Source organism: Streptomyces sp. NRRL S-337, assembly GCF_000720175.1.
Lineage (GTDB): Bacteria > Actinomycetota > Actinomycetes > Streptomycetales > Streptomycetaceae > Streptomyces > Streptomyces siderophoricus.
Genome location: NZ_JOIX01000017.1, coordinates 111,510 through 168,709 on the forward strand (window position 1 = coordinate 111,510; position 57,200 = coordinate 168,709).

The 57,200-nt window shown below is 69.1% G+C and carries 52 protein-coding genes and 6 pseudogenes (1 of these 58 only partly in view); 28 read left to right on the plus strand and 30 right to left on the minus strand.

Features of this window, described 5'->3' with window-relative positions:
• From IG62_RS0115155 to IG62_RS47215, 5 genes are all read left to right on the plus strand, one after another.
• Nucleotides 1-336, plus strand: the 3' portion of a protein-coding gene (locus IG62_RS0115155; RefSeq protein WP_030802173.1) for a DJ-1/PfpI family protein. The gene continues 354 nt to the left of window position 1, outside the view; 336 of the gene's 690 nt are visible here — the last part of the coding sequence; the start codon falls outside the window, past its left edge; it ends in the stop codon at nt 334-336.
• 69 nt (nt 337-405) lie between these two features.
• Entirely contained in the window at nt 406-723 is a 318-nt protein-coding gene (locus IG62_RS0115160; protein WP_030802175.1) for a hypothetical protein, read from the plus strand.
• On the plus strand, nt 720-1,187 hold the full coding sequence (locus tag IG62_RS0115165) for a DUF2269 family protein (RefSeq protein WP_030802177.1): 468 nt from the start codon (nt 720-722) through the stop codon (nt 1,185-1,187). The genes IG62_RS0115160 and IG62_RS0115165 overlap by 4 nt, the downstream gene beginning before the upstream one ends.
• Nucleotides 1,188-1,189: 2 nt before the next feature.
• Nucleotides 1,190-1,486: a DUF3817 domain-containing protein gene (locus tag IG62_RS0115170; RefSeq protein WP_324604629.1), complete on the plus strand. Its 297-nt coding sequence runs from the start codon at nt 1,190-1,192 to the stop codon at nt 1,484-1,486.
• Nucleotides 1,487-1,730: 244 nt separating this feature from the next.
• Nucleotides 1,731-1,940 (plus strand): hypothetical protein, encoded by a 210-nt coding sequence (locus IG62_RS47215; RefSeq protein ID WP_030802181.1) that lies wholly within the window; start codon nt 1,731-1,733, stop codon nt 1,938-1,940.
• Nucleotides 1,941-2,546: 606 nt separating this feature from the next.
• On the opposite strand, the gene IG62_RS0115185 is transcribed toward IG62_RS47215, so the two are convergent.
• From IG62_RS0115185 to IG62_RS0115195, 3 genes are all read right to left on the minus strand, one after another.
• A complete protein-coding gene (locus IG62_RS0115185) occupies nt 2,547-2,972 on the minus strand; it encodes a DUF4267 domain-containing protein (protein WP_030802183.1) in 426 nt (141 codons plus the stop codon).
• A gap of 356 nt (nt 2,973-3,328) precedes the next feature.
• Nucleotides 3,329-3,679, minus strand: coding sequence for an antibiotic biosynthesis monooxygenase family protein (locus IG62_RS0115190; RefSeq protein WP_030802185.1), 351 nt, complete (start codon nt 3,677-3,679; stop codon nt 3,329-3,331).
• Nucleotides 3,680-3,876: 197 nt separating this feature from the next.
• Nucleotides 3,877-4,323, minus strand: a complete 447-nt coding sequence (locus IG62_RS0115195; protein WP_030802188.1) for a DUF1772 domain-containing protein — start codon at nt 4,321-4,323, stop codon at nt 3,877-3,879.
• An 89-nt stretch (nt 4,324-4,412) separates the two neighbouring features.
• Here IG62_RS0115195 and IG62_RS41890 point away from each other — a divergent pair.
• Nucleotides 4,413-4,839: pseudogene (locus IG62_RS41890) on the plus strand (TetR/AcrR family transcriptional regulator).
• A 782-nt stretch (nt 4,840-5,621) separates the two neighbouring features.
• Here IG62_RS41890 and IG62_RS0115205 read toward each other — a convergent pair.
• Entirely contained in the window at nt 5,622-6,287 is a 666-nt protein-coding gene (locus tag IG62_RS0115205; RefSeq protein ID WP_030802190.1) for an HAD family hydrolase, read from the minus strand.
• 238 nt (nt 6,288-6,525) lie between these two features.
• Between IG62_RS0115205 and IG62_RS0115210 the strand changes: the two genes are divergently transcribed.
• Entirely contained in the window at nt 6,526-7,116 is a 591-nt protein-coding gene (locus IG62_RS0115210) for a hypothetical protein (protein ID WP_234326522.1), read from the plus strand.
• 664 nt (nt 7,117-7,780) lie between these two features.
• Here IG62_RS0115210 and IG62_RS47220 read toward each other — a convergent pair.
• Nucleotides 7,781-8,218 (minus strand): hypothetical protein, encoded by a 438-nt coding sequence (locus tag IG62_RS47220; protein ID WP_030802193.1) that lies wholly within the window; start codon nt 8,216-8,218, stop codon nt 7,781-7,783.
• 755 nt (nt 8,219-8,973) lie between these two features.
• Here IG62_RS47220 and IG62_RS47225 point away from each other — a divergent pair.
• Nucleotides 8,974-9,360, plus strand: coding sequence for a VOC family protein (locus IG62_RS47225; RefSeq protein WP_158795045.1), 387 nt, complete (start codon nt 8,974-8,976; stop codon nt 9,358-9,360).
• A gap of 46 nt (nt 9,361-9,406) precedes the next feature.
• On the opposite strand, the gene IG62_RS0115230 is transcribed toward IG62_RS47225, so the two are convergent.
• The gene (locus tag IG62_RS0115230) at nt 9,407-9,739 is read right to left on the minus strand and encodes a hypothetical protein (protein ID WP_030802197.1); all 333 of its coding nucleotides are present in this window, start codon (nt 9,737-9,739) and stop codon (nt 9,407-9,409) included.
• An 80-nt stretch (nt 9,740-9,819) separates the two neighbouring features.
• Here IG62_RS0115230 and IG62_RS0115235 point away from each other — a divergent pair, with 80 nt between their 5' ends.
• Nucleotides 9,820-10,404 (plus strand): GNAT family N-acetyltransferase, encoded by a 585-nt coding sequence (locus tag IG62_RS0115235; protein WP_037838370.1) that lies wholly within the window; start codon nt 9,820-9,822, stop codon nt 10,402-10,404.
• 58 nt (nt 10,405-10,462) lie between these two features.
• Here the strand turns inward: IG62_RS0115235 and IG62_RS0115240 are convergent, their stop codons facing one another.
• Complete coding sequence (locus IG62_RS0115240) at nt 10,463-10,705, minus strand: MurR/RpiR family transcriptional regulator (protein WP_234326524.1); 243 nt, start codon at nt 10,703-10,705, stop codon at nt 10,463-10,465.
• Nucleotides 10,695-11,303 carry a hypothetical protein gene (locus IG62_RS48680; RefSeq protein WP_234326526.1) on the minus strand — a complete coding sequence of 203 codons (609 nt, stop codon included), beginning with the start codon at nt 11,301-11,303 and terminating at the stop codon, nt 10,695-10,697. Before IG62_RS48680 ends, IG62_RS0115240 begins: the two co-directional genes overlap by 11 nt.
• 918 nt (nt 11,304-12,221) lie before the next feature.
• Between IG62_RS48680 and IG62_RS48685 the strand changes: the two are divergent.
• Nucleotides 12,222-12,636 (plus strand): annotated as a pseudogene (locus IG62_RS48685) (DUF4142 domain-containing protein).
• A 161-nt stretch (nt 12,637-12,797) separates the two neighbouring features.
• On the opposite strand, the gene IG62_RS0115255 reads toward IG62_RS48685, so the two are convergent.
• Together IG62_RS0115255 and IG62_RS0115260 are read right to left on the minus strand one after the other, a co-directional pair.
• The gene (locus tag IG62_RS0115255) at nt 12,798-14,183 is read right to left on the minus strand and encodes an LCP family protein (RefSeq protein ID WP_234326528.1); all 1,386 of its coding nucleotides are present in this window, start codon (nt 14,181-14,183) and stop codon (nt 12,798-12,800) included.
• A 116-nt stretch (nt 14,184-14,299) separates the two neighbouring features.
• Nucleotides 14,300-16,420: a bifunctional polysaccharide deacetylase/glycosyltransferase family 2 protein gene (locus tag IG62_RS0115260; RefSeq protein ID WP_030802206.1), complete on the minus strand. Its 2,121-nt coding sequence runs from the start codon at nt 16,418-16,420 to the stop codon at nt 14,300-14,302.
• A 1,113-nt stretch (nt 16,421-17,533) separates the two neighbouring features.
• Between IG62_RS0115260 and IG62_RS0115275 the strand changes: the two are divergent.
• A pseudogene (locus IG62_RS0115275) lies at nt 17,534-17,941 on the plus strand (IS5 family transposase); the annotation flags it as partial.
• Nucleotides 17,942-18,193: 252 nt separating this feature from the next.
• Here the strand turns inward: IG62_RS0115275 and IG62_RS0115280 are convergent.
• A complete protein-coding gene (locus tag IG62_RS0115280) occupies nt 18,194-18,751 on the minus strand; it encodes a TetR/AcrR family transcriptional regulator (RefSeq protein WP_051798099.1) in 558 nt (185 codons plus the stop codon).
• Nucleotides 18,752-19,184: 433 nt separating this feature from the next.
• Nucleotides 19,185-20,372: a glycosyltransferase gene (locus IG62_RS0115285; protein WP_030802216.1), complete on the minus strand. Its 1,188-nt coding sequence runs from the start codon at nt 20,370-20,372 to the stop codon at nt 19,185-19,187.
• 187 nt (nt 20,373-20,559) lie between these two features.
• On the opposite strand from IG62_RS0115285, the gene IG62_RS47800 reads away from it, so the two are divergent.
• Complete coding sequence (locus IG62_RS47800) at nt 20,560-20,736, plus strand: hypothetical protein (RefSeq protein WP_199812477.1); 177 nt, start codon at nt 20,560-20,562, stop codon at nt 20,734-20,736.
• A 367-nt stretch (nt 20,737-21,103) separates the two neighbouring features.
• A pseudogene (locus IG62_RS50130) lies at nt 21,104-21,734 on the plus strand (IS701 family transposase); the annotation flags it as partial.
• A 117-nt stretch (nt 21,735-21,851) separates the two neighbouring features.
• Here IG62_RS50130 and IG62_RS0115300 read toward each other — a convergent pair.
• The 4 genes from IG62_RS0115300 to IG62_RS0115315 form a co-directional block, all read right to left on the minus strand.
• Entirely contained in the window at nt 21,852-22,316 is a 465-nt protein-coding gene (locus IG62_RS0115300) for a hypothetical protein (protein WP_234326530.1), read from the minus strand.
• A gap of 104 nt (nt 22,317-22,420) precedes the next feature.
• Nucleotides 22,421-22,942, minus strand: coding sequence for a YcxB family protein (locus IG62_RS0115305; protein WP_030802222.1), 522 nt, complete (start codon nt 22,940-22,942; stop codon nt 22,421-22,423).
• A 550-nt stretch (nt 22,943-23,492) separates the two neighbouring features.
• Complete coding sequence (locus IG62_RS0115310) at nt 23,493-23,699, minus strand: IMP dehydrogenase (protein ID WP_030802225.1); 207 nt, start codon at nt 23,697-23,699, stop codon at nt 23,493-23,495.
• A 49-nt stretch (nt 23,700-23,748) separates the two neighbouring features.
• Nucleotides 23,749-24,399: a cupin domain-containing protein gene (locus IG62_RS0115315; RefSeq protein WP_051798101.1), complete on the minus strand. Its 651-nt coding sequence runs from the start codon at nt 24,397-24,399 to the stop codon at nt 23,749-23,751.
• Nucleotides 24,400-24,746: 347 nt separating this feature from the next.
• On the opposite strand from IG62_RS0115315, the gene IG62_RS0115320 reads away from it, so the two are divergent.
• The 6 genes from IG62_RS0115320 (at nt 24,747) to IG62_RS0115345 (ending at nt 32,810) form a co-directional block, all read left to right on the plus strand.
• Nucleotides 24,747-25,856, plus strand: coding sequence for a hypothetical protein (locus tag IG62_RS0115320; protein ID WP_030802229.1), 1,110 nt, complete (start codon nt 24,747-24,749; stop codon nt 25,854-25,856).
• An 11-nt stretch (nt 25,857-25,867) separates the two neighbouring features.
• On the plus strand, nt 25,868-27,064 hold the full coding sequence (locus IG62_RS47805; RefSeq protein ID WP_030802232.1) for a hypothetical protein: 1,197 nt from the start codon (nt 25,868-25,870) through the stop codon (nt 27,062-27,064).
• Between the two features lie 634 nt (nt 27,065-27,698).
• Nucleotides 27,699-28,172 (plus strand): hypothetical protein, encoded by a 474-nt coding sequence (locus IG62_RS0115330; RefSeq protein ID WP_051798103.1) that lies wholly within the window; start codon nt 27,699-27,701, stop codon nt 28,170-28,172.
• Nucleotides 28,173-28,255: 83 nt separating this feature from the next.
• Nucleotides 28,256-29,881 (plus strand): multicopper oxidase family protein, encoded by a 1,626-nt coding sequence (locus IG62_RS0115335; protein ID WP_030802236.1) that lies wholly within the window; start codon nt 28,256-28,258, stop codon nt 29,879-29,881.
• A 231-nt stretch (nt 29,882-30,112) separates the two neighbouring features.
• The gene (locus IG62_RS0115340) at nt 30,113-30,421 is read left to right on the plus strand and encodes a heavy-metal-associated domain-containing protein (protein WP_030802239.1); all 309 of its coding nucleotides are present in this window, start codon (nt 30,113-30,115) and stop codon (nt 30,419-30,421) included.
• 91 nt (nt 30,422-30,512) lie between these two features.
• Nucleotides 30,513-32,810: a heavy metal translocating P-type ATPase gene (locus IG62_RS0115345; RefSeq protein WP_030802241.1), complete on the plus strand. Its 2,298-nt coding sequence runs from the start codon at nt 30,513-30,515 to the stop codon at nt 32,808-32,810.
• A 160-nt stretch (nt 32,811-32,970) separates the two neighbouring features.
• Here IG62_RS0115345 and IG62_RS0115350 read toward each other — a convergent pair whose 3' ends face one another.
• From IG62_RS0115350 to IG62_RS0115380, 6 genes are all read right to left on the minus strand, one after another.
• The gene (locus tag IG62_RS0115350; protein ID WP_030802243.1) at nt 32,971-33,243 is read right to left on the minus strand and encodes an SHOCT domain-containing protein; all 273 of its coding nucleotides are present in this window, start codon (nt 33,241-33,243) and stop codon (nt 32,971-32,973) included.
• A 747-nt stretch (nt 33,244-33,990) separates the two neighbouring features.
• Nucleotides 33,991-35,196: an MFS transporter gene (locus IG62_RS0115360; protein WP_030802245.1), complete on the minus strand. Its 1,206-nt coding sequence runs from the start codon at nt 35,194-35,196 to the stop codon at nt 33,991-33,993.
• A gap of 151 nt (nt 35,197-35,347) precedes the next feature.
• On the minus strand, nt 35,348-36,316 hold the full coding sequence (locus tag IG62_RS0115365) for a DMT family transporter (RefSeq protein WP_037838374.1): 969 nt from the start codon (nt 36,314-36,316) through the stop codon (nt 35,348-35,350).
• Between the two features lie 360 nt (nt 36,317-36,676).
• On the minus strand, nt 36,677-37,285 hold the full coding sequence (locus IG62_RS0115370; RefSeq protein WP_267887885.1) for a helix-turn-helix domain-containing protein: 609 nt from the start codon (nt 37,283-37,285) through the stop codon (nt 36,677-36,679).
• 98 nt (nt 37,286-37,383) lie between these two features.
• On the minus strand, nt 37,384-37,839 hold the full coding sequence (locus IG62_RS41910) for a hypothetical protein (RefSeq protein ID WP_051798107.1): 456 nt from the start codon (nt 37,837-37,839) through the stop codon (nt 37,384-37,386).
• Nucleotides 37,840-37,905: 66 nt separating this feature from the next.
• Nucleotides 37,906-38,685, minus strand: coding sequence for an inositol monophosphatase family protein (locus IG62_RS0115380; RefSeq protein WP_030802251.1), 780 nt, complete (start codon nt 38,683-38,685; stop codon nt 37,906-37,908).
• A 55-nt stretch (nt 38,686-38,740) separates the two neighbouring features.
• Between IG62_RS0115380 and IG62_RS0115385 the strand changes: the two genes are divergently transcribed.
• Nucleotides 38,741-39,640 (plus strand): LysR family transcriptional regulator, encoded by a 900-nt coding sequence (locus IG62_RS0115385; RefSeq protein WP_030802253.1) that lies wholly within the window; start codon nt 38,741-38,743, stop codon nt 39,638-39,640.
• 9 nt (nt 39,641-39,649) lie between these two features.
• On the opposite strand, the gene IG62_RS0115390 is transcribed toward IG62_RS0115385, so the two are convergent.
• From IG62_RS0115390 to IG62_RS0115405, 3 genes are all read right to left on the minus strand, one after another.
• Nucleotides 39,650-40,258, minus strand: coding sequence for an NAD(P)-dependent oxidoreductase (locus tag IG62_RS0115390; RefSeq protein WP_030802255.1), 609 nt, complete (start codon nt 40,256-40,258; stop codon nt 39,650-39,652).
• 1,010 nt (nt 40,259-41,268) lie between these two features.
• Nucleotides 41,269-41,571 carry a winged helix-turn-helix domain-containing protein gene (locus IG62_RS0115400; protein WP_030802257.1) on the minus strand — a complete coding sequence of 101 codons (303 nt, stop codon included), beginning with the start codon at nt 41,569-41,571 and terminating at the stop codon, nt 41,269-41,271.
• Nucleotides 41,571-42,023: a hypothetical protein gene (locus IG62_RS0115405; protein ID WP_030802259.1), complete on the minus strand. Its 453-nt coding sequence runs from the start codon at nt 42,021-42,023 to the stop codon at nt 41,571-41,573. Before IG62_RS0115405 ends, IG62_RS0115400 begins: the two co-directional genes overlap by 1 nt.
• A 306-nt stretch (nt 42,024-42,329) precedes the next feature.
• On the opposite strand from IG62_RS0115405, the gene IG62_RS0115410 reads away from it, so the two are divergent.
• Both IG62_RS0115410 and IG62_RS0115415 read left to right on the plus strand, forming a co-directional pair.
• On the plus strand, nt 42,330-42,662 hold the full coding sequence (locus IG62_RS0115410) for a hypothetical protein (protein ID WP_030802261.1): 333 nt from the start codon (nt 42,330-42,332) through the stop codon (nt 42,660-42,662).
• Between the two features lie 10 nt (nt 42,663-42,672).
• On the plus strand, nt 42,673-42,885 hold the full coding sequence (locus IG62_RS0115415) for a hypothetical protein (RefSeq protein ID WP_107052987.1): 213 nt from the start codon (nt 42,673-42,675) through the stop codon (nt 42,883-42,885).
• A 111-nt stretch (nt 42,886-42,996) separates the two neighbouring features.
• Here IG62_RS0115415 and IG62_RS0115420 read toward each other — a convergent pair whose 3' ends face one another.
• Nucleotides 42,997-43,794, minus strand: a complete 798-nt coding sequence (locus IG62_RS0115420) for a DUF1963 domain-containing protein (RefSeq protein ID WP_030802265.1) — start codon at nt 43,792-43,794, stop codon at nt 42,997-42,999.
• Nucleotides 43,795-43,876: 82 nt separating this feature from the next.
• Nucleotides 43,877-44,158: pseudogene (locus tag IG62_RS50135) on the minus strand (Tn3 family transposase); the annotation flags it as partial.
• A gap of 217 nt (nt 44,159-44,375) precedes the next feature.
• Between IG62_RS50135 and IG62_RS47810 the strand changes: the two are divergent.
• Both IG62_RS47810 and IG62_RS0115440 read left to right on the plus strand, forming a co-directional pair.
• A complete protein-coding gene (locus tag IG62_RS47810; protein WP_051798109.1) occupies nt 44,376-44,561 on the plus strand; it encodes a hypothetical protein in 186 nt (61 codons plus the stop codon).
• A 610-nt stretch (nt 44,562-45,171) separates the two neighbouring features.
• On the plus strand, nt 45,172-46,566 hold the full coding sequence (locus IG62_RS0115440; RefSeq protein ID WP_030802267.1) for a hypothetical protein: 1,395 nt from the start codon (nt 45,172-45,174) through the stop codon (nt 46,564-46,566).
• A 262-nt stretch (nt 46,567-46,828) separates the two neighbouring features.
• On the opposite strand, the pseudogene IG62_RS41920 reads toward IG62_RS0115440, so the two are convergent.
• Nucleotides 46,829-47,646 (minus strand): annotated as a pseudogene (locus IG62_RS41920) (IS701 family transposase).
• A gap of 429 nt (nt 47,647-48,075) precedes the next feature.
• On the opposite strand from IG62_RS41920, the gene IG62_RS0115450 reads away from it, so the two are divergent.
• The gene (locus tag IG62_RS0115450; RefSeq protein WP_051798112.1) at nt 48,076-49,674 is read left to right on the plus strand and encodes an MDR family MFS transporter; all 1,599 of its coding nucleotides are present in this window, start codon (nt 48,076-48,078) and stop codon (nt 49,672-49,674) included.
• A 72-nt stretch (nt 49,675-49,746) separates the two neighbouring features.
• Nucleotides 49,747-50,595: an SDR family oxidoreductase gene (locus IG62_RS0115455; RefSeq protein ID WP_030802271.1), complete on the plus strand. Its 849-nt coding sequence runs from the start codon at nt 49,747-49,749 to the stop codon at nt 50,593-50,595.
• Nucleotides 50,596-50,690: 95 nt separating this feature from the next.
• On the opposite strand, the gene IG62_RS0115460 is transcribed toward IG62_RS0115455, so the two are convergent.
• On the minus strand, nt 50,691-51,953 hold the full coding sequence (locus IG62_RS0115460; protein ID WP_030802273.1) for a NucA/NucB deoxyribonuclease domain-containing protein: 1,263 nt from the start codon (nt 51,951-51,953) through the stop codon (nt 50,691-50,693).
• Between the two features lie 234 nt (nt 51,954-52,187).
• Here IG62_RS0115460 and IG62_RS0115465 point away from each other — a divergent pair, with 234 nt between their 5' ends.
• On the plus strand, nt 52,188-53,417 hold the full coding sequence (locus tag IG62_RS0115465; RefSeq protein WP_030802275.1) for a hypothetical protein: 1,230 nt from the start codon (nt 52,188-52,190) through the stop codon (nt 53,415-53,417).
• A gap of 450 nt (nt 53,418-53,867) precedes the next feature.
• On the opposite strand, the gene IG62_RS0115470 is transcribed toward IG62_RS0115465, so the two are convergent.
• Entirely contained in the window at nt 53,868-55,226 is a 1,359-nt protein-coding gene (locus IG62_RS0115470; protein WP_234326533.1) for a PucR family transcriptional regulator, read from the minus strand.
• Nucleotides 55,227-55,414: 188 nt separating this feature from the next.
• Between IG62_RS0115470 and IG62_RS0115475 the strand changes: the two genes are divergently transcribed.
• A complete protein-coding gene (locus IG62_RS0115475; RefSeq protein WP_030802279.1) occupies nt 55,415-56,941 on the plus strand; it encodes a hypothetical protein in 1,527 nt (508 codons plus the stop codon).
• Nucleotides 56,942-57,200: the final 259 nt, after the last annotated feature.

The following is a 57,200-nucleotide window of genomic DNA, read 5'->3' on the forward strand; positions in this document are numbered from 1 at the left end:
CAGGCAATGGACGACCCCGACATCACGGTCGCCACCGTCTGCGGCGGCTCGCTCGTCCTGGCCATGGCCGGTCTGCTGGAGGGACGCCACGCCACCACCCACCACATGGGCCTCGACATGCTGGACGCCACCGGCGCCCACCCGGTCCGCGCCCGCGTCGTGGACGACGGCGACCTGATCACCGGCGCTGGCGTCACCTCCGGGCTCGATCTGGGCCTGTACCTGCTGGAGCGCGAGGTGGGCCCGCGCGTCGCGCACGCCGTCGAAGAGCTCTTCTCCCACGAGCGGCGCGGCACCGTCTGGCGCGCCCAGGGCCCGACGCCCGCCACCCTCTGAACACTCGGTCCGCGCCCTTCGCGGGCCAGTCGCTCACCCTCCCCTTGCACAGTCAGGAAGAACATCAGCATGCCCCTCGAAGGCACCTGGAACCTGTCCATCTCCACCCCCATCGGCAAGATGAAGGCCGTGGTCGAGCTCCGTGAGCAGGACGGCGTCCTGACCGGCGTCGCCCACGGAGCCGGCGAGGAAGTACCGCTGAACGACGTCGCCCTCGACGGCGACCGGCTCACCTGGAAGCAGGCCGTCACCAAGCCCATGCGGCTGAACCTGGCGTTCGACGTGACGGTCGACGGCGACGCGCTCCAGGGCACCTCCAAGGCCGGCCGCCTTCCGTCCTCGAAGGTCACCGGCGAGCGCCGGACCGCCCCGGAGTACCAGGCATGACCAAGCTCCTCCTGTCGCTGCACGTCCTGGCCGCCATCGTCGCCGTCGGCCCGGTCACCGTCGCCGCGAGCATGTTCCCCGCGACGCTGCGCCGCGCCCTCGGCGACGGCGACGCCCAGACGACCCTGCGGACGCTGCACCGCATCTGCCGGGTCTACGCGGGCCTTGGCATCGCGGTTCCCCTCTTCGGCTTCGCCACGGCCAGCAGTCTCGGTGTCCTCGGCGACGCCTGGCTGATCATCTCGATCCTGCTGACCGCGGCGGCCGCCGGCGTATTGGCCCTGCTGATCCTGCCGGCACAGGACCGTGCTCTGGCCGAGACGACGAGTTCCGGGACGCCTTCGCCAGCGCCAACCCCGTCGACACCGAGTCGTATCGCCATGCTCACCGGCATCTTCAACCTGCTCTGGGCCACCGTCACCGTGCTGATGATCATCCGTCCCGGCTCCACCACGGGAGTGTGACCGTGTACCTGCAATCTCCGCGCCATCTGCGCATCGCGGCTCACGCCGAGCTGGTCTCGCTGATCGTGATGCTGGCCAACGTATTCACCGTCCACGTCAAGCCCATCTCGTCCTTGATGGGCCCCACCCACGGGTTCGCCTACCTGTTCGTCGTGATCGCGACCTGGCGCCCCAAACAGGCCCCGGCCGCTGCCAAGGTCCTGGCCGTCGTTCCGGGCATCGGCGGGCTGCTCGCGCTGCGACAGCTCGACCGCGTCGATACGGCCCGCGCCCAGACGGAAGAGGTCATCGCGTCATGAACCCTGTGTCGCCGGTGATCGTCGGCATCAGCTACTGCCTGCTGATGTCTGGTGGGGGGATTCTGATGTCTGGTGGGGGGATTCGGCCGCCCATCTGAGCCTGGGCGGCTTCGGGCCGTGGGAGCTTCCGTTCGTCGCGCGTACGGCCTTCGTCGCCTACCGAAGCCTGGAGCCCTGGACCTCGCTGGTCGAGAAGTTGGCGGCGGCCCTGCGCAGTCACTGAGGACATGGAGAGGAAGAGAACGTGTCCACCGAAGTGTCATCCGTCGCCGAGAGCGCGGCCGGGTCCGAACAGGACGAGTTCCAGCCCCTGCCGGGCTGGTTCTTCCTGTTCGTCGGTTACCTTGCTGCCCAGTACGACCTGCCCCAGGTGTGGCCGCCGTCGGGCTTCCTCAGCCTCGCGCTACCTGCGAACGGCGCGGCGGCGCACGAACCGCAGGAGCGAGGCGCGTGAGGCGGATGACCGAAGGGCTCGGGGCCAAGCCAGTTGACGGGGCGTCCTCCCCGGAGCGATTCGGGTGCGGTGCATGGTGCGCCGTGACCGCGCCCCCGCCCGGAACTGACCAGGAGACGCCGCAGGGGTGCGGCAGGCAGCCCTACGCGAGCACCACCTTGAGGCGTACCAGGCGCTGCTGCGGGAGCTGACCATCACCGCCACTGTGACTGAGCACTTCGGATGGCCCCTGAGCGCTTGAGCTGGCCCGGCCACCTGGTCAAGAGATTGATCTGGTCAAGCTCGCCGCGGCCGGGTGGCGCTGGCTGGTGGTGACCGGCTGGCGGCGCCGCCTGGGGCGTACCGGCGCCGGGTCGGGAACCTCCCCGCCGAAGCCATCGTGCATCTCGACTCCGCCTACGACGGCAAGCCCAGTCGTCAGGCGTTCGGTGCGCAGGCCTTACCGGCGAGATCGCCCGCAAGGGCGTGCCCACGCCCGTCCAAGTCGGCAAACGCTGGGTGGTCGAACGCACCCGGTCCTGGATGAACGACTACGGAAAGATCCAACGGTGCCGGGCGAGGCCGCGCATCATGATCGACGGCATTCCGACACGCGCCAAGATGGCGTCAGGCGGGCTGCGGGGCGGGCACCGTCGGAGCGGACGCGACCTTGCGGGTCTCGCGCATTATCAGCAGGCCGTTGACCACCATCAGTGTCGCGGTCAGACCGTGGACGCCGAGCGCGGTGGCCACGGAGCCGTGGTGGGCCAGGACGGTGGCCATGTCGCCGTACGCGGCGAGGGCCTCCACCAGCAACACCCAACCCAGCGCCCGGCGCTGACCCGTCACCAGCAGGATGCCCAGGACCAGGGCCAAGACGACGTCGCGGATTCCCTTGATGATCAGGAAGCCGTCGCCGTCGCCGGACGGCCAGCTCGGCAGGCCGAAGCTCGGCGCCGTCGTCGCCGGGCTCAGGATGAACTCCCCGCCGAACCAGAGGATGAAGAGGATGAAGGCGGCGGCCAGCACGGTGTTGATCTTCTTCAGCGACACTGTTCTTCTCCTTGTGAGTCTTCGTGAGCTTGGTGGAGCTTGCTGCGCTTGGTGGAGCTTGCTGAGTCGTGTGGCCTGGTCAGCCACGCGGACGCGGCTGATCGGGGGGCGTAGTTTGTCGGGATCGCAGTCGGCCCGCGGGGCCAGATGAGGGCTGCGACCAGCAGTTCGCCTACCGCCGGCAGGGCGCCAGGATCGCCTTACTCGGGGCGTCTCTGACTGCGCCGGCCTGCCGGTTCGTCTTCGCCGTGGTGGGTGCTCGGTGGCCCTGGCGACCCGGCAGGGTCCATGGATGCGTAACTGCCTGGGTGAGGGCAGTGCTTCTCTGCTGCCCTCACCCGGCTGCAGCTGCCGTGTCACACGTCGATCTGCTCGAAGATGTGCGGGTACGACACGATGTCGTCGGGGAACTCGGCCGCCATGCGCTGGAACTCCGGGCTGCCGAACGCGGTGGCGAGCGCCTCGGTCGACTCCCAGACCGCGACGTTCATCAGAAGCTGACTGTCCGCCGTTCCCTTGTGCATCTGCAGGGAGACGAATCCCGGCTGAGCCTTCATGAACTCGGCCTGCCTGTGAAAGAGGGCCAGGAACGATTCCGTCCTCTCCTTCGGGACGATGAAGGTGTTGGCCAGGACGATGGGCCCGGTCTTCTCCTTCAACTGCGCGAACATCGGCGTGTGCGGGTCGAGACTTTGGAGCTTGGCCATTTTCGGTACTTCCTCTCGCTATCGGGCAGTGGGTGTCGCTGGGGCCCGCGTCCTGGGGATGCCAGCGGAGTTCGAGGGTGTTGATGTCCGGGTTGCGGATGTGGATGTGGATGGAGGTGGATGGAGGTGGCGGTGCCGCACTTCGGGCGCACGGCCGAGCGTTTGCGGCTGCCGGCCGGGCGGGGGTGGTGGTGGGGTCAGACGAGGGCGGCGACCAGCAGGGCGAAGGCGGCGATGATGACGGCGACGCGGACGTAGTGGTAGCGGCCCCAGCGGTTCAGCTGCTGCTTCCAGTCGGCGGGCCGATTTTCGGGAGTCCACGTCTTGCCCCGGTTGTTGATCGGAACGAGCAGCAGGACCGACATGATCACGCTGAGGATCAGCAGCACGCCGGCGGTGACGACGAGGCCGGTGCCGTGGTGGTGCCACCCGGCGACAGCCCAGATGCCGACGAGGACGAGCGAGCCGAGGTACCAGACCGGCATCACGGCGCCGAGCATCCGGCCACCGTGGGCGTGGCCGAGTTGGCCGCTGTCCTCCGGGAGGGCGTTGAGGATCGGGTTGATGACGAAGGCGACGGAGAACTCCACTCCCACCATCACGCCGACGACCACGGTGGTGACGACCTCAAGCGCGTTGAACATGATGACCCTCCGGGATCTAGCGTCGCTAGCTGACGGGGCAACGCTAGCCCTACTGCCGCTCTCCTGTCTAGCGATGCTAGGATCGAATCATGTCGGTACAGGAGCGCAAGCAGCGCGAACGGGCGGAGCGCGAGCGCCTCATCGTGGCAACGGCCCGCGAACTCGCCGAGCAGCAGGGCTGGGACGCGGTCACCACCCGCCGGCTCGCCGAGCGCATCGAATACAGCCAGCCCGTCCTCTACAGCCACTTCCGCGGCAAGCGCGAGATCATCGGCGCTCGACGGCGGTCTCGCGTACGCACAGGAGGAAACTCCGGAACCCCTCAAGGACGCTTTCGCCGCGCTGCTGGAGTGCCTCGGCGAGGTAGCCGGGGACGGCGTCGAACCGGGGCTGTTCACCGAAGTGTTCTGGGCGTCCCTGCACGGGGTGGCGACCCTGACCCGGTCGGGACGGCTGCCGCCGGAGTACACCGAGCAGAGGCTCGAAATGCTGGTGGACCGGCTCGCCATGGCCTGACACACCGTCCCAGCGGGCAGGCAGCCAGGGCCTTCGGGCCCCGCCACTGCCTGCCCGCCTGCGGCATCGCTTCCGCATTCGCGCCCACACGCGCTCGGGCACGACACGCTCCGCTCCCTCGCCTTCAGCAGGCACGGAGACTACTTGGCTGTCGGCGATGCATCCGGGAACGTCACCGTATGGGCCAGCCACGCACGACAGCGCCTCGCAGTTTTCGCCGGTACACCCCGCCATATCAGCGGTCCCCCGGCACGGAGGTCTTCGTGTCCCACCGTCATGCCCGACTGACCGTGCATGGCAGGCGGCCGTGGGTTGAACGGGTACGTTCCCGGTCGTCCCGTCGCGGAGCGGAGGTGAGCCGGTCTTCGAGGGGTCGGTTTTTGCCCCAGCAGAGCGCATTTCGCTCCGCCATTGCATCGTCGATTCAGGCGCGCGTGCTCACCACGCGAGCTGGGGACTTTCGTGTGGACCATCGGGCGGACCAGCGGAAGATGTGGGCGAGGTGAAGCCCGGCCACGTAGAGGGTGGCGGTTTTCCCGTAGCGGCCGTGCGGCAGCCGCAGACGGCCATCCCACCTCGTACCGGACATGACGCGACCGGTGCCCCGACCCCCGTCCAGAGCAGGAGGGCCGGCCGGCCAGCCACGTCCCGCAGCCCTTACGAAGGCCTCACGGCCGTTGACCACGGCGTCGCGCGCCTCCCGATCGCGCTTGAGGGATATCGGCGCAAGACACCCACGTCGCGAGGTCCATCACGGTGATGCCCGGTGCCGGCGAACGGGCTCAGGCCACGGTGTCGACGGAGGAGCCGGACGCGAAGGCCAGGATGTGCGGGACTGCTTCGCGCAGGCTCTCGAAGTGGCGGTGAACGCCCTTCACGGGGGCGGCGGCGTTCACGCCCCACACCGTCATACCGGCACGCAGTCCGGACTGCACTCCGGACGGGGCATCCTCAATGACCAGGCAGTCTGCCGGCTCGGCACCCAGTCGCGCAGCGGCCCGCAGATACGGAACGGGAGAGGGCTTGCCCTCCTCAACAGCGGCAGCATCGACAATCAGAGCCGGCACCGGCAGGCCCGTCCGTAGAAAACGGCCGCGCACCCGATGCTCGTAGTTCGAAGTCACCAGCGCCCAGGACCCACGCGGCAGGCCCCGCAGCGCCTCTGCCGCACCGTCGAAGGCCGCGTAGCGGCCGGACCGGACGTCCTCGTCCTCCAACTCGTGCAGCCTGGCCAGGCACTCGTGCGGATCGTGGCACGCGGCGACCTGTGCGAAAGTTTCGGTGGGCCTGGTCCGCAGAGCCACCCTGTAGACCTCGTCCGGGTCCAGTCCGTAGTGTTCCGCCCACGCCCGCCATACCTGGCGCTGGTTGTCCAGGGCGTCGATCAACGTGCCGTCGACATCGAACAGGACGTACCTCGTCCGGCCGGGCTGCCCAGATTCGCTCATCACACATTGATCATGTCAGGCATCGGGCAACCGATTACAGGAAGGCCCTGAAAGTGCGTCCAACATGAGAAGGGACGGCACTTCAACACCGGTTCGGGAGGTACGAGTTCTTCGAACTCGGGGCGGAGGTTCCCCAGTTTCAAAAGCACCTGCCTTCCCAGCAGGGCCGACTGGGGCGTTCGCGGCTGAGGTACGGTCGGCCCATGAGACACCTCACGGGATCCGCCCCGAGGGCCCAATGAGCGGCTGGTGGCCCTACCTGGAGGAGCAAACCCGCCAAGAGGTCGACGCCAACGTGCTGCGCGACCGCCGGATTGCAGCGGCGAAAGCCGTGTTGGAGGCCCTGCGTCCGCTGGGGTTGGGCCTGCGCGAGGCGGAGCAGGTGATCCACGCTCGCTACGAGGCCCTCGGCGACCGTGTGCGGCGCAGGCCGCCTGACCCGCTCGACGTCTCCTCACTCGCAGCCCGTGCTACGGCCCACCCGGGCCAAGTTGCCGCGGTAGAGGCGCTATGGGACGGCGACACCGTCCATGACTGGTTCGTGCGCCTTGTCGCGGTCCTGGACGACCCGGCCGGGGAAGGTCACCTGGCGACCGTCCTCCACCGTCCTGGCGAGCCCCCACCGGCCACCGCTGCTGCCGAAGCGGGACGGGCTTTGGCCAACTACCTCGGGGTGCCCTTTCACTTTGCCTCCCCGGACGTCCCCGATGACGAGGCCCCGCGCTGGCGACATTCCAGCGTCTGTCCGGAGACGCGTGACCGGGTCCATCAGGGCAACGCGGCTGTGCCCGACATCAAGGTGGGCCGCGGGTATCTCCCCCTCTCGTGAACAGTGCCCCCAACCCGAGCCGGCTGCCTCGCGAGACGGTCGGCGTTGAGGTCGCGGGCGATGCCGGCGGCGGGGGTGTGGAATCCGGGCAGGTCGTCCTGCCGGACGGCGTCGAGCCAGTCCGCGGGTCCCCTACCCCGTGGCGCAGGGCATCCCGGGCGAGAACCGTGCACGTCGTGATCTGCCTCCGCCCGAGCAGCGAAGGCGGTGGCGTTTGTCTCCACCGCCCCGCGGTGGGTACCGGGCCGACGCGCACCTTCACCGCTTCCATGGTGCGCAGGCGGAGTCGACGGGCGGGCTGATGACGGACGAGGAGGCGCGGGAGGTACTGGCCGGGCCGGACGTCACGGTGTCGTGCCCGGTGTACCGGCCTGACAGGGTCTTGCACTGCAGAGGCTGACCCCACTTCAGGCCGGCTGATCGCGGTCGACTGCCAAGGTGGGAGGTGAGCGCGAGAGGCTGCGACATAGGTCCGCCTGCTTCTCGGGTGGAAGTTCGCAACCCCGAGCTACCAGGAGGCCCGGCCGTTTCCCCCCCCCGACCACCGAGCGGCCACACGAACAGGGACTGCGTTCGACTGGCCGGGCCCGCCGAGCGGTAAGCGGAAGGCTTCTTGGCGAACCCGAGTCCTGAGTAGCGTGAAGGCGGCGGTCGGATGGGGCGGTCAGTAGGCGGACAGGTACTCGTACGCGTCGTTGCCGTTCCACCAACCGCTGATCTTCCAGTCGCTCCAGGCGCCGGGGATGCACCTCCTGACCTTGACTCGGGTGCCCGCGGTGCTCGGCGAGTCGCCGATCCTGCCGGTTCCGTAGGCGCAGAGGGGGCGCAGCGCCAGAACGCGCATGCCGATGCTGCTTTGGGTTCGCCCGTTGTAGACGCGACGGCACTCGGTGTAGGCGAGCCGGGCGGTCGTCGTCTTGATCTCGTTGTTCCAGCACTGCTGGCTGGTGACCCCGGCCGGGAGGGCGTGGGCCGTGAAGCTTTCCGGGGCTGCATGCGTGGGTGTTTTGTCCGTTGCAGCATGAGCGGACGGGGCGAGTGCGAGGCCCGCTCCCAGTGCCATCGTCGCCGCTGCGACCGCGACGCTCCTCAGTGTCTTCATGGTCCGGTCCTCCCGGTGTCGGTGAGCGTGGGCGCGCAGTGGACCGCGCCGCCCGGCTTGTGCCACCGATGCTGCACGGGAGTTGACGGCCCGGGCCACAGCTGTCGGCATCGTGACGTATTGATGGGACGTCCCAGGCCCTGACCTGCCAGAACGCGGTCCGCAGTGAAGGGACACCGGGACGCGCGGGCGGTCGCTGTGGGTGAGCTGCCAGGCCAGCAGGTGCGGGTGGGAGGACATGGCGTCCAGATTGGGCTCAGTCTCCAGGAGGCGGCGAGACGGGCGCTGCCTGCGAGCCGGCGGCTCCGCCCGGCGCGCGGGCCCGGGGTGCCCGCCCCGGCGCGGAGCGACTGCCGGCGCTCGCGGAGGGCATGCGCCGGCGAGCCCGTCACCTGTCCGGCCGCCGTGCCGACGGTGCCGGGCAGAAGGAGAGCCTGTGCGGGGCGACGTCGCCGAGCGCAGGCAGCTTGTCGTCGGCCGGTGCCACGGTTGGGGGCTTGTCGCTGGGGCCGGCTGCGACCGCCGCCGCCCAGAACCGAGGCACCTCGATAGGGAGCTCAACGAGGTATCGGAGTTACCAGCCGGGGCGGCTGGGGACGCAGAACATCCACCTCAGAGAGCCCGCGACGCTGCTGCGCAAGGCGGCGGAGCGGTCCTCGACCAGGGACAGCAGGTCTCCGGCTCGACGGGCCACCGCATCAGAAGAGGGCGCTAACGCCGAGCACATCGCCCGATGCGCAGATACCTTCGGAGAGATGACCACTCACTTACGGCGCCTCACCATCCCGGGCCAGGAACCTGCAGCGCTCGCCCATTTCTGGGGCGGGGTGCTGCTCCGCCCAGTGATACACGGCAGTGACGGCCTTCACCTGAAGATGGTCGAAGGGAATGAGCCGCAGGCCCTGTACTTCACACAGGCAGCGGGCCAGTCGGCTCCGAACGGCGGACCGTTCCTCAGCATCGGGGCGCTGTGCGGCACACTCACCGACGAGGTCGAACGACTCATCTCCCTTGGGGCTGTGCTTCTCAACGACTCCCCCAGCGGTCCACGGTCCGTGATGATGGCCGACCCAGAGGGCCATCAGTTCATGGTCGAGTTGAGCGACGAGGAACTCATCGACGACGAACTCGGCTTGCGGTAAGGCAGTTTGCTCCAGCACTTGGGGCACAAGGTGTCTGCCGCGGCGGTCACCTCGTGGTCGTGGGGCGGCCGGGGTCGAAGTCGAAGCCGTGGCGGTAGGCGACGATGCTCTTGAGGCCGACCGCGGTGGCCGTGCGGGTGGCCAGGGTTTCCCGGAACCGGTCGGGGAGTTCGGCGGCGGTGACGCCGGCGCGTACCACGTCCTCCAGCACGCTCTCCAGGCGCACCACCTCGTCGACGGGGCGTCCGGAGGCGGCCGCCATGCCCTGGGGGTCGAGGATGTCCTCACCCTTGTAGCCGGTCTCCAGCAGGTAGTGGCCGATGCCGGAGGCGGCGAGCAGTCTGCGGTTGGCCTCGTCGGTGGCCCCACCTGTCTCCACATCCTGCGACGTCGTGGCACCTCCTGAGTTGCCGAGGAAAACCGTTGGGCTGCCCGACTCGCTCCAGGCATGATCGACTGGTGAACACCTACCTGGAGACCGAGCGCCTGGCCTTGCGCCGTTTCACCGCCAATGAGGCGGACCTGCTGATCGAGCTGGACAGCGACCCGGCGGTGATGCGCTACCTGACCGGTGGCATCCCGACGCCGCCGGAGGTCGTCCGCGATGAATACCTGCCGCGGATCCTCGCCGGCTACGAGAAGTGGGGCGGCAACCTCGGTCTGTTTGCCGCGCAGGAGAAGGACGGCGGCGCGTTCATCGGCTGGTTCATCCTGCGTCCCGCGCCGGAGGGGCCGCTGGACGAAGTCGAACTCGGCTACCGGCTACGGCAGGCGGCTTGGGGCAAGGGCTATGCCACCGAGGGCTCGCGGGCCTTGCTGAGCAAGGCGTTCAAGGAGCTCGGTGTGCGCATGGTCTGGGCTGAGACGATGTCTGTGAACCACGGTTCCCGCAACATCATGGAGAAGCTCGAAATGGCCCTCGTGGACACCCTCCCCACTCCCTCCGACATGGAAATGGTCGAGGACTCCGAGCTTGGCGGCGTACGGTACGAGCTCACCAAGGAGCAATGGGAGCGGCACCAGGGACTGTCCGGCGACTCATGAACGGATCCCTAGGCGTACCGCAGCGACGGTGACGGTGCCGTGGAAGAGGCCGGCCCGCTCAAGTGCCGGCCTCCCCTCGCGACGCCTCCTCCGCGGCCCGCATCCGCGCCTCGGCCGCCGGACCCGAACGGGCATGCACAGCAGCCACCAGGGTCTCCACGAGCGCCATCGGCGCGACGAGGCTGTCGAACGGGCTGGGCGCCTCCACCCGTGCCGGGAGCACCACGTCGGCGAACTCGGCCACGGGCGAGAGCCACGCATCGGTGAACAGCACGACCTTGGCCCCACGTTCATGCGCCAACCGGGCCAGCCGCACAGTGTCGTCCTGTTGTCCTGGTAGCGGCGGAAGTCGAAAACCACACCGACGTCTCGGAATCCGGGCCGCACCACCAGGGTGTCGTGGCGGCACGATGCGGCGAGGCCGAGCAGCGCGGGCCCGATCCTGGTCCGCGGTACCGGTCCTGGACGCCCACTCGCTGACGGCCCTCGCCGATTCCAGCGCAGCACGGCGCGAGCAGCCAGGCCGCCCCCTGTGTGGGCAGTTCGGCCCGGCCGTCCCTGGCCCCTATGACCGCCCGCAGCAGCTGCTCGGTGCTGGCCTCAGGGCGCGGAATGAGGCTGATCAGACCGCAGTTGACGGCCCGTAGGAGATGCTGCTTGCGCACCATGTCCCCGACGAGCACCACGCGCATCCGCGGGTTGGCCGCGTCATGGACCGCCTGCTCGATGGAGTCCAGGGTCTCCGCGGTGATCTCCCCCGCGAGCACCAGCAGAACGTCGGCCTCGGCACTCCGTTCCGCGGCAAGCAGGCTGACGGTGGGGTACGGCCGCAAGAGGGTGGCGGCCCCGGCGCCGCTGAGGGGGTCGGCAGCCAGGATGGTGAAAGAAACGCTCTCCAACACTTCTCCTGTTGGCGCCTGGGTCTACTACGGGCCGTAGGGACGCCACTGGACGGGAAGACGGTTCCACCCTCCACCGCAGGGAGCGGCGAACGACCTTGAGAGGACACTAAGGACCGCGTCCGTGGGCACACATGACGGCGCTCACCGAAAGGTTTGCGCCACACTGACCGAAGGGCTTGTTGCATTCGCCTTCGCCCGTCCTCCCCAGTCCGGAGCGCGGCCGTTGCCGGCGTTTGCCACCCGAACGCGCTCCCTGCCAACCGGAGGTTGCAGAAGGGGAGTTGGGTAACGATGTCCGCCTGAGCATCCACACGTCTGCCAGTGGCTGCGCGGTGTCTGTCCAGCTGTTCGGTGCGGCCCTCGCCGTGGAGGCCAGCTCAGCAGTCACGGAATCCGGCATCGCGAAACACCGAACCTCCGAACCTCCGAACCTCCGAACCTCCGGCCAAGGAATCCGCCCCGCATGGCCGGAGCCGGCACCCATGCCATGGCGCGAAGAGCGGGATCGTAGCTCACGCGCACCGCCCGGCGGCCGGATTTGAGCATCGTCGCTCAATCCGCTTCATTGCCAAGTGCAACGGTTAGCGTGGCACCGCCCACCCTCGCCCGGACGGCGGCGCCCGTCGGCAACCCGTCGCGCGCCATCCAGGAGGCACGATGAAATCTCACGCGCGAAACCCCCGACCCACCTCGAAGCGCGGCCGCCTCATAGCCGCCGCACTCGCCCTCACCGCAGTTATCGCTGCCGTGTCCGTGTGGCTGGGGCAGCGGAACAGCTCTGCCGACGAGTCCGTCTCGGCCGATCTGCCGGCCGCGAGATCGGCCCCGGCCGGCCCTGGTGGGGGCAACACCGGCACGGTCTCCGCGTTGGACAAGACCTTCCTCACCAAGGTCCGGCAGGCCGGCCTGTGGGAGATGCCGGCAGGCCGGCTCGCCCAGACACACGCATCGAGCGAAGCCATCAAGCGCGCCGGTATGCATCTGCTGGAGGGGCACAGCAAGCTCGACGAGCTGGCCCGTGAGGACTCCGAGGCGCTGAACGTGCCCATCCCCGACCAGGCCACCCCCCGAACAACAGGGCTGGGTGGACCAGCTGAAGAACGCCCGGGGCCAGGCGTTCGACCAGCTCTTCGTGGACCTGCTGCGTGCTTCCCACGGCAAGATCTTCATCACCATCGGCGAGGTGCGCGCCACAACCAAGAACTCGCTGATCCGGCGACTGGCCACGCAAACCAACAACACCGTCCAGGACCATATGGACGTTCTGGAGGACACCGGACTCGTCAAGGACGCCACCCTCGACGACGTCGCCTCGACCATTCCCAAATGACTGTCCCGCACAACGCTCCACGACACCGCCCCGCCGCCCCGCCGCCCCGCCGCCCGACGGTGTTGTTCCACCCCTGGTCGCTCACCCCCTGACGCTCTATCTGGCCATGGCCCCTCCCGCCTCTTCCCCTCCCGTCTTCCCCGAACTCTGGGCTGCGGCTGTCACCGTCCGGCCTGCCGCTCTTTCTGCTGCCGGCGGTCGTCGCGTGACGGCGCGCGGCGGACCGCACCGACCCGGTGCCGGGACGTCTTCCCCGTCTCCGTCACCGGCCGGTCGTACCGCAGGTCGTCGAAGAGCCGGGCCGACCTCCTGGCGTCCCACTTCAGGACGTTGCCCTTGGGCGTGGGGACACCGATACCGGACACGGGCACGTTGATCTGCTTGCCGTGTCCGCCCGTGACGTTCTGCACGGCGCGGAACATCCTGCTGAGATCGGGCAGGCTCATATCCTTGTCGACGATGAGCGTGTCGAGCCCGGCCTGCACGGCCGGACCGATCTTCAGCGGGTCGAAGAGGGTGTCGGGCCGGGCGGCCTGGTGGGCGAGGGTCGACAGGAACTTCTGCTGGTTCCTCGACCGGCCCAGGTCGCCCTCCTTCTCCTGGTGCCGTTCGCGGACGAAGGCTAGCGCCTGCTTGCCGTTCAGGGTCTGACAGCCTTTGCGCAGATCGGCGCCTGACTTCTCGTCCTTGATGTCCCGGTCCAGGCACATCCGAACGCCACCGATGGCGTCGACGATGTTCACGAACCCGGCGAAGCCGATCTCCGCATAGTGGTCGATGCGCAGCCCGGTGTTCTTCTCGACGGTGTGCACAAGCAGTTCGGGGCCGCCGTAAGAGAAGGCGGCGTTCAGCTTGTCCCCCTCGGGCCGCTTGGTCTTGCCCGTCGACGTGTCGAGGCGGCCGGGCACGGTGATCCAGGAGTCGCGCGGCAGGCTGACCATGCTGGTTCCGTGGGCCCCGGTGTGCAGCAACATCATCGAGTCGGTGCGCCGCCCGCCGCCCCCGCCGGCGTGCAGGTCTTTCACGTCGCCCTCGGAGAGCCCGTCGCGGCTGTCGGAGCCCACGATCAGGTAGTTGGTGCCCTCGCCGGGCGGCGGACGGTCCCCGTACGCGCCGAGGTCGACATCACGTTGGAGTCGGGTCTCGGCCCAGCCGTACGTGCCGCCCGCCGCGACAACCACAACGGCCAGCAGGACGAGCGCCGCCCGACGCAGCCTCCTGCGCTTCTTCGGCTGCCGGGCGTGGGCGCGCCGGGGCCCGTAGCGCGAGCTGGGGCGTTCGGCGAACCGCTCACGCGCGGCGGTGTCTTCCGGGGTCGCGTACGGGACCTGGCCGGCGTACGGCCCCGGATCGGCGGACAGGTCCGGATCGGCGTACATCTCCGGATCGGCGTACGGTCCCCGCCCGCCCCCCGGCTCCGGGCGCCACAGCTCGCCCGTCACACGCACCGGCCCCCGACGCACGGGACGACTCCCGGCGTCACCGTACCGGCCCTGCTCCCCTGTGGGTGTGGTGCGTCCGGCCCGCTGGTCAAGCGGGTCTGTCATGGTCAACTCCCTTGGTCATGTCCGAGGTCCGACTCGCGCGGCCGCTCACCGGTTCCCCTCGTCCCCTCGTCCCCTCGTCCCCTCGTCCCCTCGTCCCCTCCGCCCCCTCCGTCCCCTCACTGCGACGACAGGGTCCGCCGCGGGGGCAGCTCCTCAAGAGGATCTCCGGACGTCCCTGCGGACGGTGCTTCCAGCAGATACGGGTCGGCGGTTCCGGTGCGCTTCATGCTGTGCCACTTCAGGCGGGTGCCGAGCAGCGCCGTGGTCACGGAGTGGATGACCACCAGGTACATCAACTGCCGGTAGACGAACTGCTGAAGCGGCAGCACCCACAGCACGCGCAGCCGTTCGCGGTCGAGGCGCAGCGCGTACGCGGCGGTGACCAACTGGACGGAGAGGAACCCGAACCAGACGAGGGCGGCCTCCAAGGGGTCGCGGAACAGCGCCCCGAAGAGGGCGAACAGGTCCACGGCCGGTGCGCACAGCGGCAGCACGATCTGGAACAGCGTGACGTAGAGCAGCACGCGACGGCCGAAGCGTCCGGCGGGGCCGACCTCCACCGCCGCGTGACGGTGCTTCCACATCGACTGGAGGGTGCCGTAGCACCAGCGGTAGCGCTGGCGCCACAACTGCCGGACCGAGCTGGGCACTTCGGTCCAAGCCACCGCCGACTCCTCGTAGACCACGCGCCAGCCGGCCCGCCAGAGCGCCATCGTGAGGTCGGTGTCCTCGGCCAGGGTCTCGTCGCTGACGCCGCCGACACCCATCAGCGCGTCCCTGCGGAAGGCGCCGATCGCCCCCGGCACCGTCGGCATGCACTCCAGGACCTCGAACATCCGCCGGTCGAGATTGAAGCCGAGGACGTACTCCAGGTGCTGCCATTTGCCCAGCAGGCGGCGCCGGTTGCCGACCTTGGTGTTGCCGCTGACCGCACCGACCGCCGGGTGGGCGAGCGGCTGGATCAGCCGGGCCAGCGCCGCCGGTTCGAAGATGGTGTCCGCATCGACCATGACGACGATGTCGTGCCGGGCGTGCGCCAGGCCGGTGTTGAGGGCGCTGGGCTTGCCGCCGTTGGGCTGCCGGATCACCGTCACCCGTGGGTCGTCGATGTCCTCCGCGATGTCGGCGGTCGCATCGGTCGAACCGTCGTCGATGACGATGATCTGCAAGTGCGGGTGGGTGGACGCGAGCAGCGAGTACACGGTGGAGGCGATGCCGGCCTCCTCGTTGTACGCGGGCACCAGGACCGTCACCGGGTCCCGCACTTCGCGCAGCCGTGGTGCGCCGGGCCGGTACCGGTGCAGCCTGCGCACGTGGAGCCGGGCGAACACCGCGAACAGGAGCATCCGCAGGACGCCGAGGACGCCCGTGAGGGTCAGCGTCCACACCATCACGGTGAGGAAGGCGTGCCCGAGCCGCTGCGACCAGATCAGGCCCTCACCCTTGATCTTCTGGGCGACCGGGACCTCGTCGAGGAAGGAAAGACGTTCCAGCCCGCCGCTGACGGTGGTGAACCGTTTCACGCTGCGGTCCCGCAGAAGATCCTCGGCCTCGTGGTAGCCCAGGTCGGTCTGGCTGTGCTGCGTCACCACCCCCCGCCACGGCTTGCGGTCCTTGTGGTCCGAGGCGACCACCAGATACCCCTGGGCCGCCGCGCGCTTCGCAGCCGGCCACTCTGCGCCGCAGAGCGTGTCCGCTGCCGTGGTGTGCGGCAGCCGCAGCAGGGTGGTGTTGATGCCGGCCGCACCCGCGAGGGCGCTCTGGGTGAGCGACAGCTCAAGCCGCGCGCGCAGCGGTGAAGCGACACCGAGGTCGCCGCCGCTGTAGGTGTAGGAGCCGATCTCGTGCCCCTCGCGCAGGAGCCGCCGCATCAGCTCCGGGTGCTGGGCCGCGTCCTTCCCGTAGACGAAGAAGGTCGCCCGCGCGTGGTGACTGTGCAGCAGGTCGAGCAGGCGCGGCGTCCACACCGGGTCGAACCCGCCGTCGAAGGTGAGCGCGACGGTCCCCGGCGGCATGGCCGCGGTGGCGACCCCCTTCGGGCCGAACCGCAGCAGCGGCTTCCCGTCGTCCGCCTCGCGCGGGATCGGCCTGGTGCACGGCGGCTTGGTGCGGGCGGCGTCGACCTGGTGGGTCGTCCAGCCCTCGAAGAGGAGGGTGACGGCGACCACCAGGAGGACCAACAGGAGGACCAGCCAGTGTCCGCGCGGCGGGCGCCGAACAGCGGAGTGCCGGCTCACTGCTTCGGACCTCCGGCCGACGGGGCGGATCTGCCGGCCGACGGGTGGAGGTGGTCATCACGGTCCGCGTGGGCCTTGGCCGGCGGCCGGTGTGCCTCGGCTCGGGCCGGTGCGCCGTGGCCGACTTGCGTCGTGCCGGTGCCCGGGCCGGAAGGCACCGGTCCGTTCATACTCGGCGGGTGCGTGCCGACGGGCTGCCGGAGTCCGCTGATCAGCGTGCCGACGAACAGCAGATACCCGACGCAGGCGCATCCCACGGCCAGCGCCACGCCTTGCAGCGTCCGCCTCCGCCAGCCCGACTGGCTGATGAATACGGGAAGTTGGGGGGCGGCCGCCTGGGGGCGCCGTGCCGCCGGGCTCACGCGAGGCGCCGTTGCCGACACCGCGCCCCGGTGCGGCATGCGCTGTGTCATGTCCCGCCCTGTGTGCTGCGCTGTGTACGGCTCCCTGCGGGCAGGGGGTACGGACGACGATCGCCCGTCGTGCGGTGTGCTGGCTATGTGGGGGATGCCCTGCACTGGTGCTCCTGATCTGCGGCCGCGCACGCGCGACTCTTTGTGTGTGGGGGATACGGACCCGGGGGTCCGCTGTACTGCCCGTGAGACGTCGGAGCCGCATCCCGGTGCCCGGCGCGTACGGACACTTCCCGTACGTGCGCATGCCATGCGTCCTCCCCGGGTGGGGCCAGGAAGACCACGTACGCATGTGCCCTCACAAGGGCCGGGAGGCCAGGGTGCAGCCCTCAGCCATCACGCAGCCCCCGACCCTACTCGCGCACCCGGGTGGCACGGCAACAGGCCGTCCTGGCCTTCACCTCACGATGAACGGCACCTACCACGTCGACATCACGATCACACTCGACGTCGCAACGCGCTCCATCCGTACCTGACGCCTGATCTCCACCGCGTCTCCCGCCCCCACGCTGAACAGGGAACTTCGAGACCGCGGCGGCCTGACCCGACTGCAGCCTCCCGAGCTCGCGGCAGGGAGCGCTGACGGCTCGTCAAGGGATTGCTGACGGTCACAGGCGTGAGCAATCTCAACTCGCCAGGCGCCTTCTCAGCGTTTGACCCTGGTCCGGGTGAAGCCGAAGACGCTTCCGTGTGCCACCAACGACCGCTGGCCTTCACTCTCACCGCCGGCAACGTCAACGACTGCACCCAGTTCGAGCAGGTCATGGACCGTATCCACATCGAGCGGTGCGGGCCGGGACGACCCCGGACCCGGCCCGCACTCGTCGTGGCGGACAAGGGCTACTCGTCGACGAAGATCCGCGCATACCTGCGGCGGCGCGGCATCAAGGCAGCCATCCCGGAACGGATCGACCAGATCAACGGCCGCATCCGGCGAGGTGAGAGCCGCTGCCGTCTCAATCGGGTGGCCTACCGGCGCCGCAACGTCGTCGAAGGCTGCTTCAACCGGCTCAAGCACAACAAAGCCCTGGCCACCCGCTACGACAAACGCGCCCGCCACTACCAAGCCCTGGGTACCCTCGCCTGCCTACGACTGTGGCTGCCCTGACGTTGCGAACACGACCTAGCCCAGGGAGGCCAGGTCCAGCCGGGACCGAGCGCTCGACCGGCTCAACTCGACTGGTGCAACTCCGCCTGCCGACAGGCTGGTTGACGGTGAAGGGTCGCATCAGAGCCGCGCCGTGGCCGGGTCGCGGGCATCGATGATGTCGCGACGGGCGGGCGTCTCATCCACGTGCGGAGTCGACAGTCTCGTCACGAGCTGGACCAGTGGGTCTGGCCGAGACGGGGCCCGTGGAGATCACGCCTCCGGAGCGACGAGACTGCGCAGCAGGGGAGTGGCGATCCGTACGATGTCGTCCACGTCCGCCTCGGCCAGGTCGGGCATGTGCAACAGGAAGCGCTGGGCGGCGATGCCCATCATGATCGCGCTGAACAATGCCGCCCGCAGCCGTGCGTCGGGGGTCTCGATGGTGCCGGCGATGTGATCGGTGACCTCCGTGGTGAGACGCCGGCGCAGCAGCTCCGCGGCTTCGTCGCTCGTCATGCTGGTCCGCAGGAGCACGGCCATGGGGCTGTCCGGATCCGCCGCCCAGGTACCCAACATGCTGCGCAGGCGGTTTTCCACGGTGTGACCGGGATCGCCGGTGGTGAGCTGGTCATGGGGGATCTGCCAGCGGACGGCCTCGCGGAACAGGTCCTGCTTGCTGCCGAAGTACTGGATCACGGAGGACTTGTCCACGTCCGCTTCGGTCGCAATAGCGCGGATGGTGGCGCGCTCGTAGCCGACCTCCGCGAACTTCCGCCGGGCGGCCGTCAGGATGCGCCGACGTGTGCGCTCTCCCTTGCGCTCGCCCACGGCTGTTGCTGCTGCCCGGCCCGAGCCCACGGAACCCGATTCTTCGCCCGAGGCCACGGAACCCAATTCTTCGTTCAAGACCACGGAACCGGAATCCTTCCCCAGGCCCGCCGCACCGGACGTCCGCGGTGCGCCATCTCCGGGCGGCACATGTGTCACTGCATCCGCGCAGGTCAAAGTCGGTCTCCCTCCCGGTGTCGGCCCTGATGCTACAAGCACCTCCGCGCGGCGCCAGAACCTCGGACGGACGGCGGATCACAGAGGCTCCGTCGGGGGAGGTCCGCTGGAGGCGAAGCCGACACTGCCGCACGGGCGGGGGACGACCTCAGCACCACCGCGCTCCGGCCGGTGGAGTCCCACGGTCGGAGCGCGGCGGAACGGTTCGGCGAACCGACCGTTCACGAGGGTGCTGCGCGGGCGACGGCCGTCCGGCTCAGACAGCCAGGGCCGTCGCGTCCTCCACCAGCCGGCCGAGGTCCGGCAGAGCGTGGGCCCGGCGCTGGAGCCCTTGGGCACGGGACCGGTAGGAGCGGTCCTCCAGTACGTTGTGCACCGCTGCCGCCAGAGTCTCACGCGTGGCGTCCTGGACGTCGATCCGCGTCCCGACGCCCAACTGCTGCAGTCGACCGGCGTTGTGCGACTGCTCGGCGAACAACGGCACCGCCACCATGGGGACTCCGTACGTCAGCGCCTCCCGGGTCCCATTGAAACCCGCATGCGTGAGGAACAGATCACTGGACCGGAGCAACAGTTCCTGCTGGACGAACGAGGTCAGATGGACGTTGTCGGGGCGCGCACCGTCCCACTGCTGTGGGTCACGATCCGCGCCCAAAGCCACGACACCGGTGACCGGCAGGTCTCCGAGCGCCTCGATGATGGTCCCCAGCAGTGCGCGGGCGCCGCCGGGGAGATGGGCAGCGTTCGAACCGAGGGTGGCGAGGACGAGCGGCCGCTCCGTGGGGAGTTGGGCGATTTCCGGGTCGAGGCCACCCGCTGTCGTCTGGGCGGGGACCTGGTAGTAGCGGGCGCTGGGCAGTCGGCTGTCCGCGGGGTAGAAGTCCTCCGGAACGACTCCGGCGCGGAAGGCGCGGAACGGGTGCCAGGGGTCGCTGACCGGCGCCAGACCGAGCTTCTCCCGCTGCCGGTTCAGCTCTTCCTGCACGGCGGGATGGGCGTACGGAGCCATCGGCGCGATGTCCAAAGCGCCATGGGGTATGCCGAGGCTCTCTGCCGCCAGGTAGCCGCCGTACTCGGTCGACTCGTGGAGGATCAGGTCTGGCCGCCAGTCCCTCGCCACGTCGAGAAGGTCGTGGGCGCTGGGCCCGGCGAGATGCCCGACGAAGGCCGCCGCAAAGAACTCCGGCGCCAGCTCGACCGTCACGGAACCGACCTTGTCCATGCCCGGCGGGGGCTGGACCTTACCGCTCTGGAGCGCTTCCCCCATCGACTGGAGATGGGGCAGCGTCAGCGCGGTGAGCCCGCGCTTCTCGATGTGCTGGACAACGCCGGCCCCAGTGGCGACGGCCACCTCATGGCCCGCCTCTCGGGCTCGTTCCGCCACTGGCAGAACCAGCGGCGCGAGGTGCGAATAGATTGCCTGTGCGGTGATGAGGATGCGCATGGTGCTCGCTCTCCACGAAGCGGTGCCGACCCCAACGTGTGGGCCCCACCGCGGACTTCACGGCCGAATTCTCAAAAATAAACGCTTGTTGAGAATCTATCACTCGACCGCCAGGGCCCCTCCCCACCCCTCAACATCGGCCCGTTCAGCCGTTGATGTTGTCCAAGCGCGCGCCGTCGAAGGCCAGTTGGCGTTGCGGTCCGGCTGGCCGTCCATGTTCCGCGGCCATCTGAACGACCGGCAGCGCTACCAGGCCGCGTTCGCCGACGGCTGGTACCTGACCGGGGACTTGGCCAGGCGGGACCAGACGGGTGGTACGCGAGGCGAGATCGTGGTCGACACAGCCGAGGAGCGGGGAGCTTGACGGCACCCGGTCCGCGTCGCCCGGCTCCCCTGGACGTCACAGCCTCGGATGTACCGCCCTACGGAACGAGCCCAACGCCCCCACGGCATGAGCCTGGCGCTCCGTACGCCAGGGCAACCTCGACGAAGCCGCCTGGTGCCGCGAGGCGCGCGTGTTCTGCGGGCCCGGGCAAGCGCGCCGCCGGCAAGTAGGCGGTCAACGTAGCTCCGGCGATCTCCGGAGCGGGGACGGGTGCGTCCCACAGAGCGCGATATGCCCTGCGGGACGCATGTACGGGCAGCAGTCCCGCTGACCGAATGTTCAGCGGTACAGCTTCTTGGAGGAGGTGTAGATCATGCTGCCGACACCGGTCATGTTGCCGGCGTGGCCCGCCGTCCTTGTCGCGGACACCGGCTATGGCGCGAACGCGGACTTCCGCCGTGATCTGGAGGACCGCCGCCTGGCCTACGTCCTGCAGGCCAACGGCGAGATGACCGCCCATGGAGAGGAGGCCGTGCCACATCAGCCCGACTACGGTGGGCTCGGGCCAAAACCCCTGCCCGCTACCGTGCCCGGCCGCTGTCCTTACGTGAGCACGTATGGGCTGCGGGCCACGACCACGGCCGGACCGTGACCTGGCGCAAAGGCTCGAAGGCGGCGATGAGCTCGCATTTCGTGCTTCTGCGGGTCCGCCTCGCCGGACGCAGGCCCAAGCCCGCCGCGGACGGGACGATTCCGCTGGTCTGGCTGATCGCCCAGTGGCCCGAGGACGAGGCGGAGCCGGTGCAGTACTGGATCTCGAACCTTCCCACCGACCTCCCAGCCAAGGGCCTGGTCCGCCTGGCAAAAGCCCGCTGGCGGATCGAGCACGACTACCGAGAGCTGAAAACCGCTCTGGGCCTGGACCACTTCGAAGGCCGCTCGTTCACCGGCTGGCACCGCCACGTCACCCTCGTCACCGCCGCCACCTGTTCCTGACCGAACAGCGGAGGAGCCCAAAAGCCCCTGCCAGGGCCTGACCCTCTACCAGGCCCTGGACCTCCTCCAACACCTCCTGGCCACCTGGACCGGCACCTGCCCCACCTGCCACCAGCCCACCCCATGGCAGCCCTACGACACCACCTAACAAAGCACTACTAGCCGTACGGGTTGAGTGCCCGGAAGCGGACGGTGTCGCTGCGACGGTCGAACCACAGTTTGATGGAGTATCCGCTGCCGTCGCGGTCGAGTTCGTGCGACCGGATCCACTGGGGGTTCTCCGGCCCCTCGCCCTTGAGCGGCTTCTCGAACCACGAGGAGAAGTCATCGGCCGGCCCCTTGGAGACGAAGGCGTGGGCCGCCGTCAGCTCGGCAAGTTTCCCCGGTGTCAGCCGGGCGAAGCCCGAGATCACCAGCTCCGGCGACGGTATCCCCCGATCGTTGTCCCGGCTGCTCACCCACTTGGCGTCGGCGAGCGGGCCCAGCAGCGGGAATGCCCGCTCCAGCGGTGTGGTGTCGGTGTGCCAGTCCCCCTTGGCCCCGTTCGCCACCTGACGCAGAGTCCACCAGGTGGGTAGGACCGCCAGCCCCGCCCCGATCCCGATCAGCTTCCGTCGCTCCAACGAGATCCCCCTCATGCCTGACTTCGGGGCACCTTATCCGGCTTACCGCCCTACATACGCGATCATCCCGCACCAATGACCACGAACCGTAGGCGGGTTGCTCGTTACGAAGACACGCGATCCTGGACAACCGGAGCGCCATTAGGGGGCACACCACCCCGACCAGCGACGAATGCCGAGAATTCAGTCAGCTGCTCGGGGGCGAAAGCGCGCTTGGGGATCACGATGAAGAGTCTCGCTGACGGGTGAAGTAGGAAGGCTTCGCTTGTCTCGCGGATCTTGATGATGGCAGCCCACTTGAATTCACCACGCTCAAGATCCGTTTCGATCGTGACCCGATTCACGGTGAGAAGCGCACGTGTGGGCTTGCACAGGCGAGGGGCTTGCTTCTTGACTCCCATCCTTGTGCCGAGTGTCAGCAGCAGGACGTACATCACGCCGGCGCCTATGCAAAGGAAGCCAGTGGAATCCGGGCCGTGGTCACCACGCCCCAGCGTCAGGGCAAGGCCGAGTACGACAAACACGATTGCGACGGCCCACACGATGATGCGTCTTCGCCGGGCCATCCTGAGGCGGGCATGTATGAGCTCGTCTGGTTGCAATACGTAGGACAGATCGATGTTCACCGTGGGCCTCCGGGGTGGTAATGATGCGGCATCCTCCCAGCGTGTGCAGGATGCGATCAAGTTTGGATCACCCCGAAAATATCGATCGCCGGCGTAACCGACCCGCTGCTTTTCAGGCGAATCCACCGGAAGTGGTGATAGTCAGTAGAGTTTCAACAGGGTTGTCAACCGTTGTCCGTGATTGCCGGCCACACGCCGTGCTGTCCGTTGGAGTTGCCGTCACCGGCCGCGTGTTACTGACCCACGCTCCTAGCCTGATCCTGGAGGGGCACCCATAAGGTAGTTCAGGCTCGCGGCCGCAACTGTTCGAGCACCCGGATTGCACCAACTACGGGCTTGCAGACGGACCACGTCGCCTCGACACCTTCCGTATCCTCCTCACCTTGAACGCTCGGCTGTGTACTCGCAAGCGGTAGGCGTTGCCGTCGTCGTCGCCGCTCGGCTTCCACGCAGCCGGGCTTGATGTGCTTGACCACTGACGGGAGGGGGTTATCCCAGCCGTGCACTATTCCCCTCCGGCCAGTAGTCCTTGATGGGCCTCGGCGGCTCGTCAGGAGACCGCCGTCGGGGTGTCTCGCAGGGTGACGTTGGCGTGGCTCTCCTGGAAGCCCTGGTCTGACACCATGGTCAGCGGAGCCGTGGACCGGAACTCTGGCAGAGTGGCGGAACCGCAGGAGACCAACGTGGTCCCGAGCTTGGCGACGGTCAGGGCGAGCCCTTCGTTGAGGTCGCCTGCGTAGGGGACGTAGCCGTCCACGCCTCCCTCGAAGACCAGCCCCTGACCACCCTGACCGTAGCGCCGCCAGTTACGGGCATGGTTCGAGGTCCACTGTCACCGAGGTGAGCGTAGGGATATCGGCCGGTGTGAACTCGTTGGCGCGGGCATTGATGTCCGAGAGCCAGCGGTAGAAGACGCCCCCCATGCCATGGTTGAGTGGCACGGGGACTGCGCTCATGCGCTGGACCGTCTTCTGCGGCAGCGGCAGCACTGCCCGGGGAACCGTGAGGACCAACGAGGACAAGCAGTCCGGGGTGGCGTTGAGCGATCCACGGTAGGGGTGGCTGCTGTCCACCAGGACGAACTCTCCGGCGCGGAACTTCGCATCACGTCCGTGCTGAGAGATGGCCCCGTCTCCCTTGAGAGCACAGTTCATCTGGTAGACCTCCGGGTCGCCTCGCCGTATGAGCTTCGGAGTCCGGAGCATGCCGAGCTGCGGGAAGGCCAGTGCGGTCACCTGAACGTCTCGGAGTGACAGGACACGCATCGTGGCTCGGAAGTCATCCTCTTGTTCGCTGCGGAGCCAATTGCGCATGTGCGTCTGCGCAGCGACTTCCTCGAACAGGGGGAATCGCTCAGCTTCTGAGACGACGTCAGTTCTGAAGTCGGTTACGAGCAACGTCCCGCACCCCCGGATAATCCCGACATACCTACGGCTGAGGATGGCTTGGACAGTCATGGGCGGTCGAGTGCGAGACCGGCCGTTCTGCACCAGCAGACGTCCCGGCCGAAGCCACGAGCTCGGCAGGTCGAGCCGCCGATTGAGGAGCGGTTGTCGGATCAGATCGCGTGCGTGGGGTGTGTCGACACGGGCGTTACCCCATGCGCGTGCACGGCATCGTCACCACTTCGTCCCGCCCCCGCACCTTCGCCATGTGCAGCAGACTCGCCAGCAGCCCACACCGCTTCAAGCAAGAGACGGTCTGCGCCCCGTACGGCCGGATTCTGTAGGAGCATCGTGTAGCCAGGTGTCAGATGTCAGGTGTCGAGCGGAGGCTGGATGTATCACGTTGTGGAGGGGCGGGCATGACGACGACCGCGTCATCGGACGGGCCACCGGAGCCGCAGCCGGGCGGTGACGGCAGCGCCCCTGCTGAGCCCACAGGACAGAGCGGGGGCTCGGGCGGCGACTCGTCGTCCGCTCCCGCGCAGTTACCGCAGCAGAGCTCTGCCGACACGGAGGGCGGATCCCGGGAGAGCATCTGGGCGATCGTCGCCGACGCGATGGGCCTGGCCCCCGGAGCCTCCCGGCGCAGGAAAGTGGGGTTGTTGCTGGTGACGATGGCGATCGGCCTCTTGGTCGTTTTCCGTGACACGCTGATTGACTACGTCATGATCAAGCCGAACGTGACCAGAGAGAACGATTCCCACAAGGAGTACGACGCCTCCCAACTTCCTTTCACGGTGTCCGTGCGGCCCGAGAACAGCGAACCCCGTCAATGGGCCGTGGTTCTCGACCGGGAACTGACCGCCGACGAGACGCGGAAGCTGACGTCCAGCAAGGACAGTTCGACCGCCTTCTCCTACCTGAAGGCACTGGGTGGCCATCCGCTTTCGTACGCGCCCTTGCTGGAACACGCCCCCAAGCGGTACACGCAGCGGCAGACGTCGACCGGACGCATGGAACTTTCCGACACGTTCAAGATGATCGTGCTCAGCACCCGGTCCTCCGCCGTGATCATCGACGACTGGAAAGTCACCGACGTCACGTGCCGGAAGAGCACCGCGCAGACGGTCGTCGCCTATCCACCGCAGGGCGGAGCCGCCTACCAGGGAATCCGGCTGCACATTCCACCCCGTGCCGACGAACCGGTGCTGACCGACGACACCCAGGGACAGGGTGAGCCCTACTTCGGCACCCACTACATCGAGGTCGGAGGCGGCCAGCCCTCGGGCGGGATCCGCGCGGAGGCGATCGCGCCACCGGGACAGTCGTGCGAGTGGGGCATCAGCATCCACTACAACGACTCCTACCAGAAGGGGCGGTGGGTCCAGCTCAGGGACGGCAAGGGCAAGCCGCTGCGCATCCGTACGGAGTCCGTCCCCGTGAACCCCCGGCAGCAGTGGGTCTTCGGCTCCGTTCCCTGGACAGCGTGCCACGAGAAGTCCAAGGAGCCGATGTGCGACCTTCTCTAGCCGGCAAGGCTGTGGCCGTCGTCGTCCTGGCTCTACTGTGCGTCCAGGCGTGCAGCTCGCAACCGAGCAACGAGAAACCGGACTCCAGGTCGTCGGCCCCGTCGGCGCCCTACCTGGGCAACCGCGGATACGCCCTGCCGGACAGCCCGTTCACCCGCAAGGGCACGGTCGTCACCGCCACGTGCAGCATGGGGGCGCGCTATGCCGGCGTTTCGGTGCAGGCATGGGATCCCGAGACATGGCAACCGCGCGCGGAGCGGCAGTTCCCCATTCCGAGCGACGCCGTGTTCACGAACTATCCGGGCGCCAAAGCGGTCAACAGCCCTCTCGTGGACCTCTGCGGGGTGAGCCCGGACGCACCGTCCCCCTATCCCGTGGACAGCTTGGAGTACACGGCTCCGCGGGCGCGTGCCCTCTTCGACCTGGCATTCACGCGTATGGCGGTGGTCCTCCGGGACCCTGGAAGCAAGACCACCAGTCACGTCGGCTTTGTGATGAGCGGCGCCAACCAGGACGATGTCGTGCGCCTGGGCGGGGCGGCGGGTGACGACGAGCAGAACGCGGTGATGTCGCCCGACGGGCGCAGTGTGTGGTTCACGTACACGGCTGGCGGCAAGCAGAGGATCGGTTCGCGGTCCGTGGAGGGGAACCACCGTCTGTCGGACGAGGGCCCCGCCACCGGCCACAAGCTCCCCCTGACCGTCTCGGGTGAGCCCGCGCGGGCTGTCCAGGGAAACATGGTCAACATCGCACCGAACGGCCGCCGCCTTACGGCGAACGCGCCGAAGGTTTTCGGGAACGTCTTCGACACCTGGAACTCCTCGGGGCCGCTCACGGGGGCGTCGGCCCGCGGCGCCACTCTGCTCCGTGGATGTGTCGGCGTCGTCGGCTGGATCGGCGACGATCGGGTGCTGTGCCGCACCTCGTCCGGCTCCTTTCGGGCCATGAACGCCCGCACCGGTCGCGCCGCAGGTGCCCCGATCGGCGTGGTCGGTCGGCATGACGGACATGTCGCGGAGGGGATGGTGGTGTCGGCGGACGGGAAGAAGTTCATCGTCTCCGTTCACCTGCCCAACGGCCGGCAGAGGGAGGTGGCGGGGTTCGAGGACCCCGATTTCAGGGTGGTGCCGACCACGCCCGGAGGGTCGGCGATCAGCATCCCCAACGCTCGCCTGAGCACGGACACGGTGTTTCTGGATTGGTTGTGAGGCCGCGTGCGGCTTCGGCGCGATGGCTGTGGCTGGGATCAGGCCGCCCAACGATCGTCGGCTGCCCTGACCAGGCACGTCCGCACCTTCGGGCAGATCGCCGCATTGCAGATCTCGCGGACTCCGCCTGACGCTGTACAGCGTGATCTCTCCACAGAAGGTGGTCCAGAACCGTAATTAATCTTCGCTTGCGCGTCGACGAGGACGGGGCCCGACAGACGGGGCCTGCGCGCCCGCACCGGCCAGCTGTCGCAAGCTGCCGCCGAGCCCCACACCAGAAGCCGGTGGCCGACGCAAGCACCGAACGCCTGGATCGCCGACGACCGCCACCGCTCGCGCAGCTCGAACAGCGACCGGACCGCCGCGAGCCTGGGCAGGCGGGAGCCGTCGGCGGTCTGCCTGTCCAGAGCGACGGTGGGTGTGACCACTCCCCCGGCGGCTACCCCGCCCGCCCCAGCCGCGCGCAGACCTCCGCCGAGCGCTAGCCCAAGCAGGCACACACCGCACGCTGTCCCGCGCCCGGTAGGGGCTGTCGCACCTGCCACAGCGAGCCGCTGCCCCCGGCCGGCGATTGGATACCCCCCTCCCGTATGATCCCAAGTAGTCGATCGAGAGCGCGGGAAGCGTGGGGGGTGTGCAGTTGTCCGGGCAGCGGAGATCCCTCGCCTGGTGCGGTCGGCTGCTGCTCCTCGCCGGGCTGCTCTTCGGCATCGTCGCCATGCACAGTCTCGGCCACCTCGCCGAACACCGCGCGTCTCCCCCGCCCCACGCCACCGTCATGGCTGCTGCCGCCGCGCCCGCGCACCACCACGCCGCACGGCCCGCGGACGACGGGCAGCGAGCGGATCGGCCGGATCACGGCGTGGATCACTCGTCCCCGGCAGGCGGCACGGATCACTCGCCCCCGCCCGGCGGCACGGACCCGATGTCCGTCTGCCTGGCCGTACTCGGTACGGGATTCCTCGTGCTGCTGCTCGGCGGGGCCTTCGTACACCGGCCGACGGACGTGCCGGCCGCTGCGACGACGCGGCTGCCGCACTCCCTGCAGCCGATTCCACCGCCCCGCCGCGGAACACTCCTCGCCCAGTTGTCGGTGTTGCGCGTATAGGAGCACGCCCGACCGCTCCGCCAGGAGCGGCGGATCGTGCCAACTCCCCTACGCATCACCACCGAAGACGAGGTGCACCCATCATGCGCACACCCACCCGCCGCGCCGTGCTCGGCGCCGGAATCGCCGTCGCCGGCGGCGGACTGCTCGCCGCCTGCTCCGGCTCCGGCATGGACCACTCCGGCCACGACGCCAAACCCTCGGCCGGGCCCGCGGGCTATGTCTCGCCCGACGGCAAGGAGGTCGCCGCCGCCGAAGCGGAACGGCGACCGGGTCCCGTCCGGAAGGTGCAGCTCACGGCCACCCCGACCCGTCTTGATCTGGGCGGTCGGACGGTGGGTTCCTGGGCCTACGGCGACGAACTGCCGGGCAAGGAGGTCCGCGTCACCGCGGGCGACACCCTCGCTCTGACCCTCGCCAACCACCTGCCGCAGCCCACCTCCATCCACTGGCACGGACTGGCCCTGCGCAACGACATGGACGGCACGCCCGGGCTGAGCCGGCAACCGATCAAGGCCGGTGCCTCCTTCGAGTACCGCTTCGCCGCACCCCACCCCGGCACGTACTGGTTCCATCCGCACTCCGGCGTCCAGCAGGACCGTGGACTGTACGCCCCGCTGATCGTCGAGGATCCCAAGGAGCCGCTGAAGTACGACAGGGAGTGGGTCGTCGTCCTCGACGACTGGGTCGACGGCGTGGAAGGGAGCACGCCCGAAGCGGTGCTCGCCGAGCTCGGCAAGGGCATGGGCGGGATGGATCACGACGGCATGGACCATGGCGGCATGGACATGGGCGGCTCCGGAGGCATGGACCGCGGCGGCCACGCCATGTCCCAGATGTCGATGACCACCAAGAATGCCCCCTCGCCCAAGCCCTCCGGGCCCTCCCGGATGATGATGGGTGCCACCAGCGACCTGCTCGGCGGCGACGCCGGTGACGTCGCCTACCCGTACTACCTGGTCAACGGCCGCACAGCCGATGCCCCTCAGACCTTCCGCGCCAAGCCAGGCGACCGCATTCGCATCCGCCTCATCAACGCCGGCGGCGACACGGCCTTCCGCGTGGCCCTCGGCGGCCACCGGATGACCGTCACCCACACCGATGGCTTCCCCGTCGAGCACGCGGAGACGGATGCCCTGCTGCTGGGCATGGGCGAGCGCTACGACGTCCTGGTGACCGCCAAGGACGGCGTCTTCCCCTTGACGGCCCTGGCCGAGGGCAAGAAGCAGTCGGCGATGGCGCTCCTGCGGACCGGCGGCGGCGCGTCACCCACACCCTCCACGCGCCCAAAGGAGCTGTCCGGAAAGCTGCTGCAGGCAGGGCAGTTGACGGCCGACGGCTCGGTCCGCCTGAAGTCCGGCAAGGCCGACCGCACCGTCAAACTCAAGCTCACCGGCTCCATGGCGAAGTACGACTGGGCCATCAACGGCAAGAAGTACGACCCCGCACAGCGGTACCCGGTCCGCGCGGGCGAACGCGTACGGCTGTCCTTCGTCAACCGCACGACGATGTGGCACCCCATGCACCTGCACGGCCACACCTTCGCCCTGCCGGGCGGCGGCCCCCGCAAGGACACCGCGATCGTCCTGCCCGGTCAGAACCTCGACGTCGACTTCGACGCCGACAACCCCGGACTGTGGATGATCCACTGCCACAACGTGTACCACGCCGAGTCCGGAATGATGACGGTCCTCGGCTACCGCAAGTAGGCACCCGTCGCTGCCCCACGGTAGGCATGCCAGGCCGCGGCGGGGCAGCGGCGCAGCCGTCCTCCGTTCCCGAGACATCCGGGGGCCCCTCCCCCGGATCCTTCGTCACGTCCACGCTCCACGCTTCCCATATACCCCCGGGGGGTATATGGTTTCTCTCGAAAGGGAAGGCCGGGAACCATCTCGGCCCCGTCCACCAGACATCGCACCTACGTCCCCGAGGAAGTAGCCATGACCTCCCAGACCAGCTCCGGTTCCTGCTGCACCCCCGACGGCTCCTGCGGCACCGCCGCCGGCGGCACGACTCAGGGCGACACGGCTCAGGGCGACACGACGACCGTCTACAAGGTGACCGGCATGACCTGCAGCCACTGCGAGGGGGCGATCTCGCAGGAGGTCTCCGCCATAGCCGGTGTGAGAGACGTCAAGGCCGTGGCCGCCACCGGCCTGGTTACCGTGACCTCCACGGGGCCACTGGACGACGAGGCCGTGCGCGCCGCCGTGGATGAGGCGGGCTACGAGCTCGCCGGCCGTGCCTGAAGTACCCCTCCCCGGTATTCCCCGCCGGGCCGTACCGCTCCACTGATATGGACGCAGCACGGCCCGGCCCTCCTCCAGGAGACACGCAGCAATGACCAGCATCGCTCCCGAGCAGGCCCCGGTGCCCGCCCCTACGACCGCCTCCGCAGCCGATTCCGAGGTCGAGCTCTCCATCGGCGGCATGACCTGCGCCTCGTGCGCGGCGCGCATCGAGAAGAAGCTCAACCGTATGGACGGCGTCACCGCGACGGTCAACTTCGCCACCGAGAAGGCGAAAGTCTCGTACGGGCAGGGTGTGGCAGTCGCCGACCTCATCGCCACCGTGGAGAAGACCGGCTACACCGCCCAGGAACCGCCGAAGCCGAGGTTCCGCGAGGAGCAGGAAGCGGTCACCCCGGCCGGGGCTCCGCAGAAAGACGGTGGGGAAGTCGGTGCGCTGCGGCAGCGGCTGCTGGTCTCGCTCGCGCTCTCGGTTCCGGTGGTCGCGATGGCGATGGTGCCGGCCCTGCAGTTCGACAACTGGCAGTGGCTGTCCCTGACGCTCGCCGCCCCGGTCGTGGTGTGGGGTGCGCTGCCCTTCCACAAGGCGGCTTGGACCAACGCCCGGCACGGGGCCGCCACGATGGACACGCTGGTGTCGATCGGTACGCTTGCCGCGCTCGGCTGGTCCTTGTGGGCTCTGTTCTTAGGCCACGCCGGGATGCCGGGCATGCGACACGGCTTCGACTTCGCCGTCTCCCGCGCAGACGGCTCGTCCTCGATCTACTTGGAGGCCGCCGCCGGTGTGACCGCCTTCATCCTCGCCGGGCGTTACCTGGAGGCGAGGTCCAAGCGCAAGGCCGGCGCCGCTCTGCGCGCGCTGCTCGAACTGGGCGCCAAGGACGTGACCGTCCTGCGCGACGAGCGCGAAGTACGCGTTCCCGTCGCGGAGTTGGGGGCCGGTGACCGGTTCGTCGTACGCCCCGGGGAGAAGATCGCCACCGACGGCACGGTCGTCCAGGGCAGCTCGGCCGTCGACGCCTCCATGCTGACCGGTGAATCCGTGCCCGTGGACGTCGCCGTGGGCGACGCCGTCACCGGAGCCACCGTCAACACGTCCGGCCGTCTGGTCGTCGAGGCCACCCGCGTCGGCGCGGACACCCAACTGGCCCGGATGGCAAAGCTGGTGGAAGAAGCGCAGAACGGCAAGGCCGCGGTCCAGCGCCTGGCCGACCGCATCTCCGGGATCTTCGTCCCCGTCGTCCTGCTCATCGCCCTCGGCACCCTGCTGACGTGGCTGTTCGTGACCGGCGACGCCACCGCCGCCTTCACCGCCGCCGTGGCCGTACTGATCATCGCCTGCCCCTGCGCCTTGGGCCTGGCCACCCCCACCGCCCTCATGGTCGGCACCGGCCGCGGCGCCCAGCTCGGCATCCTGATCAAGGGCCCCGAAGTTCTGGAATCCACCCGCCGCGTCGACACCGTCGTCCTGGACAAGACCGGCACCGTCACCACCGGCCGTATGACCCTGCACGACGTCGTCGCCGCCCCCGGCGTCACCAAGCAGAAGGTGCTGCGACTGGCCGGCGCACTGGAGCACGCCTCCGAGCACCCCATCGCCCGCGCCATCGCCGACGGAGCCACCGACCGCACCGGCACCCTGCCCGTACCGGAAGGCTTCGAGAACATCGCCGGTCTCGGCGTGCAGGGCATCGTCGACGGGCACGCGGTGCTCGTCGGCCGGGAGAAGCTGCTGAGCGAGTGGGCGATCGAGCTGCCCGCCGAACTCGCTGCGGCCAAGGCGGCTGCCGAGGCCGAGGGCCGCACCGCCGTGACCGTCGCCTGGGACGGAGAGGCCCGCGGCGTCCTCACCGTCGCCGATGCGGTCAAGGACACCAGTGCCGAGGCCGTCGCCGCACTGCGCCGCCTCGGACTGACCCCGGTCCTGCTGACCGGCGACAACAAGGCCGTCGCCGAGTCCGTCGCCCGTGCGGTGGGCATCGACGAGGTGATCGCCGAGGTCCTCCCGCAGGACAAGGTGGACGTCGTCCAGCGCCTCCAGGCCGAGGGCCGTACGGTCGCCATGGTCGGCGACGGCGTCAACGACGCGGCCGCCCTTGCCACCGCCGACCTGGGCCTGGCCATGGGCACCGGCACCGACGCCGCCATCGAGGCCGGCGACCTCACCCTCGTCCGCGGCGACCTCCTCGTGGCCGCCGACGCCATCCGGCTCTCCCGCCGCACCCTGGCCACCATCAAGGGCAACCTCTTCTGGGCCTTCGGCTACAACATCGCCGCCCTGCCGCTCGCGGCGGCCGGCATGCTCAACCCGATGATCGCCGGAGCGGCGATGGCCTTCTCCTCGGTCTTCGTCGTCACCAACAGCCTCCGACTCCGCCGCTTCACGTAAGACCGCAGACGAGGAAGCCCGCGCCAAGGCCGCCGGTCGGATCCGGGTTCCCGGATCCGACCGGCGGCCGTTCGCACGCGAGAACGTTCACCTGACGCATGGCGATGACCTGCCGGGGCCACGCCCCGTAGGAAGACAAGCCGGCTCCCGGACAGCACCCTCACTTCGGCCCGGGCTGATGTTCGGCGAGCCGCTTCTTCGCCTCCGCGTAGGCATCCGCGTCGATCTCACCCGAGGCGAAACGGCGGTCCAAGATCTCCTGAGGCGATTCCCACCGATAACCATGCCGTGCGCCGGTACCAGTGCCTGTGCCTGTGCCTGACGACCGGTGGACCAGGTAAAAGACCGCCCAGACCACCAGGCCGATCAACACGATCCAGACAAGAGGCATGAATGCCATCCAGACCCAGCCGCCGCCGTCCCAGTACCTCACTGCCCTCACCGCCTGCTCCGACGAGTTCTCCTCCTCTCGCCAGTGTCCGTCTGCAGGCACGACGACGAGCAGGGCCCATCGGCCCCACGGCGGGACCACTGGTCACCCTTTCCCTCCACTACGTGCAGGTCAGGCGGCACTCATGAAAAAGGTCTCTGTCCCGTACGGAACAGAGACCTTCTCAGAGTGCCCGGCAGGCCTTGCACCTGCATCTCCCACCGGTTGGTGAACGTCTTTCCTTGGACCACAGACGCGACTCCCGCAAAGGACCACCCCCTCCCCCCTCTGCCGCCCGCTCGCGAGGGCCGCGGCGGGCGGCACCGTCAGGTGCGGCCGGAGCCGGCCGGCTCACCGCTTACATACGTGGTAGCCCTTGTGCCAGACGAGGGCCGGCGCCGCTCCCGCAACCGATGGCGGGACGCGAACCGGCCGCGAACCCGGGAACCCACGTCCCGTCGTCTGCACCGGAGTTCGGGGGCGGACCGCGGCGCCACCGTTTGGGGCGCGGAGAAAAGGATCTGCGGTGGACGGCGGCCGAGACCGCGGGATATCCGCTTCCGAGGAGCGTTCCGACCGCCGCACGAGGACGATCGACGCCGTGGCGCCGTACGGGCTGGGGCGGCTCCAGGGCGTGCCTTGACCGTACGTGGATGTTGTTGTGCGCAGGCGTCCCGTGAGTTGGCGGGAGGGGTGACCGTTTCGCTTGGGAAGCCGTAGCAGTGAACGTTCCGCATACTGCCTCGCGCTCTACTGCTGCCCGAGTCGGGGGACAACGGTGCAGCCGAGAAGTGCCGCCAGGGCGGCGAGCGCTGCGATCGTCGTCAGCGCTGCCGGCAGACCGAACGCCTCGGTCAGGAAGCCGATCGACGGCGGGCCGAGCAGGATGCCGGTGTAGCCCAGGGTCGAGGCGGTCGCGACACCGCTGGAACCGCCGAGCGATCCGGCGCTGCCGACGGCGATGGGGAAGACGTTGGCGAGTCCGACCCCGGTCAGGGCGTATCCGGTGAACACCAGCCAGGTCTGCGGGGACAGCGCACCCAGCAGCATCCCCGCCGCTGCGGTGGCGCCGCCGACGACCAGGACAGGAGTGTTGCCCCATCGCTCCAGGAGCCGGGTGCCGGACATCCGGGAGAGGGTCATGGTCAGTGCGAACGCCGCGTAGCCGGCGGCCGCCAGGCCCGGCCCGGTTCCGAGGTCCTGCGCGAGGTGCAGGGAGCCCCAGTCCGCCAGCGCGCCTTCGCCGTACGCGGTGCACAGGGTGATCAGGCCGTAGACCGTGATGAGCAGACGGTTGCGGCGGGTTATCGCCGGTCGGTGGCGCGGGCCGTCTGTGGGGGTGCTGTCGGTGGCGGGCATCCGGACGCTCAGGAGCATTCGACCGGCGAGCGCGGTGACCAGGAGTCCGATCGCCGTCAGGAGCAGCAGGTGGGTGAGCGGGCCCAGGTTCGGGGCGAGGACGCCGCCGAGTCCCGCGCCCGCCAGCCCACCCGCGCTGAAGGCCGCGTGGAACGAGGGGAGGATCGGGCGCCCGACGGCCTCGGCCAGGTCCACGGCCGCGGCGTTGAACGCGACGTTCAGCCCGCCGTAGGCAGCGCCGAAGAACAGGAGGACAAGGCCGAGTTGGAGGGCGGAGCGGGTCAGCGGGGGCAGGGCGACCGACAGCGACAGCAGGGCCGCCGTCACCACCGTCACTTGGCGGTTTCCGTAGCGCCGGCACAGCCGTCCGGTCAGCAGCATCGTCGTCACCGAGCCCACCGAGACACCCAGCAGGGCCACCCCGAGCGCCCCGGCCGAGGCGTCGATCTGCTCCTTGATGGCCGGGATGCGCACCACCCACCCGGCGAACACGAAGCCGTCCAGCGCGAAGAAGAGGCTGATCGCCCAGCGCAACCTGGTGACGGGTAAGGAGGTGGCAGCCGGGCGGCGTTGATCAGGGGCCAGGAGTTGGTCCATGAGTCTGGTCCTTTCTGTGAGGGGGAGCCGCGCGGCACGGCTCAGTGCCGTACGGCGCGGCGCAGTTCCGTAGCGGACTCGGCGGAATGCCGTAGTGGGTGCTGCTCAGTGCCGTAGCGGGCGCCGCTCAGTTCCGTATCGGGCGCACCCCTCAGGTCCGTATCCGGTTGGCGAGCAGCGTGCCGGCGGTGGCCAGGATGAGTCCGGCGAGCATGAGTGGGCTCAGGTGCTGGTCAAGTGCGAGTGCCCCCAAACCCGCGGTAGCCATGGGCACCAGATAGAAGAGACTGCTGACCTGGCTGGTGCCGTGCCGCTGCAGCAGCGTGTACAACAGCCCCACGCCGACGATGGAGTTGACGAGCGCGGCCCACAGCAAGACAGGCCAGTAGTCGGCGGTGAAGGCCACCGCGAAGCCCTCGGCAAACAGCGCGAAAGGCAGTGACACGGCCGCGGCGGCCAGCAATTGCACGGCGTTGCCGGTGACGGGCTCCATGCCGCGGCAGAACCGCTTCTGGTACACGGTGCCCGCCGAAATGCCGGCCAGGGCGAGGACAAGGAAGCCGAGCCCGACCACATAGTCGCCGTTGAGGTGGATGTTCCCGGCAACCGCGAGCGCCACCCCGCCCAGGCCGAGCACCAGCCCCAGGTACTGGCCGCGGGTGACGCGCTCGTGCAGGAAGGGTACGGCCAGTAGAGAAGCGGCGAGCGGGTAGAGGGCGATGATCAGGGCCGCCAGCCCGGACGGCACACCCAGGTCCATGCCCACGTAGATGCTGGAGAACTGAACGGCCTGTACCAGAATCCCGGTGATGGCGAGATGGCCCGTCAGACGCCACCCCGGCCAGGCCGCACGTCGTGCGAGAGCGATCGCCAGCAGCGCGCTCCCGGCGATCGCGAAACGCAGGGTCGCGAAGGTGTACGGCGCGGAGTGCTGCAGACCGAGCTTGCCGGAGATGAAGCCGGAGCTCCACACCGCTACGAGGGCGACGCGGGTGAGGAGGTCACGGCCGCGGGAGGTGGGACCCCGACCTCCCCCCGGGTTCGCGTCGGGCCGGGAGGCGGTGACGTCCCCGGCGGGCCGCTCCATCGTCTCCAGCCCGTCCGTCGCGTTTAACTGCATGGCAGGCACTTCCTCGATCCGTTGATGACTCATTGGGCGTGCGTGTGCGTGCGTTAAACTGCACGCTAGTGCAGAATAACGTTCATCGGGAGCGTTACCGACCGCTTCCTGAAAGTCGCAGAGCAGCGCGGACCAAGCACCGTGGAACGAGCGGCGTGGACCCGAGCAGACCCAAAGGCGGGGCAGGCAGGAGAGAGTTCAGTACAGGCCCGAGAGGAGCACTACCCGGAGCTCAGTGCACGGCAGATCGGGCAAGAGCACGCCGGAGCTCAGCACAGGGCGGGTCGGAGGTGAGTACGACGACCGGGTTCGGTACAAACCGGGGCTCAGCACAAACTGGGGTTCAGTACAAACCAGGGTTCAGTACAGGCTGTTGAACAGCAGCGCGACCATGCGCGCGGGCTCGCCGGTGTCATTGCGGAAGGTGTGCCGGTATCCCCCGGACCAGCGGATGCAGTCCCCCGCGTGCAGAGTGTGGTCCACCCCGTTGTAGCGCGCCACCAGGGTCCCGTGGGTCACGATGATCAGGTCCGTGCCCTCATGCCGGAGGTCTTCGCCCAGTGCGGAGTGTGGTGCGAAGTCGCCCTGGACGACCTGATAGCCGAGTTCCGGCGCGCGCAGCACGCGGTAGTTGACACCCGGTGCCCGTTCGATGGCCTCTTGCTCGTGGAAGGGGAAGACCGAGGGCGCGGCCCGCCCCTGGGAGAACCCCAGGAACGATCCGACATCGTGACCGAAGACCTTCGCCAATCTCCCGAGCCGCTCCAGTGCGATGTCCGTCTCGCCGCGCTCCAGCGCCGCCAGGAACGACACCGAGAGACCGCACTCGGCGGCCACCTGCCTCAGGGACATGCCCCTTTGAGTACGCAACCGGCGCAAGACATCACCGGGCGGTGGGAAGCCCAATTCTGGATCCCGGCCGACCGCGGCGGAACGTGTCGTGGAGGCCGGATCAGTCATGAACCGCATCTTAATGTCTCATCCGGCGCCCGGGCCCTCCTGTCTCGTCCCGTGGGGACTCGTCCGTCGTGCCGCCTGCCGACGCTTCGTCGTTGGTGCGGCCCCCCTCAGTGCGCCTCCGCTCCGGCTGCCTCCGGGGAGGCGAGAGCAGCTTGCCTGGCACCGGACGCCGACGGACTCCGCCTCACCTTCAACGGCACCATCATCGATGTCGCAGCAGCTTGGTGAATCGGCTGCTCTCGGCGAGGCCCAGTTTCGCGGCGGTGCCGGCCCAGTCCGGGCGGCAGCCACGGCGGTGCGATCATGAGCGAGCCCTGGGAGGCGCCCTGCTTCCGAGAGAAGTCGCGCACCTGGACCAGGTCGTCGACGGTGATCGGACCATCGGTGCCGAACCCACCCGCCCGGTTGAAGAAATGGCTCGGATCCTTGCGGATCGCCAATTCCTGCGTCGAGCAGACGTGCAACGAGCCGAGGCCCAAGGCCTCCCGCACGGACGCCGATGCGCTGGTCGCGAAGTCGGCGTAAACCAAGCTCTCGGTCAGCTCGCCAAGGACGGGCGGCACTGGTGGTCATCATTCGTGATTCTCCGGTTCGTGGCGGGTGATGAGGAAGCCGGATCCGGATTTCCCTCAGACGGTGAGGACTTCCAGCGCGGCGGCGTGCACACCCGGCGCGGTGGCGAGGTAGTTCTCGCTGGCCAGTTCCCACGGTTTGCCCTCGATGTCGGTCACGACGCCTCCGGCCTCCTGGACCAGCAGCACACCTGCCGCGTGGGACCGGACGTTGTCGAACTGCCAGTGCAAGTCCATCCGGCCCGCGGCGACTTGGGCGAGCTGGTGGGTCACCGGCACGGAGATCCGCACATAAAGAGCGGAGTTCGTCATCGCGGCGAAGGCGGAGCCCATCCGCTTCGCGAGTTCGGGGTCATGACCCGGCTTGGCTTGGCCGGTCCCGGCCAGTGCGCCCTCCAACGACGTCTTGGTCGAAACACGCAGCCGTACACCGTTGAGGAACGCCCCGCCGCCCTCGGTTGCGGTGAACATCTCGTCGAGGACCGGGAAATAGACCACCGCCAGCACCGGGCGGCCGTCACGGACGAGGCTCACGCCGATGTTCCAGTCGGGCATGCCGTGCACAGCGTTGACGTTGCCACCGACCGGGTCGATGAGCCACCACTCACCCGTGGCCAGCGGTCCCGATCCATGTTCGTCGTTGAGCCATCCCGCGCTCGGCAGGGCCTCGGTCAACGCCGGGCGCAACGTGTCGACGACGGCCGCGTCATTGGCCTGGAGGCTCGCGAGCAGTTCGGGGAGCCCGGGCTGACGGGACTCGGTGGAATAGCGCGTCATCATGCGGGCGCCGGCGTGGCGGACGGCGGAGACGGTGGCGGCAAGCAGTTCCTGGCTCATGGGATGCTCCTGAAGTTGATCGAAGTGGATCTGTGCGTTGTGAGGATTTACTGTCATGCAATTGGACTTGAATCTGCTGACCGTGCTGGACGCCCTGCTCGAAGAGGGCAGCGTGATGGGCGCGGCCGAGCGGCTGCACCTGTCCTCGCCCGCGGTCAGCCGCACCCTCGGCCGACTTCGCGCCGTCACCGGGGACGACATCCTGGTGCGTACCGGCCACTCGATGGCTCCCACCCCGTACGCGGTGTCGGTGCGGGAGGACGTGCACCGGCTGGTCAGGCAAGCGCATCAGGTACTCTCGCCGATCCGTGAGCTGGACCTGGACGAGCTGGATCGCACCTTCACGATCCGGTGTCACGACGCGGTGGCCGCGTCTCTGGTAGCGGTACTGGTCGGGAGGGTCCAGCAGCGGGCTTCCGGGGTGCAGCTGCGGGTGTTGGCGGAGAGCCCCGTCGACACCGACGACCTGCGACACGGCCGGGTCGATCTGGAACTCGGTGGCGGTAGGCCCAGTCTGCCCGAGTTCCGGTCCGAGCCACTTGGCGACGATCGGCTCGTCGTGGCGATGCGCGCGGACCACCCGTGTGCCGGCGGACTCGACCTGGCCTCCTACGCGGCGCAGCCGCATGTGGTGATCTCCCGGCGTGGCCGCCTCACCGCGCCGATCGACGACGTGCTGGCCGCCGAAGGCCTGCGGCGCCGGGTGGTCGCGGCGGTGGCGACGGTGTCCACCGCCCTGCAGATCGCCGCCCGTGGTGACGTGCTGGTCACCTGCACGGCGATCCTCGCCCGCCCGCTCATCGAGGCGTTCGGGCTCATCGCCCGGCCGTTGCCGATCGAGTCCCCGGCGGCGACGATCAACTGCAACTGGCACCAGCGCTACGATTCCGACCCCGCCCACGCCTGGCTCCGCGAGCAGGTCCGGGCGTCGATCGAGGAGATCACCGCCTGCTGACCACTGCGCCTACTCCGCCAATGGCAGGGCCACGGCACCGGGAAAACCGGGCGCCTCGGCTTCGTCGAGCATCGCCGCGGCGACGGTTTCCCGGGTGACCTTCGCACCGAGGTCGAAGGGAGGCGCGGCCTCCAGGCCGACCGTGCGCCGACGGGGGCTTTCCGGCCCGTCAGTGAGCATTCCGGCGTGGAAGACGGTGCCCCCGGCCGCGAGAACGGTGTTGTCGGCTTCGACCTTGTCCGCGAGCCGGTCGCCCAGCACCTTGGCGAGCACGCCCGCGCCCTCCCCCGCCACTTCGGCTGACTTGCCCGTGCCGTAGGCACCGAGCCAGATGACGCGCCGTGGGCCGGCGGCAACGACGGCCCGGGCGCCGGTGAGGAGAATTCCGGCCCGGTCCGTGCCGAGCGCGGAAAGGACCACGGAATCTCCGTCCACGACGGCGGCGATACTGGCCGCGTCGTTCACGTCGCCCGCCACTTTGCGCAGGTTCGGGGAGTCGGGCAGGGCGATCCGCTCGGGATCACGCGCGATGGCGGTCACGGTGTGACCACGTCGCAGCGCTTGTCGGGTGAGGGCGATGCCGGTCTGACCGGAGGCCGCGAGGACGGTGAGGTTCATGACGAGAACGTTAGGGAGTTCCCCACTTAACAACAAGTGCAAGTATCTGACTTGATGAGTTACCCAGACGCAATTTGCTGGGACCCAACTTCGCCGCCATGAAGTTGCCCCACACAGCGCCTGGGGGACCCCAGCGGAGGAATCACCCCAGTCGTCTCAGGAAAGACGATCTTCATCTTCGACGGGCGGCAGAGCCCCGCCGACGGATCAAGCCTCAGGGTCCAGCCACCACGGCAGTAAGGGCTCGTCGGGCTCGCCGTCACCCCTCCCACCCCGGCGCCGTTGGACCTCGCGTGACGATCACCGCGATGACCGATGCGCCGGAGCGGGACGCCCGCGCACGTCCCGCCACATACCACGGGGCTCCTGGCCGCCGCCTGCGGGCGAACTCCTGCTCGTCGGGGGGCTGGCCAGCTCCTTGTGAAATGCAACCGCCTTCCGCGCCGCACTGCGCGAGCTACCGGACGGCGCCAGGGGCGGCCGCCTGGCTGATGTGCTCGATCCGGCAACGGCAGCCCTGGAGGCCGAGGCCACGTCCAGGGCCCAGCCGGCGCTCCTCGCGCTACGGCAGCTGGTCGACGCCCTCGCTGCTGGACTGTATGCAGCACCACGAGTACAGCACCGACGTGCGCGGCCACCGCTTCCCGCCAGTGCACGAGGGGTGCAGCGGCAGCGGCTGGAAACTGAAAGCCGCCGCGCGGTCGGTCGGGAGTTGGACCTGGCACACGGATGCATCGGATTGCCTTGGTTCCCAGCCGGCACGGCGTCCGCCATATCGGTCCTTCCAGACCCATACGTCGACGGTGAACGATGTCTACGATGTCTGCTCAGCCATGCTCGATGATGCGCACGCAGGGGCCAACTGCACCAGACCGCAAGGCGCTTGTCGCCACCCCCCGGAGACCTCGGCAGTCCCCAGCGAGAGCCACTCGCACCCGAATCGCCCCGGGAAGGCCACCCCCATCAACTGCCCTGCACAGGAAGCCCTTTGCCGATCCGGCCCAGGCGCCTTACTCCTGCGGTTCGTGCGCCGCCGCCACGATCCTCTGCAGGGCTGCGGCGTGCCGCTGGAACGCCAACCGGCCGTGCGAGGTGAGCCGGACGTGGGTCTGCCGCCCCGTTCGGTTCCGGGTCTTGCGCACCTCGATGTACCCGGCCTCCGCCAGCGAGGCGACCTGCTTGGACAGGGCCGAGTCGCTGGTTTCCACCTTGTCCCGTACGAAGCCGAACTCCACCCAGTCGGCCGGAGCCAGCAGCGCGACGACCGAGAGCCGGGCTGGTACGTGCAGGAACTCGTCGAAGTCCGGGTCCATCAGACGTGGTTGTTCCGGCGGGTGATGGCCTTCATGATCGGGCGGGTCGCATACCCGGCCACCAGGGTCGCAATGGCCGCGACGGCCCCGGCGATCAGGCCAGGGTTCGGGAGCTTGAGCAGCCGGGCGCCGATCACCGCCGCCACAAGGATCACTGTGACTACGCCCCCCACCCATAGGGAGAGCGCCCACTCCGCGCCGGATGGCTTCCGGCGGACCGGGGCCCGCCGCTGATGCACGAACAGCATGACTGCCATCAGCCCGCCCGCCGCGAGGAGGGTGAGGGTGCGCCAGGGGTTCGGCAGATCCACGGCCACGCTGAAGCCGAACACGGCCAGCGCGGTGAGGAGCATGTAGGGAAGCGAGGAGCCGTGGCGCACATACGCGTCACGGGTCTGCTCCTGGTGGTGGTGTATGGCGTCGAGCGCGGTCCGCGCGTCGTACGAGGTCATGAGTCCCCCTTGTCATGTTGGTCATGCACGGTACTTGCCCATGGAGAAAGTACCACCTTCTTTCCTTACGGGAAAGAAGGTGGTAGCCGCGGGGGCCCGACCGCTGACGGCGCTCAGGCGGCCCGAAGCTCGGGGCGCAACCGCTCGAAGGAGACCGGGAGATACTCCGGCCTGCCTCAGGATGGCGTTCTCCCGGTACGGCTGCGGATCGGCGGTCAGCCACGGTGAAGATGACGCGGCAGTTCGGGGCGTGCGCCTTGATCTCTGCGCGGTCTTCAGCACCTCTCGAAGGCGGGGCGGACCCGGATGCGGGTGCGGACCTTCTCGCCGAAGGTCTTGTCCTTCGAGGACAGCGACCAGGCCTACGACGTCGACCTCTCGCACTTCATGGCCGGCCTTCCCCTCTCCGACGGGGTCAGCTCGGGGGCACAGTGGGTCGACGACGCCGGGCCCCCACGGGACCGCCGGCGCAACCTCGTGATGCCCCAGGCGGCTACTGGGGACCTGGCTGCGGAGACGAACCTGATGGCGTTAACGCCATCTCGCGGTGACTGGTGCCGTGAGCAGCAGCGGCGGATGCGGTTGGCGTTGAGGGTCGGTGAGGCGCTGGGGGTGGCGCCGGAGGGGGGCGTTGGCTGATGAGAGACCGGTGGTGCTGGATGAGCTGGTGTTTCCGGCGATCGAGACGATGCCGGAAAGTCTGCGACGGCAGGTGGTGGACCTGCAAAGCCAGGGGCTGAGCGATAGGCAGATCGCCGACGTACTGGGCACATCTGCCCATCAGCTTCATAACTTGCGAAATAAGGCGATTGTGGAGCTAAGACATCGTCTGGCTGGGCATATTCGGGACGGGAATCAATAAGGGTCCGGCGCCCCGTTCTTGATCTTGCTCGGCCAAAGGACCGTTTACGAGAGTGCCCTGGCAAAACGGCTGGCCCCAAGAGCTGCCGCCGACCAGCCTGGCCCGGCGAGCTCAGCAGCAGCGCATGTCCGCTTCGACCTTGCTGAAGTCGCCTGCCGCGAACGCCTTCGCCGGGACCGTGAAGTACATCGTCCCGGCGTCGCCCCAGCCCCAGCCGAGCTCCGCGTCCTCTGCGAGTTGGAGCAAATGGATTGCGGGGCCGTCGGCGTCGCGGTTGGTCACCGGGGACCCGTACGAGGTGTCGGGCCAGCCGAAAACGCAATGACTGCCAGCGGTGTTCGCCTCGACGAGGTCGCCCATCTCGTTGAGGATGAGTGAGGACGCCCCCCAGTACTCGCTCCTGTCGAATTCGACGTCGTCGTCCTCTACGTCCCAACAGTCCGGGAGCATGGTCACCGCGGCCGCATGGACCGGTGTCGCCGGATAGCTTCGCGCCGGGTCGGGTGCGGCTGTCTCGACCGCCCGTGCCGGATCGGCGGTAATCACACATCCGGCATCTGGCGATAGATCCAGCTGCCGGTACTTCTCGTACGGCACATCCGGATCGAGATAGAAGAAGTTGAGCAGGCCTGGCCGCGTGGGCAGTTGGTCGCCGAGCCATGGGGCGAGGGCGTCGGTGTCGAGTACGGCATGCAGAGACAGCGGGAAGCCGCCGAGTTCGGGCCAGGGGGTACCCGGCTCGAGTAGCGCGGGGCCGCCGAGGCAGCATCGGCCGGTGGCTTGCGACTCGTCTGTTGGAGGCTCCAGTTGGAAGCCGCGGCGGGCCATGGCCACGAACTGCCGGCCGGCCTTCTCGCCGAGCCGTTCGATGCATATGCGGTGCATGCTGACAGGGTCGTTGAATTTCATGCCGTGATCTTCTCAGCAGGATGTCCCCCGCTCGACTGTCTCCCGTCGCGGGAGTGGTGCGGAGGCCGGGGACTGTGACCGCCTGGGACTCCTTGTCGGAGCCGGTCAGGTCGCTGTCCTTGCCGTGGAACAGGTCGTGGTTGGCGCTGTTCCAGTTCTCCACGACCTGGAGCCCGTCGTTGATCTCGCGGCGTAGCTCCGTGTCGGCGAGGTAGTCGCAGATGAACGCCGTGCGTACCGCGTGGCCCAGTTCCCCGTTGACGAACAGGTGCCGTACCCGCCACAGGACGGCTTCGCTCTCGCCGTGCTTGCCGCTGACCGCGACCCGCTTGATGCCTATGTTCGTGCCCAGCGCGAACAGCACCAGCAGCAGTCAGCGCCGCAGCACCGCCTTCGGCACGGCCTGCCGCGTGGCGACGGAGGTGAACTCGCCGGTGAAGCCGGTGGCGGACTCGGCCTCCTGAGGATGTCGATCAGGTCGATGGTGCCCCAGCGGCGTACGACCTCGGCGGCATCCGGCTCCTCCGCCGCAACCGCGCGGAAGCGACCGAGCGGCTGCGCCGCGACCCTCAGGCGCCCGAGTGGACCCCGAGGAACTGGAGACCGAAAAGCGGATCAGCGCGGGCCGCCCGTGGCTGGACGACATGAGCCGCTGGGAGACGGTCGACCCTGCGCTGTACAGCTCGTACGCGGACGACCCGCAGGAGCTCTACTTGAACAACCTCTGCCACGCCCCCGGCTGGAAGACCGGCGGCTGGACCCACTGAGCAGTCACCGACCCCGTTCCCCGCCCCTGCCCCTGCCCCTGCCCCGAGTGCGGCACCGAGCAGGTCCCGCTCCTCACCATCGCCTCCTCGGAATGGAACGGCGGCAGCGGGACCTGGATCCCCGAGGAGGAACGGACGACCCCGGCACCCCGCATCGTCTGGGTGCGCGGGACGGCGACGTTCACCTGGATCGACATCGCCGGCGGCAACAACCTGCAACTCCACGCCTGCCCGGCCGACCCGTCCCACCCCCACATCGAACGGGTCCCCTGAGCCCTCACGGAAGTCCTCCGCGCCGACGCGTACGCCACAATCGCCACCGCGATCGACTCTCCAGTCAGCAGTCTTGGCCAACCACCAGAGGATCCAAACGATGGGCCTACGTCTCAAGCGAGAGCATGTGTCGTTGAGTTCATGCGTCACTCATGGTCCGAAGAGCGCAGGAATGTCAGTGAGCAGTATGAGCACCTGACATGGCGCAGAGGCTTGGTGATCATGTGCGGAGGCAGACTGGTCCGTGGCAGGATGGCGGCGTGTTGACCCGTAAGGCGATGCCGTGCAGGCATCCGCAGGGGCTGCGCACAAAGCGAACGGGGCGGGGAGCTGAGACATGGTCGCCTTCTATTCCTCCGCGCTGGACGGAGTCGCCGCCAACCCGGCTCTTCCCACACCGCTGCTGCTGCGGCTGATCGCCTTCGACGGCGGGGGCCACGGCCCGCCCTTCCAAGCTCTCCATCGGAGGGGGCTGCCCGAGTCGGCCGTGGCGGCTGTGCTCACCCACCCGGTCCTGGACGCGCGAGTCGAGTTCGCCTTGAGCGGCCAGGCGGAGCCCGAGCAGCGGGCCCGGCTCGCGGACGACGCCTCGCCCAAGGTACGGGCCGCCGTCGCGCACGGACCCGAGTGGACCCACGATCACCGGACGAAGGTCCGTCCGCTTCCGGACGCCGTGTGCGGGCGCCTCCTCGAAGACCCCGAAGCGTCCGTACGGACCGCGCTGTTGGACTCGCGCCACTTGGCGCCGTCCTTTCTCGCCTCCCTGGTTGGGCATCCCGATCCGGCCGCACGACGTGCCGCCCTGCGCGTCTGGGACGAACTGGCGGCGGACGGGCGCGCCACGCTGCTCGACGACCCCGATCCTGAGGTACGGCGGTCGGCCGCGCTGTGCGCATGTCCTGACGACGCAGGGCTCACGTCGGCGCTGCTTCAGGACCCCGCCGCCCTGCCCGAGGCGCTGCGCCGGGGGCTTCTCGACCGCGCGGACGCCGAGCGGTTCCTCGCCGAGGGCAGCCACCTGGTTGAACTCGCCGCTAATCCGTCCCTGCCGGCCGACCTTGTGGACCGTCTTGCCGTCGACCCCGACGAAGGGGTGCGGCTCGCCGTCTCCCTCAGGCCCGAGCTGACCGAAGCCCGACGCGCCGCGATCGACTTCACGGTGGCCCCGTACGCACGGGGTGACGTGGACTGGGTGGCGGCCGGCATCGCCGACCAGCAGGTGCTGCATCGGGCCGTGACCTCCGGCCATCCGCTGCTGCGCCGCGCCGCAGCCCGCAGCCCCCATCTGCCACCCGATCTCCTGCGGCTTCTGGCCGAGGACACAGACGACCTCGTGCGCACCCACCTGGCCGTGTACCACCCCGACACCCCGGAGGAGGTCCTGATGAGCGTGTACGCACGGCTCGGCGGGACGTTCTCCGCCTGGATGGCGACCGGCCACCCCCGCTTCCCCCGCGAGGGGCTCGCTGCCCGCTTCGCGGACCATCCGAACGGGATCTACCGACAGCTGGCAGTCCGCGACCCGGCCGCCGGCCCCGATCTGATTGAGCGGCTCAGCCACGACCCGGACGTCTGGACGCGGCAGGCGGCGGCCAGCGACCCGCGCCTGCCGCTCCCGCGGCTCCTGGAGGCCCTCGCCCTGCCCGAACTGGCCTGCAGCGCGGGCACCAACCCGGCCCTTCCCCAGAGTGAGATGGTCGCGGTCATGGACGAGGCCGGGGTGCCCGCATGACGAAGAGCGCTTGGAGCGACCCGTCGGTCGGAGCACTCGGTTGCGCCCCGACGCCGCGCGGCAGCTGGCCGACCAACTGTCGCCGGCCGGGCCGGGCCGGGCCACCCCTGGGAGGCGTCCGGTTCACCACCTCATGGGGGTGCCGGACCCCTCTCGACGTCCTCCTGGTCGAGCCCGAGCTGGTCGCCGGGATCGTGGTCGGCACAGCCGAGGAGCGGGGAGCTTGGCGGCACCGGTCCGCGTCGCCCGGCTCCCCTGGACGTCACGGCCTCGGATGTACCGCCCTACGGAACGAGCCCAACGCCCCAACGGGATGAGCCTGGCGCTCCGTACGCCAGGGCAACCTCGACGAAGCCGCCTGGTGCCGCGAGGCGCGCGTGTTCTGCGGGCCCGGGCAAGCGCGCCGCCGGCACGTGGTGACTTCGTGGTTGCGGGCTACCGCGAGCACGAAGCCGGTACCGCGTTCCTCCAGGGCGGTACGCAGTTTCGGGATGCTGCCGTAGACCTCGTCACCCGCCACCCATGAGGCGTGGTGGCCGGCATCCAGGAAGCGGGCGATCATGCGGACGGCCAATTCAGGTTTGGTCGCGAACGCGGTGTCCAGGTCAAGCCCGGCTGCCTGACAGCGGTCGGGCTGGTCGGTCCACGAACGCGGGATGTACAGCTCCCGGTCCACTGCGGTGTGTCCGCGCTGGCCTGCGTAGACCAGGTAGACGGCGACTTGGGAGCTTTCGATCCTTCCTGCGGCCCGGTGTACTGGCGTTGGACGCCGACGGTGTAGGTGCCCTTCTTCACGTCGTCGGTCTCGTCGACCACCAGCACCGCCTGGTCGTCGCGCAGGTGCTCGACCACGCAGCCGCGCAGGTCGTCACGGACGAGGTCGGCGTCCCACTTGGCGCGGTTCAGCAGGTGCTGCATGCCGTCCGGAGTCGCCTCTCCGGCCCATTCGGCGATGGTCCAGCAGTTCTTGCGGGGTAACTCCGAGAGCAGCCCGAGCACGAACCGCCGTATTCGGCGGTGGGGTTCGTGTCCGCAGTGGTACCCGCCAGCGTGATCTCGATCTACAGCGGGAGTGCGCAAGACGGCGAAATCCGCTGCAGGAACAATCTTCGCGATGAGCGGCATGGGCGTCCGCATGAGGCACGTGCTGACGCGACGTCGGAGCTCCGGCCAGGCAAGGTCGTCCTGGTCCCATGACGTGGTCGCCAGCATCGACGTGATCAAGGTTGCGCGGTTCGCTAACCCTCCGCTAGCGTGTTCGGCATCTGTAATCGACACAGAGGGAGTGCGAGAAGCTAAGCGACCTGCGAAGGACCGCGATCGACAAGTCCGTTGAGGACTGATCGACGGTTGAGAGGGCCGATGAAGGCCGGAGTCGGGCACAGGATCCGACCATCCCATCTCCGCTGCTGAAGCAAGCAGCGTTCTTCACCGAGTTCGTTATGCGTACTCCCACTCAGGGCGATGCACCGCACCGCGGCGTCGCTCCTCGATTACAAAGGATTCCTCATGGCTTCCCGCTCGTCCGGGCCTGCCCTCGACGCACCCGCCGTACCGGCCTCGTCAGCCAAGACCAACGCGGTCGTGCTGACCCTGATGGTCGCGGTCTTCCTGTCCCTGCTCGACACCCAGATCGTCGCAACGGCGCTGCCCCGTGTGGTCAGCGACCTGGGCGGACTCGACCAGTTCGCCTGGGTCACCACTGGTTACCTCATCGGTGGCAGCGCCACCGTGCCTGTGTTCGGCAAGCTCGGCGATCTCTTCGGACGCAAACGCGTCTTCATGGCCTCGATCACCGTGTTCCTGCTCGGATCCACCCTGTGCGGCCTCGCGCAGACGATGAGTCAGCTCATCGCCTTCCGCGTCCTGCAGGGCATCGGCAGCGGCGGCCTGTTCATCTGCGTGCTCGCGATCATCGGCGAGATGTTCTCGCCGCGTGAAGGCGCCCGGTACTACGGCTGGTTCTCCCTCACCTTCGGAGCCGCCTCGCTGGCCGGCCCCACCCTCGGCGGCATTCTCACCGAACTCGCCAACTGGCGTTGGGTGTTCTTCATCAACCTGCCCGTCGGCGCGCTGGTCCTTCTGGTCCTCTGCTCGACGCTATACCTGCCCGCCCGCCGCCAGAAGGCCCACATCGACTACATGGGAGTGTTCCTTCTCGTCCTCGCAATCGTCGGCCTCAACCTGCTCGCCGGCTGGGCCGGCGTCAAGTACGACTGGAGCTCCCCGGTCATCCTCTGCCTCGCCGCCGGATCCGTCGTCGCCGTGGCGCTCTTCATCCTGTCGCAGCGCCGCGCCCTCGACCCGGTGATCCCGCTGCGGCTGTTCACCAACCGGACCTTCACCACCGTCGTCATCATCGGCTTCATCTCGGGATTCGTCGGCCTCGGCCTGCTCAACTACCTGGTGCTGTGGCTGCAGACGGTCCTCACCCTCGACGTCCAGGAATCCGGCTTCGTCCTGACCGCGATGATGCTCGCTGTGGTCCTGGCCTCCTACCTCAGCTCCAAGGTCATCGGGTACACCGGCTCGTACCGCTGGTTCCCGGTCCTCAGCATGGTCGTCTTCGCCGTCGCCGCGGTGCTGTTCTCCACGGCCGGGCCTTCGACCAGTCTGTCGCTCGCCGTCGTCTACATGCTGCTGTTCGGTGTCGCCGGTGGCCTCAACTCGCAGGCCCTCAGCCTCGCCGCTCGCAACACCGCGAGCATGCGGGACATCGGTGCAGTGCAAGGTACCGCGACCCTCATGCGCCAGCTCGGCACAGCGCTCGGAGTCTCCTTCTTCGCCGCCGTCATGACCAGTCGGCTCGGCACCGGACTCCACGACCGCCTCGGCAAGTCCGGTGTCGACATCGACAAGGACGGCTCCCTCTCGCCCGAGATCGTCGGCAAGCTGTCCGCCCCGCTCCGGCTCGAACTCGCCGGCGTCTACGCGGACTCGTTCCGCGTCATTTTCTACGCGGTCATCCCCATCGCCCTCATCGGACTCGTGGCCTCGTTCCTCCTCAAGGACATCAAGCTCGCCGGCAGGCACGCGCCGGCCGAGCCGGAAACGTCCTCCGCCGACGAGGGCGCAGTCCTCGGCTCGGCGGCTCGCGGCAATTCCTGACTCACCACTCGACGAGTGGCCTCCCCGCACGGTGTCCACCGTGCAACACACCCCTGACAAGGAGAAATACGCATGATCCTGGTTACTGGCGCCACCGGCAACGTCGGCAGCGAACTCGTCGCCCAGCTCGCCGCCGACGGCGTGCCGGTGCGGGCCATGACCCGTTCGCCCGAGAAGGCGAACTTCCCCACAAGCGTCGAGGTCGTCGCCGGCGACTTCGACAAGCCGGAGACCCTGCCCGCTGCTCTGGCCGGCGTCGAGCGGGTCTTCGTCGTCCCGCCGGGCTACGGCCCCGAAGGACCGGTCCAGGAGGCTACCCTCGTCGCCGCCGCCCGCGAGGCCGGTGTCAAGCACCTGGTCAAGCTCTCCACCAGCGGTGTCGGCTTCGGCGCCACCGACCCGCTCACCTCCGGCCACCGCGCCGGCGAGCAGCTCATCAAAGACTCCGGCCTGGACTGGTCGATCCTGCGCCCCGGCACCTTCATGATCTACCTCTACGGCTACGCCGACACCATCGGCAAGGAGCGGACCATGTACGTGACCGAGGGCGACCCGGTCTCCGCCATGATCCACCCGCGCGACATCGCCTCGGTCGCGGCCAAGGTGCTCACCACCTCCGGCCACGAAGGCCAGACCTACACCCTGACTGGCGGCGAGGCGCTCAGCCCGCAGCGGCAAGGCGAGATCATCGGCGAGGCCCTCGGCCAAAAGGTCAAGGTCGTCGAGCGCACAGCTGCCGAGACCCAGGCCGACTTCGACCGCCTCGGCTGGGGCGGCCCGCGCCTCGCGGCCCTGCTCGAACTCAAGCGCCAGTCCGCCGCCTGGGACTGGAACATCTCCGACTCCGTCGAGCAGATCACCGGCATGGCGCCGCTGACCCTGCGCAACTGGGTCGACGAGAACATCCACATCTTCGGCTGAGCCGATCCGCACACGGCGCGGGGCTGATGCGCCCGGGATCTCCCCGGCGCACCGGCCCCGCACTGCATCCCCGCCCCGGCGCGGGTTCAGCGTGATCACGATCTACAGCTGGAGTACTGGGAGGTGATGACCACCTGGTACGCCTCGCCGTCGAGGATGCGCTCGGACTGAACGTCACGGCCCAGCTGTCCCCCCGCGCCCGTGTTCTCGTCCTTGGGGACATGGGCCCTGATGCAGGGTGCCACCGGCTCGTCGCGTACGACCGTTACGCTCCACACACCGCCCACGTTGCGAGGGATGATCTCCGTGCACATGGAACCGATCGTGCCGCCCTCGCGGGATTTGGCGAAGGGGAACTCGTCACAGGAATCGTCCCGGACACTGGGGTCCCCCACGAAGGGCCTCGGGGGAGCCTCGCAGCTGTAATAGCGCCTCTTGTCCGCCATCTTGTCGTCGGCGTCACGCGTGAGCGGCTTCTTCTCGGTGCCGAGCCTGCCGTTGGTCAGGTTGTTCTGCGCCCACTCGTAGGCCACTGCGGCGGCCCCGTAGAGGGACTTGCCAATGGTCACCTGGGCCAGGTGGCCCGTGACGATGCAGCCGGGGTACCGGCCGACCTGTCCGTCACAGCGCAGCGAGGGACCCGCCCAGTCCTGGGGGCTGGTGACGGGGTTCGCTCCGGTGCTCACCACCTCGGACCGGTAGGAGATCTGTGTGCGCTGACTGAGGCCGCCGCCCCGGACGGTGGAGTCGTAGGACAGCGTCCCGGTGTGGTCCTCCTCGCCCTGGTGCAGCTCGATGTACCCGCCGCCCCAGGCGGGCGGGCCCGCGATGCACTGGGTGCAGTCCGATCGAAGGGACACTTTCATCGCGGGAATGGTGGGTGACATCGCGCCGGCGAGGACGGAGATGCTCTCCTGCCACCGCGTACTTGTAGGGCTCGGCTCGGACGCGGCCACGAGCGTGAGAGCGGCGGTGCCGATCACCTGGCCGTCGGGGCTGACGAGCGCGTACACGATGTTGTGCCGCACGCAGTACGCGTGACGGGTGGAGACGACATCCACCGGTTCGGAGGAGGCGCACAGGGCCCCCGCGCCGTCCCGAGGGGCAGCCGTGACGTGGGCGCGGATGCGGGCCAGGTCCTGGGCGGAGACGGGGCCTTGTTGGGTGCAGGTCCACGCCGCGCCGTGGCGTGCGGGCCCGGAGCCGGGGGCGGTGGCCGTGCACGTGCCGTGGCCCTTGGGAGCCGCCCGGCCGGCCGTCGACGGTGCGGCGGCGGCCGGTGTGGTGCCCAGGGCGAGGAGGGCTGCGGTCAGGGCGAGTGCGGCCAGTGCCGCGAGCAGGTGTCTGGCACGTTTCAAAGGGTGGTCCCCCCTGTTCGGTGGCGTACGGGTTCACCGAGGATCGAACCGGCGTGGCAACGGTCTGCGCCAGGGGCGGAATCGGCCCCTCGTGATCGTGGTGACCGGTTCCGGTCTCACTCCACCAGCCCTGTGGCCGCTACATTCACCCCCCGACCGGCCACATATGCGAAGTGGGGGAAATAAACAACGATGCGCCGTATAGGACCTGTTAGCCGCGTCGGTAGATCACTCATGGCGGTGGCCGCTACGGCGGTCGCCGCCATGAGTCTTGCCGTCTCCCCGGCTGCTGCAACGCCCACCAGCACGACGGCGCAGACGCCCGCGCCGGGCGGCACCTGTACGGCGGCCGACCTCGGTACACGCCACCCGTACATCAAGACCAGCGAAGTGTCTCCGACGATCACCCACTTCAAGGGCTGGTACGTCACCCAGGGCACGACCGGCTACCAGAGCGTGACCACCAGCACCCAGACCACCATCTCGGTGTCCGTCGGCCTCAACGGCAACGTCCAGGGCAGTTTCGCCGTCGAGACCCTCGGCACCGTCGGCGCGATGCTGGGCCTGAACGTACAGGTCGACTACTCCTCCACCAGCAGCGTGTCGAGTACGGTCACGTGGAACTTCAACCAGCCCGGCTACTACGGCGTCTACAAGGGCACCAAGAAGGTCACCGGCACGTACGGAAGCCTCAACTGCAACCGCGTCCAACAGGACGACGGCAGCTGGGCGTTGAAGTGGATCGAAGGGCCCGGCAGCGGCAGCTTCACCACCTACACCACCCTTGAGGAAGGCGCGGTGCGCTGCCAGGACAAGGTGCCCGCAGGAAGCATCATGGCCAAGGCGCAAGAACTCCTCGACTGCGGCTCGGCCACCGCGAGGGCCAAGCACCCGGCGGGTGCGGTGGCGCCGACGGCGAAGCAGAAGCGGGACCGCCTCGCGCAGCGCCCGGCTCCCACCAGCGGCACGTCCGCCGAACAGCACAAGGCCACCGAGCCTATCGCGCGGGCCGATCTCAACTGCGAGCCCGGCGCCTACAAGATCGCCGTGCCTGACAAACCCCTGTCCTGGGGCGCGCCGCTCTTGGCGGCCGATGGTGTCCGCCTGCGGCCCTCGACGATCTTCAGCGCCCACCTGGACAACTGGCGTCTGTGCAACGTGACGGAGCACAACGGGGTCCTTGAGGCGTCCCTGTGGAACTGGGGCAACGGCGGGTGCGCGACCATCGCCGCGGAGAACGCGGCCACCGAACAGGCGGTCGTGCAGACGGCCCCCTGCGCGGAGGACGACCTCCAGCGGTTCTACATCTACCGCGACGTACCCGGCAGCTCGAAGATCGGTGTGCAGAACAAGTACACCGGCTCCATGATGGGCCACGACCGGTACGCGGACGGGGAGTTCATACGCCAGTACTCCAGCGGCAGGCAGGACGGTACGGGTACGTACACCCTGATCGGAGTCTGACGGCCCACACCCCGTGAGCGGCCCCGCACGTGAACCCCGACCTCCCGGTTTCGTGCGGGGCCCTCCGCGTGCCTACTCCGAGCCCGGCCTTGGGGACCGGTGGAGCAGCCTCGGCGGCTCTGGCGAGGGACGTGTGGACCTTGTGCTGTGCCTGGGCGAGGGTGAGGGCCTCGCCGGTGGTGGGCCGGTCGGAGGCGCCGCTGTAGATGCGGGTGAGGGCTGGTGCGTCGTCGGGGCCCAGGGCGCGCAGGGTCACCATGCGGCGGTCAGCTCCTTTGCGGTGGGCCGGTCGGCGGGGTCGGGTCCAGGCACGCGGTGACGGCGTCCTCGAACTCAAGGAACGGCTGTGAACCGCCTCCCCGTGCATACCGTCGCTCATCGCTCCCCCAGGCGATGGATGCACGATGGATGCCCGCAGGCCGGGCTCGCCCACGGACGCGAGCTCGGGTCTCAGCTCGCCGGGCCGTGGATGCGGCGGTGGGTCAGCGCCCACCAGACCTCCGCCAGGTCGGCCGGATCGCGCAGACTGGTTCCGGTGATCTCCTCGAAGCGCCGGAGACGGTTGCGCAGCGTGTTGGGGTGGACGTACAGGGCGCGCGCGGCGGCCTCCAGCCGCATTCCCTGCCGTAGGTAGGCGGCGACGGCCTCCTCCAACTGGGCGCCGTCCTCGCCGCGTTCGGCCAGCGGAGCCAGACGCAGCCGGACCAGTTGTTCGCCCACGTCCGGCAACGCCACGACCGTGGCCCGCAGCCCCAGTTCCTCGTGGGTGAAGACCCCCACGAGCCCGGAGCCGACCGCAGCGCGCAGGGCCTGGGTGGCCCGGACGAACTCCTGGGCGAGTCCGGACGCGGGCGCAGGTGCCCCCAAGCCCACCACCAGATTGCGGCACAGCCCCTCGGGACGCACCGCCAGCAGCCCCGCCACCTCCCCGTCCACCGTCGTGACCAAGGGCCTGCCCGAGGCGTCCCGAGCGAGCCAGGGGCGCAGCAGATCGACGGTGCGGGCCAGGGCGCCGTCGGCGGAGTCGGGGTGCCCGGGCCCGTGCTGGGCAGGAGTGGGGGCCGGGGAGCAGGCCGGGCCGTCGGGCCCGGAAGGGGCAGGCAGCCGGGCTCGGAACGCAAGGTGCAGTGCGCTGCGGTCGAAGACGCCGTCCAGCTCCCCCTCCAACTCCCCGTTCAGCTCCCCCTCCCGCCGCCGGCCATCGGCGCCGGTGTCGGCCCACCGCGCCTCGCCGAGCAGCAGCGCGCGGACCAGCGCCGCCCGCCGGCGATCGGTCACTGTTCTTCGCTGGAGGTCGGCGCGGCAACTGCGGACGATGCGCAAGGTGGTCGCCGCTGCCCAGGCGCGGAGGGTCTCGGCGATCGGCAACAGGTCTTCGGCGGTGCCCTGCCGGGCCGCCATCTCCTCGCCGAACCGCCGCCAGACGATGTCCGAGCCGATCCGGTAGGCCGAGATGATGTCCTCGACGGGCACACGACGGGCCAGCGCCGTCACTTCGGTGAGGTGCCCGGCCGGGAGGTCGTACGTCGGCAGGTCGCACGCCGGGACGTCGTAGGCCGGGAGGTTGTAGGCCGGGCCGCTGCCGTGCACCGTGCCCTTCGCTGAGTGGTGCCCCTGGCCGGACCAGTGCTGCACGAGCGCCAGGCCGTTGCGCAGCGAGACCGTCACCCGCGGCCGGAGCTGGTCCGCCGAGAGAACCGCGTAGGAGGGGAGTTGGGCCCGCAGGGCGTGGATGACCTCGTTGGTCAGGGCGTCGATTGCGGCATGCAGGGCGGCAACGGCCCCCGGCACCCTTGTGGAAGTCTCCACCCGTCCCCTCCCGACTCGGTGTCTTTCCCCATGGCGAAAGCGATCATTCGTCGCCATGCTACGAGGAAGCCGCCCGAACCCCTACAGACGTTCGATCTGCGGACGACTTCTGTGCCGTCGTCAGAACGCATCAGGGACCGGTAGGCGGCCCGCTTTCCCCAACCACCCCCCGCACCCCAAGGAATTCCATGGCTGTTTCCTGGCGTCGTATCGCGGTGCCCGCCGCCGCGGTCGGCGTACTCGTCCCCGCCGCCCTCGGCACCCATGCCCTGCTCTCCGACTCCAAGGACTCCGGCAGTCCCCCGGCCGGTATACGCACCGCCGGGACCGCCGACCCGGACGCCGCCGCGGACGCCGATGCCGCAGCCGCCGGCCCGGAGGGCGCCGTCGTCGCCAAGCCGTCCAACGCACCCGCTGGGGCGGGCCGTTCGGTCTCCGTACAGCTGGCGTTCTACGACGCCCGGCGCAAGCAGGCGGTGCTCAAGCCGTCCGCCGGCAAGAGCGTGCACACCGGCGATGTCATCGCCGCCGCGCCCAACCGACACGCCCCCTCGGGAGCGCTGTTCAAGGTGGGCAAGGTCACCGGCTCCCGCGGCGGCGAGGTCCAGGTGACCACCGTCCCGGCCACCCTCCCGGAGCTGCTCGGCGACCAGAAGGTCGACCGGCGCGCGGCGCTGCGGCCCGGCGAACTCACCGTCAAGCCGCTCTCGTCCGGCGTCAGCGTGCGCAACCCCTCCCCCGGCACGGGCGGCCCGGCCACTCCACCCGACGGCGCAAGCACACCGTCCGGCGAGCCCAGCACCCCCGCCGGCGACGGCCCGGACGCGTCGGCCGAAGCCTCGCCGAGCCCGTCGGTCACCGCCTCCCAAGCGCCGCGCAACGGGCTCCGTGGCACCGGCGCGGCCGCCACCGCCCCGGGCGAGGCGCTTCCGCCCGAGGCCAGGAAGGGGCTCACCACCCTGCGCCTGGGCATCAACGTGCCGCTCCCCAAGGGCGTTGAAGCCACCAGCAAGTCGCCCGCCCGCCTCTCCGGCGAGGTGACGTTCCGGCCGGAGCTGATCTTTCAGTACAACAAGCGCGGCGGGGTGAACCTCCTGCCCGAGCGCGCGGCCATCGGGCTCGGCGGCTCCTACAGCTACGGCTGGCAGGTGCACGGCAAGGTGCGCGGCACCGCCGACACCGGGCAGGTCTCGGTACCGCTGGCCGCTGTCACCGGCCGGCACGTCTTCTGGGTCGGCCCCGTACCCGTCGTGGTCAGCACCGAAGTCACCTTCACCTACCGCTTCACCGCCGGCGGCCGCATCGTCCTCGACGCCGACCAGCGCACCACCGGCTCATTCGCCGTCGGCGCGACATACGACCGAGGGCACGGCTGGCAGCCGCTGAACGAGGCACACCAGCAGACCAAGGGCGCCAGGCCCCACATCGAAGGCGCAGCCACCGCGACGGCCCGCCTGGGCGCACACGCCCAGGTCTTCCTCTACGACACCGCAGGCGTCGGCGGCGACCTGTCCGTCCACCTCACCGGACGGGCCGCAGCAGCCACCGGCCACGGCGCCCCGGCATGGGCACTCAGCGCAGGCTACGACCTCAAAACCCAATTGATGCTGCAACTGAAAATCTTCGGCATCCAGATCGTCGACCTCAGGACCACACCGTTCGCCCTGCACGACGAGCGCAAGCTCTTCGGCCAGGGAAAGCTACCGTCGGCCTGAACCACCACCCGCGCCTGCGGCGCCCTGTCCGCAATGGGCGGTATCCACGGTCAACCGGGCCGGGGGGTGGTGCGTCGGTTCACGGCCCCTACGGGCACCTTTTGGGCCCACCCCCCAACGGCACCGGGGCACGCCAGGAGCGGGTCCGCCCTGTTCCAGTGGGGCCCGGCTCGGTGCTGCGGCAGGAAGGTCGACGACACGCTGTGGCAGGTAGGTCGACGAGATAGTGAAGTCGCCACCACCAGAATGTGAATAACCA

Coding starts and splice junctions, on each gene's coding strand:
- IG62_RS0115195 (WP_030802188.1), bottom strand. CDS start 4,323: ATGTTCAACGCGCTTGAGGTCGTCACCACCGTGGTCGTCGGCGTGATG.
- IG62_RS0115210 (WP_234326522.1), top strand. CDS start 6,526: ATGAGCGGCTGGTGGCCCTACCTGGAGGAGCAAACCCGCCAAGAGGTC.
- IG62_RS0115440 (WP_030802267.1), top strand. CDS start 45,172: ATGGTCGCCTTCTATTCCTCCGCGCTGGACGGAGTCGCCGCCAACCCG.
- IG62_RS0115475 (WP_030802279.1), top strand. CDS start 55,415: ATGGCTGTTTCCTGGCGTCGTATCGCGGTGCCCGCCGCCGCGGTCGGC.
- IG62_RS0115400 (WP_030802257.1), bottom strand. CDS start 41,571: ATGGACCCGGACTTCGACGAGTTCCTGCACGTACCAGCCCGGCTCTCG.
- IG62_RS0115340 (WP_030802239.1), top strand. CDS start 30,113: ATGACCTCCCAGACCAGCTCCGGTTCCTGCTGCACCCCCGACGGCTCC.
- IG62_RS0115390 (WP_030802255.1), bottom strand. CDS start 40,258: ATGAACCTCACCGTCCTCGCGGCCTCCGGTCAGACCGGCATCGCCCTC.
- IG62_RS0115320 (WP_030802229.1), top strand. CDS start 24,747: ATGACGACGACCGCGTCATCGGACGGGCCACCGGAGCCGCAGCCGGGC.
- IG62_RS0115385 (WP_030802253.1), top strand. CDS start 38,741: ATGCAATTGGACTTGAATCTGCTGACCGTGCTGGACGCCCTGCTCGAA.
- IG62_RS0115410 (WP_030802261.1), top strand. CDS start 42,330: ATGCGGGTGCGGACCTTCTCGCCGAAGGTCTTGTCCTTCGAGGACAGC.
- IG62_RS0115360 (WP_030802245.1), bottom strand. CDS start 35,196: ATGGACCAACTCCTGGCCCCTGATCAACGCCGCCCGGCTGCCACCTCC.
- IG62_RS0115405 (WP_030802259.1), bottom strand. CDS start 42,023: ATGACCTCGTACGACGCGCGGACCGCGCTCGACGCCATACACCACCAC.
- IG62_RS0115255 (WP_234326528.1), bottom strand. CDS start 14,183: ATGACAGACCCGCTTGACCAGCGGGCCGGACGCACCACACCCACAGGG.
- IG62_RS0115285 (WP_030802216.1), bottom strand. CDS start 20,372: ATGCGCATCCTCATCACCGCACAGGCAATCTATTCGCACCTCGCGCCG.
- IG62_RS0115420 (WP_030802265.1), bottom strand. CDS start 43,794: ATGAAATTCAACGACCCTGTCAGCATGCACCGCATATGCATCGAACGG.
- IG62_RS0115315 (WP_051798101.1), bottom strand. CDS start 24,399: ATGACTGTCCAAGCCATCCTCAGCCGTAGGTATGTCGGGATTATCCGG.
- IG62_RS0115160 (WP_030802175.1), top strand. CDS start 406: ATGCCCCTCGAAGGCACCTGGAACCTGTCCATCTCCACCCCCATCGGC.
- IG62_RS0115380 (WP_030802251.1), bottom strand. CDS start 38,685: ATGAGCCAGGAACTGCTTGCCGCCACCGTCTCCGCCGTCCGCCACGCC.
- IG62_RS0115205 (WP_030802190.1), bottom strand. CDS start 6,287: ATGAGCGAATCTGGGCAGCCCGGCCGGACGAGGTACGTCCTGTTCGAT.
- IG62_RS0115370 (WP_267887885.1), bottom strand. CDS start 37,285: ATGCGGTTCATGACTGATCCGGCCTCCACGACACGTTCCGCCGCGGTC.
- IG62_RS0115190 (WP_030802185.1), bottom strand. CDS start 3,679: ATGGCCAAGCTCCAAAGTCTCGACCCGCACACGCCGATGTTCGCGCAG.
- IG62_RS0115455 (WP_030802271.1), top strand. CDS start 49,747: ATGATCCTGGTTACTGGCGCCACCGGCAACGTCGGCAGCGAACTCGTC.
- IG62_RS47220 (WP_030802193.1), bottom strand. CDS start 8,218: ATGAAGACACTGAGGAGCGTCGCGGTCGCAGCGGCGACGATGGCACTG.
- IG62_RS0115450 (WP_051798112.1), top strand. CDS start 48,076: ATGGCTTCCCGCTCGTCCGGGCCTGCCCTCGACGCACCCGCCGTACCG.
- IG62_RS0115465 (WP_030802275.1), top strand. CDS start 52,188: ATGGCGGTGGCCGCTACGGCGGTCGCCGCCATGAGTCTTGCCGTCTCC.
- IG62_RS0115335 (WP_030802236.1), top strand. CDS start 28,256: ATGCGCACACCCACCCGCCGCGCCGTGCTCGGCGCCGGAATCGCCGTC.
- IG62_RS0115345 (WP_030802241.1), top strand. CDS start 30,513: ATGACCAGCATCGCTCCCGAGCAGGCCCCGGTGCCCGCCCCTACGACC.
- IG62_RS0115165 (WP_030802177.1), top strand. CDS start 720: ATGACCAAGCTCCTCCTGTCGCTGCACGTCCTGGCCGCCATCGTCGCC.
- IG62_RS47225 (WP_158795045.1), top strand. CDS start 8,974: ATGACCACTCACTTACGGCGCCTCACCATCCCGGGCCAGGAACCTGCA.
- IG62_RS0115365 (WP_037838374.1), bottom strand. CDS start 36,316: ATGCAGTTAAACGCGACGGACGGGCTGGAGACGATGGAGCGGCCCGCC.